51 protein-coding genes, 1 pseudogene and 1 riboswitch (2 of these 53 cut by a window edge) are annotated in these 56,057 nt (G+C 73.7%); of the genes and pseudogenes, 22 read left to right on the top strand and 30 right to left on the bottom strand.

Annotation, left to right across the window (positions count from 1 at the left end; genetic code table 11):
* Positions 1-1,019, top strand: partial view of an acyl-CoA dehydrogenase family protein gene (locus MXD57_RS05655; RefSeq protein ID WP_250400171.1) — the 3' portion only. The gene continues 208 nt to the left of window position 1, outside the view; the window shows 1,019 of its 1,227 coding nt (coding positions 209-1,227); its start codon lies beyond the left edge, outside the window; the stop codon is at positions 1,017-1,019.
* 55 nt (positions 1,020-1,074) lie between these two features.
* Here MXD57_RS05655 and MXD57_RS05650 read toward each other — a convergent pair whose 3' ends face one another.
* The 8 genes from MXD57_RS05650 to MXD57_RS05615 form a co-directional block, all read right to left on the bottom strand.
* Positions 1,075-1,572 carry a cupin domain-containing protein gene (locus MXD57_RS05650; protein ID WP_250400250.1) on the bottom strand — a complete coding sequence of 166 codons (498 nt, stop codon included), beginning with the start codon at positions 1,570-1,572 and terminating at the stop codon, positions 1,075-1,077.
* A gap of 118 nt (positions 1,573-1,690) precedes the next feature.
* The gene (locus MXD57_RS05645; protein WP_250400170.1) at positions 1,691-2,905 is read right to left on the bottom strand and encodes a cytochrome P450; all 1,215 of its coding nucleotides are present in this window, start codon (positions 2,903-2,905) and stop codon (positions 1,691-1,693) included.
* Positions 2,902-3,966, bottom strand: a complete 1,065-nt coding sequence (locus tag MXD57_RS05640) for a type III polyketide synthase (RefSeq protein WP_250400169.1) — start codon at positions 3,964-3,966, stop codon at positions 2,902-2,904. Before MXD57_RS05640 ends, MXD57_RS05645 begins: the two co-directional genes overlap by 4 nt.
* A gap of 157 nt (positions 3,967-4,123) precedes the next feature.
* Positions 4,124-4,357, bottom strand: a complete 234-nt coding sequence (locus MXD57_RS05635) for a DUF6213 family protein (protein ID WP_250400168.1) — start codon at positions 4,355-4,357, stop codon at positions 4,124-4,126.
* 25 nt (positions 4,358-4,382) lie between these two features.
* Positions 4,383-5,768, bottom strand: a complete 1,386-nt coding sequence (locus MXD57_RS05630) for an NADP-dependent succinic semialdehyde dehydrogenase (protein WP_250400167.1) — start codon at positions 5,766-5,768, stop codon at positions 4,383-4,385.
* An 81-nt stretch (positions 5,769-5,849) separates the two neighbouring features.
* Positions 5,850-6,317, bottom strand: a complete 468-nt coding sequence (locus MXD57_RS05625; RefSeq protein WP_250400166.1) for an NUDIX domain-containing protein — start codon at positions 6,315-6,317, stop codon at positions 5,850-5,852.
* The gene (locus tag MXD57_RS05620; RefSeq protein WP_250400165.1) at positions 6,314-7,852 is read right to left on the bottom strand and encodes an ATP-dependent DNA ligase; all 1,539 of its coding nucleotides are present in this window, start codon (positions 7,850-7,852) and stop codon (positions 6,314-6,316) included. Before MXD57_RS05620 ends, MXD57_RS05625 begins: the two co-directional genes overlap by 4 nt.
* Before the next feature lie 29 nt (positions 7,853-7,881).
* The gene (locus tag MXD57_RS05615) at positions 7,882-8,829 is read right to left on the bottom strand and encodes an NAD(P)/FAD-dependent oxidoreductase (protein ID WP_250400164.1); all 948 of its coding nucleotides are present in this window, start codon (positions 8,827-8,829) and stop codon (positions 7,882-7,884) included.
* Positions 8,830-8,907: 78 nt separating this feature from the next.
* Between MXD57_RS05615 and MXD57_RS05610 the strand changes: the two genes are divergently transcribed.
* The 5 genes from MXD57_RS05610 (at position 8,908) to MXD57_RS05590 (ending at position 13,301) form a co-directional block, all read left to right on the top strand.
* On the top strand, positions 8,908-9,525 hold the full coding sequence (locus MXD57_RS05610; protein ID WP_250400163.1) for a helix-turn-helix domain-containing protein: 618 nt from the start codon (positions 8,908-8,910) through the stop codon (positions 9,523-9,525).
* 88 nt (positions 9,526-9,613) lie between these two features.
* Entirely contained in the window at positions 9,614-10,585 is a 972-nt protein-coding gene (locus MXD57_RS05605) for an NADPH:quinone oxidoreductase family protein (protein ID WP_250400162.1), read from the top strand.
* Positions 10,582-11,799 (top strand): acyl-CoA dehydrogenase family protein, encoded by a 1,218-nt coding sequence (locus tag MXD57_RS05600; protein ID WP_250400161.1) that lies wholly within the window; start codon positions 10,582-10,584, stop codon positions 11,797-11,799. Before MXD57_RS05605 ends, MXD57_RS05600 begins: the two co-directional genes overlap by 4 nt.
* Entirely contained in the window at positions 11,796-12,878 is a 1,083-nt protein-coding gene (locus MXD57_RS05595; RefSeq protein WP_250400160.1) for an acyl-CoA dehydrogenase family protein, read from the top strand. Before MXD57_RS05600 ends, MXD57_RS05595 begins: the two co-directional genes overlap by 4 nt.
* Before the next feature lie 228 nt (positions 12,879-13,106).
* Positions 13,107-13,301, top strand: coding sequence for a hypothetical protein (locus MXD57_RS05590; RefSeq protein ID WP_250400159.1), 195 nt, complete (start codon positions 13,107-13,109; stop codon positions 13,299-13,301).
* Between the two features lie 58 nt (positions 13,302-13,359).
* Here MXD57_RS05590 and MXD57_RS05585 read toward each other — a convergent pair whose 3' ends face one another.
* From MXD57_RS05585 to MXD57_RS05565, 5 genes are all read right to left on the bottom strand, one after another.
* Positions 13,360-14,604 (bottom strand): phosphodiester glycosidase family protein, encoded by a 1,245-nt coding sequence (locus tag MXD57_RS05585; RefSeq protein WP_250400158.1) that lies wholly within the window; start codon positions 14,602-14,604, stop codon positions 13,360-13,362.
* Between the two features lie 26 nt (positions 14,605-14,630).
* A complete protein-coding gene (locus MXD57_RS05580) occupies positions 14,631-15,041 on the bottom strand; it encodes a DUF779 domain-containing protein (RefSeq protein WP_250400157.1) in 411 nt (136 codons plus the stop codon).
* Positions 15,042-15,416: 375 nt separating this feature from the next.
* Entirely contained in the window at positions 15,417-16,106 is a 690-nt protein-coding gene (locus MXD57_RS05575; protein ID WP_250400156.1) for a type 1 glutamine amidotransferase domain-containing protein, read from the bottom strand.
* Positions 16,107-16,191: 85 nt separating this feature from the next.
* A complete protein-coding gene (locus MXD57_RS05570) occupies positions 16,192-16,782 on the bottom strand; it encodes a TetR/AcrR family transcriptional regulator (RefSeq protein WP_250400155.1) in 591 nt (196 codons plus the stop codon).
* A 152-nt stretch (positions 16,783-16,934) separates the two neighbouring features.
* Positions 16,935-17,513 carry a histidine phosphatase family protein gene (locus MXD57_RS05565; RefSeq protein ID WP_250400154.1) on the bottom strand — a complete coding sequence of 193 codons (579 nt, stop codon included), beginning with the start codon at positions 17,511-17,513 and terminating at the stop codon, positions 16,935-16,937.
* Positions 17,514-17,626: 113 nt separating this feature from the next.
* Positions 17,627-17,746, top strand: a riboswitch (cobalamin riboswitch).
* Between the two features lie 53 nt (positions 17,747-17,799).
* Here MXD57_RS05565 and MXD57_RS05560 point away from each other — a divergent pair.
* Positions 17,800-18,021 (top strand): CbtB domain-containing protein, encoded by a 222-nt coding sequence (locus tag MXD57_RS05560; protein WP_250400153.1) that lies wholly within the window; start codon positions 17,800-17,802, stop codon positions 18,019-18,021.
* 25 nt (positions 18,022-18,046) lie between these two features.
* Entirely contained in the window at positions 18,047-18,811 is a 765-nt protein-coding gene (locus MXD57_RS05555; RefSeq protein WP_250400152.1) for a CbtA family protein, read from the top strand.
* A gap of 102 nt (positions 18,812-18,913) precedes the next feature.
* Here MXD57_RS05555 and MXD57_RS05550 read toward each other — a convergent pair whose 3' ends face one another.
* From MXD57_RS05550 to MXD57_RS05540, 3 genes are all read right to left on the bottom strand, one after another.
* Positions 18,914-20,086: a spore photoproduct lyase family protein gene (locus tag MXD57_RS05550; protein WP_250400151.1), complete on the bottom strand. Its 1,173-nt coding sequence runs from the start codon at positions 20,084-20,086 to the stop codon at positions 18,914-18,916.
* 115 nt (positions 20,087-20,201) lie between these two features.
* A complete protein-coding gene (locus MXD57_RS05545) occupies positions 20,202-20,708 on the bottom strand; it encodes a TspO/MBR family protein (RefSeq protein WP_250400150.1) in 507 nt (168 codons plus the stop codon).
* Between the two features lie 38 nt (positions 20,709-20,746).
* Entirely contained in the window at positions 20,747-21,178 is a 432-nt protein-coding gene (locus MXD57_RS05540) for an SsgA family sporulation/cell division regulator (RefSeq protein WP_284505134.1), read from the bottom strand.
* A 247-nt stretch (positions 21,179-21,425) separates the two neighbouring features.
* Between MXD57_RS05540 and MXD57_RS05535 the strand changes: the two genes are divergently transcribed.
* The gene (locus MXD57_RS05535) at positions 21,426-21,995 is read left to right on the top strand and encodes a DUF4383 domain-containing protein (RefSeq protein WP_250400149.1); all 570 of its coding nucleotides are present in this window, start codon (positions 21,426-21,428) and stop codon (positions 21,993-21,995) included.
* 151 nt (positions 21,996-22,146) lie between these two features.
* On the opposite strand, the gene MXD57_RS05530 is transcribed toward MXD57_RS05535, so the two are convergent.
* Positions 22,147-22,326, bottom strand: a complete 180-nt coding sequence (locus tag MXD57_RS05530; protein WP_250400148.1) for a DUF6480 family protein — start codon at positions 22,324-22,326, stop codon at positions 22,147-22,149.
* A gap of 177 nt (positions 22,327-22,503) precedes the next feature.
* Between MXD57_RS05530 and MXD57_RS05525 the strand changes: the two genes are divergently transcribed.
* Positions 22,504-23,208 carry an SDR family NAD(P)-dependent oxidoreductase gene (locus MXD57_RS05525; protein ID WP_250400147.1) on the top strand — a complete coding sequence of 235 codons (705 nt, stop codon included), beginning with the start codon at positions 22,504-22,506 and terminating at the stop codon, positions 23,206-23,208.
* A 79-nt stretch (positions 23,209-23,287) separates the two neighbouring features.
* Here the strand turns inward: MXD57_RS05525 and MXD57_RS05520 are convergent, their stop codons facing one another.
* From MXD57_RS05520 to MXD57_RS05510, 3 genes are all read right to left on the bottom strand, one after another.
* Positions 23,288-24,868, bottom strand: a complete 1,581-nt coding sequence (locus MXD57_RS05520) for an NAD(P)/FAD-dependent oxidoreductase (RefSeq protein ID WP_250400146.1) — start codon at positions 24,866-24,868, stop codon at positions 23,288-23,290.
* Complete coding sequence (locus tag MXD57_RS05515; RefSeq protein WP_250400145.1) at positions 24,865-25,599, bottom strand: methyltransferase domain-containing protein; 735 nt, start codon at positions 25,597-25,599, stop codon at positions 24,865-24,867. The genes MXD57_RS05520 and MXD57_RS05515 overlap by 4 nt, the downstream gene beginning before the upstream one ends.
* Before the next feature lie 95 nt (positions 25,600-25,694).
* The gene (locus MXD57_RS05510; protein ID WP_374114656.1) at positions 25,695-26,921 is read right to left on the bottom strand and encodes a lycopene cyclase family protein; all 1,227 of its coding nucleotides are present in this window, start codon (positions 26,919-26,921) and stop codon (positions 25,695-25,697) included.
* A 277-nt stretch (positions 26,922-27,198) separates the two neighbouring features.
* Between MXD57_RS05510 and MXD57_RS05505 the strand changes: the two genes are divergently transcribed.
* Genes MXD57_RS05505 through MXD57_RS05490 form a run of 4 tightly spaced genes read left to right on the top strand, consistent with a single transcriptional unit; the run spans position 27,199 to position 32,010 of the window.
* Complete coding sequence (locus tag MXD57_RS05505; protein ID WP_250400144.1) at positions 27,199-28,464, top strand: polyprenyl synthetase family protein; 1,266 nt, start codon at positions 27,199-27,201, stop codon at positions 28,462-28,464.
* On the top strand, positions 28,461-30,002 hold the full coding sequence (crtI, locus tag MXD57_RS05500) for a phytoene desaturase family protein (RefSeq protein ID WP_250400143.1): 1,542 nt from the start codon (positions 28,461-28,463) through the stop codon (positions 30,000-30,002). Before MXD57_RS05505 ends, crtI begins: the two co-directional genes overlap by 4 nt.
* Complete coding sequence (locus MXD57_RS05495) at positions 29,999-31,003, top strand: phytoene/squalene synthase family protein (protein ID WP_250400142.1); 1,005 nt, start codon at positions 29,999-30,001, stop codon at positions 31,001-31,003. Before crtI ends, MXD57_RS05495 begins: the two co-directional genes overlap by 4 nt.
* Positions 31,000-32,010 carry a DUF5914 domain-containing protein gene (locus MXD57_RS05490; protein ID WP_250400141.1) on the top strand — a complete coding sequence of 337 codons (1,011 nt, stop codon included), beginning with the start codon at positions 31,000-31,002 and terminating at the stop codon, positions 32,008-32,010. The genes MXD57_RS05495 and MXD57_RS05490 overlap by 4 nt, the downstream gene beginning before the upstream one ends.
* A gap of 425 nt (positions 32,011-32,435) precedes the next feature.
* On the opposite strand, the gene MXD57_RS05485 is transcribed toward MXD57_RS05490, so the two are convergent.
* The gene (locus tag MXD57_RS05485) at positions 32,436-33,473 is read right to left on the bottom strand and encodes a MerR family transcriptional regulator (RefSeq protein ID WP_250400140.1); all 1,038 of its coding nucleotides are present in this window, start codon (positions 33,471-33,473) and stop codon (positions 32,436-32,438) included.
* A gap of 239 nt (positions 33,474-33,712) precedes the next feature.
* Here MXD57_RS05485 and MXD57_RS05480 point away from each other — a divergent pair, with 239 nt between their 5' ends.
* On the top strand, positions 33,713-34,348 hold the full coding sequence (locus MXD57_RS05480; protein WP_250400139.1) for an RNA polymerase sigma factor: 636 nt from the start codon (positions 33,713-33,715) through the stop codon (positions 34,346-34,348).
* A gap of 72 nt (positions 34,349-34,420) precedes the next feature.
* Here MXD57_RS05480 and MXD57_RS05475 read toward each other — a convergent pair whose 3' ends face one another.
* On the bottom strand, positions 34,421-35,302 hold the full coding sequence (locus MXD57_RS05475; RefSeq protein ID WP_250400138.1) for a DUF6424 family protein: 882 nt from the start codon (positions 35,300-35,302) through the stop codon (positions 34,421-34,423).
* A 483-nt stretch (positions 35,303-35,785) separates the two neighbouring features.
* Between MXD57_RS05475 and MXD57_RS05470 the strand changes: the two genes are divergently transcribed.
* Entirely contained in the window at positions 35,786-36,409 is a 624-nt protein-coding gene (locus tag MXD57_RS05470; protein ID WP_250400137.1) for a lasso peptide biosynthesis B2 protein, read from the top strand.
* Positions 36,410-36,488: 79 nt separating this feature from the next.
* Entirely contained in the window at positions 36,489-38,186 is a 1,698-nt protein-coding gene (locus tag MXD57_RS05465; protein ID WP_250400136.1) for an asparagine synthase-related protein, read from the top strand.
* Here MXD57_RS05465 and MXD57_RS05460 read toward each other — a convergent pair.
* The 4 genes from MXD57_RS05460 to MXD57_RS05445 form a co-directional block, all read right to left on the bottom strand.
* Positions 38,173-39,402, bottom strand: a complete 1,230-nt coding sequence (locus tag MXD57_RS05460) for a hypothetical protein (RefSeq protein ID WP_250400135.1) — start codon at positions 39,400-39,402, stop codon at positions 38,173-38,175. The genes MXD57_RS05465 and MXD57_RS05460 overlap by 14 nt on opposite strands.
* A gap of 134 nt (positions 39,403-39,536) precedes the next feature.
* Positions 39,537-40,199 carry a M23 family metallopeptidase gene (locus MXD57_RS05455; RefSeq protein WP_250400134.1) on the bottom strand — a complete coding sequence of 221 codons (663 nt, stop codon included), beginning with the start codon at positions 40,197-40,199 and terminating at the stop codon, positions 39,537-39,539.
* Between the two features lie 23 nt (positions 40,200-40,222).
* Positions 40,223-41,746 (bottom strand): esterase/lipase family protein, encoded by a 1,524-nt coding sequence (locus MXD57_RS05450; protein WP_250400133.1) that lies wholly within the window; start codon positions 41,744-41,746, stop codon positions 40,223-40,225.
* A 90-nt stretch (positions 41,747-41,836) separates the two neighbouring features.
* Positions 41,837-42,553, bottom strand: a complete 717-nt coding sequence (locus tag MXD57_RS05445) for an AfsR/SARP family transcriptional regulator (RefSeq protein ID WP_250400132.1) — start codon at positions 42,551-42,553, stop codon at positions 41,837-41,839.
* Between the two features lie 565 nt (positions 42,554-43,118).
* On the opposite strand from MXD57_RS05445, the gene MXD57_RS05440 reads away from it, so the two are divergent.
* The 5 genes and pseudogenes from MXD57_RS05440 to MXD57_RS05420 all read left to right on the top strand — a co-directional run bounded on the left by MXD57_RS05440 (position 43,119) and on the right by MXD57_RS05420 (position 51,864).
* Positions 43,119-46,052 (top strand): hypothetical protein, encoded by a 2,934-nt coding sequence (locus MXD57_RS05440; RefSeq protein ID WP_250400131.1) that lies wholly within the window; start codon positions 43,119-43,121, stop codon positions 46,050-46,052.
* Positions 46,053-46,057: 5 nt separating this feature from the next.
* Positions 46,058-50,602 (top strand): peptidoglycan-binding domain-containing protein, encoded by a 4,545-nt coding sequence (locus tag MXD57_RS05435; protein WP_250400130.1) that lies wholly within the window; start codon positions 46,058-46,060, stop codon positions 50,600-50,602.
* A gap of 14 nt (positions 50,603-50,616) precedes the next feature.
* Positions 50,617-51,063: a hypothetical protein gene (locus MXD57_RS05430; protein WP_250400129.1), complete on the top strand. Its 447-nt coding sequence runs from the start codon at positions 50,617-50,619 to the stop codon at positions 51,061-51,063.
* Positions 51,053-51,547 (top strand): annotated as a pseudogene (locus tag MXD57_RS05425) (TetR-like C-terminal domain-containing protein); the annotation flags it as partial. The gene MXD57_RS05430 and the pseudogene MXD57_RS05425, both read left to right, overlap by 11 nt.
* 50 nt (positions 51,548-51,597) lie before the next feature.
* Positions 51,598-51,864 (top strand): hypothetical protein, encoded by a 267-nt coding sequence (locus MXD57_RS05420; protein WP_250400128.1) that lies wholly within the window; start codon positions 51,598-51,600, stop codon positions 51,862-51,864.
* Between the two features lie 72 nt (positions 51,865-51,936).
* On the opposite strand, the gene MXD57_RS05415 is transcribed toward MXD57_RS05420, so the two are convergent.
* The 4 genes from MXD57_RS05415 to MXD57_RS05400 all read right to left on the bottom strand — a co-directional run.
* The gene (locus tag MXD57_RS05415) at positions 51,937-52,740 is read right to left on the bottom strand and encodes an enoyl-CoA hydratase/isomerase family protein (protein WP_250400127.1); all 804 of its coding nucleotides are present in this window, start codon (positions 52,738-52,740) and stop codon (positions 51,937-51,939) included.
* A gap of 78 nt (positions 52,741-52,818) precedes the next feature.
* On the bottom strand, positions 52,819-53,682 hold the full coding sequence (locus tag MXD57_RS05410) for an SDR family NAD(P)-dependent oxidoreductase (protein ID WP_250400126.1): 864 nt from the start codon (positions 53,680-53,682) through the stop codon (positions 52,819-52,821).
* Positions 53,683-53,876: 194 nt separating this feature from the next.
* Entirely contained in the window at positions 53,877-55,298 is a 1,422-nt protein-coding gene (locus tag MXD57_RS05405) for an aminobutyraldehyde dehydrogenase (RefSeq protein WP_374114655.1), read from the bottom strand.
* On the bottom strand, positions 55,291-56,057 hold the 3' portion of the coding sequence (locus MXD57_RS05400; RefSeq protein ID WP_250400125.1) for a flavin monoamine oxidase family protein. The gene runs 547 nt beyond the window's last position; 767 of the gene's 1,314 nt are visible here — the last part of the coding sequence; the start codon falls outside the window, past its right edge; its stop codon occupies positions 55,291-55,293. The genes MXD57_RS05405 and MXD57_RS05400 overlap by 8 nt, the downstream gene beginning before the upstream one ends.

Here is a 56,057-nt window from a genome sequence, read left to right as displayed (position 1 = left end):
GCATCCCGATGGCCATGGAGGAGCTGTTCTGGGGCGACGCCGGCATCGCCCTGTCCATCGTGGGCACCGGTCTGGCCGCCGTGGGCGTGCTCGCCAACGGAACCGAGGAGCAGATCGGCACCTGGATCCCGCAGATGTACGGCGACCAGAACGACGTGAAGGTCGCCGCCTTCTGCTCCTCCGAGCCGGACGCCGGCTCCGACGTGGCCTCCATGCGCACGCGCGCGGTCTACGACGAGGCGAAGGACGAGTGGGTGATCAACGGCACGAAGACCTGGGCGACCAACGGCGGCATCGCCAACGTCCACGTCGTCGTCGCCGTCGTCGACCCGGAGCTGGGCTCCAAGGGCCACGCGTCCTTCATCGTCCCGGCCGGCACGCCGGGGCTCGCCCAGGGCCAGAAGTTCAAGAAGCACGGCATCCGCGCCTCGCACACCGCCGAGGTCGTCCTGGACGGCGTCCGGGTCCCCGGCTCCTGCCTGCTCGGCGGCAAGGAGAAGCTGGACGAGCGGCTCGCCCGCGCCCGGGAGCGCGCCAGGGCGGGCGGCGAGCGGGTGAAGAACGCGGCCATGGCCACGTTCGAGGCCTCGCGGCCCGCCGTGGGAGCCATGGCGGTCGGCACCGCCCGGGCCGCGTACGAGGTCGCCCTCGACTACGCGAAGTCCCGCGAGCAGTTCGGCCGGCCCATCATCGACAACCAGGGCGTGGCCTTCCAGCTCGCCGACATGCGGACGCAGATCGACGCCGCGCGCCTGCTGGTGTGGCGGGCGTCCTGGATGGCGGTCAACGGCAAGCCGTTCACGGCCGCCGAGGGCTCCATGTCCAAGCTCTTCGCCAGCGAGACGGCGAAGAAGGTGACCGCGCAGGCCATCCAGATCCTGGGCGGCAACGGCTACACCCGCGAGTACCCCGTGGAGCGGATGCACCGCGACAGCGCGATCTACACCATCTTCGAGGGCACGAGCGAGATCCAGCGCCTGGTCATCGCCCGTACCCTGGCCGGAACGCCGATCCGGTAGCGCGAAGGGGCGCGGGTGCCGGAACGGCCCCGCGCCCCTCGGCGGTCCTGCGCGGTCACCTGTGCCGCAGAGGTGTGAGCTGCTCGATGTCGTAGCGACGGCGCAGCCGCTCGATCGCCTCGCGGTCCGGCGGCCCGCCGTTGCCCAGGATCTCCAGCAGCTCCTCGAAGTAGCGCTCGTGGTCCGGCGGAGGGGACGCCTGGAAGAACATCCTCGCCGGCGTGTCCGTCGGATTGGCGAACGCGTGGGGGCAGCCCGGCGGCACGACGATGACCGTGCCCGGCGTCGCCCGGACCACCCGGCTGCCCGAACTCGACTCCCAGCGCTGCCAGCTGTCGGGGGTGCGGATACGCGGCTCGAAGGCGAGCACGTCCAGTTCGCCCTCGAGGACGTAGAACAACTCCTCGCTGCGCGTGTGCACATGGGCGCCGACGTCGAACCCCGGCGGAACCTCCACCTCGAAGGTGGAGGCGGTCCGCGAGTGGGCCCCGGTGACCTTGAACGTCACCCGCTGGGCCGGGGTCTCGACGATCCGCCCGTGACCCGGCGGCACCAGCAGCCCTTCCGCCGGTGCGGCCTCCCGCGCCGGCGGATCCGCCTGGCCCGGGGCGGCTCCCCGGGCCGCGGGCCCTTCGGGTACCGCCAGTCCCTCCGTCGTGGTCATCGGCGGCTCACCACGTCACCGGCAGGGACGCGGGCCCGCGGATCAACGCGCCCTTCCGGAAGGGCACCTGCGCCGGCGCCACGGCCAGCCTGAGCCCGGGCACGCGGTCCAGCAGGGTGTCCACCAGCAGCTCCGACTCCAGCCTCGCCAGCATGCCGCCGGGGCAGTAGTGCGGGCCGAAGCCGAACGCCACGTGCGGATTGGGGCTGCGGGTGACGTCGATGGACTCCGGGTCGGGGAAGACCTCCGGGTCGCGGTTGGCGGCCAGGTAGGAGACGTAGATCGGGTCCCCGGCCCGGACACGGACACCGTGGATCTCCACGTCCTCCAGGGCGATCCGGGACAGCCCGACGGCGTTGCGGTGCGGGATGAACCGCAGCAGCTCGTCGATGGCCCGAGGTCTGATCGCCGGATCGGAACGCAGCCGCGCGGCCAGTTCGGGACGGGTCAGCAGCAGGTAGAACATCTGCCCGCTGTTGTTGGTGACCGCCTCGCCGCCGATCTGGAGCAGGACCGCGAGGCCCACGGCCTCCTCCAGGGTGACCTCCCGGCGGCCCACGGCGGCGCCGAGCAGCGAGGCCACGTCCTCGCCCGCGCTGTTCTCGCGCAGGGCGACGAGATCGGAGAAGTAGGCGCTCATCTCGCGCTTGGCCTTCTCGCTGAGCTCCTTGCCGTGCGCGGAGGACAGGATGAGCTGGGTCCACGTGTGCATGCTGTGCCGGTCGGCGGCCGGTACGCCCATCAGCTCGCAGATCACCGCGATGGGGAAGGGGCTGAGCACCGCACTGGTGAGGTCGGCGGGCGGCCCGTCCTGGAGCAGCTCGTCCACCAGCTCGTCCAGCATCGCGCGCGCCCTGTCGCGGATCCGCTCCACGCCCCTGGCGGTGAACGCGGCCGCCACCGAGCGGCGCAGCCGGGTGTGGTCGGGCGGGTCGAGGAAGCCGACCGCTCCCCGGTCCGGGATGAAGTGCGGGGCGAGCCGGGTGACCTGCTTGTCCATGACCGCCTCGCGGCCGAACCGCGGGTCGTTGGTCACCATGCGCACGTCGTCGTACCGGGTGACCAGCCAGGCCCAGCCCTCGCCGTTGGGGAGCTGGATGCGGGTGACCGGGCCCTCGCTCATCAGGTCGGCCAGCACCGGGTCGAAGTCCGTGCCGTTCAGGTCGACCGCCGGCCAGTGCCGGACCGGGGGCGGGGTCTCGGTGAGGGTCTCTTCGGTCATCGTGTCTTCTCGCCGTCCTGGACCCAGCGGCCCACGGTCATCTCGGCGGTGATGCCGGGACCGAACCCGGCCAGCAGCCCGCGTGCCCGGTGCTCGGCACCGCCCTCGTCGAAGAGCCGGCGCAGCGCGTCCAGGACGACGGCGCTGGCGATGTTGCCGTACTCGGTGAGCGTCGACCGGCTGAACCGGAACGCCTGGGGTTCGACCTGCAGGAACTTGCTGAGGTCGTCGAGTATTCGGGGCCCGCCGGCGTGGATGATGTAGAAGTCCAGGTCGGAGGCGTCCCAGCCGTGGTTGCCCGCGAGGTCCTGGAGCGCCGGGGCGAGCGGCTCCATGGTGGTCGGCACCCGCTTGTCCAGCAGGAAGTGGAAGCCGGTCGCCCGGACGTCGTACGCGATCCAGTCCTCGGTCTTCGGGATCAGGTACGAGCCGTTGCGCTCGAGCTGGACGCCCGTACCGCCGCGCCCGCGCACCACGGCGGCGGCGATGCCGTCGCCGAACAGGCCGTTGGACAGCAGCGAGCCGACGCCGAGATCGGTGGGCTGGTAGCACAGCGAGCAGAACTCGCAGGCCACGATGAGGGCGTTGCCCTCGGGGTAGGCCGAACAGAAGTCGTGGGCCCGGTTGATGGCCGCACCGCCGGCCGCACAGCCCAGCTGGGCTATCGGGAGCTGCCGGGTGGTGCTCGAGAAGTCCATCTCGTTGATCAGCCACGCGGTGAGCGACGGCATCATGAAGCCCGTGCACGACACGTAGATGATGACATCGATGTCGGTGGTCAGGAGCTCGGCGTCGTCGAGCGCCCGCTGGATCACCGCGGGGACGCGAGCCTTGGCCTCCGCCTCGTAGAGCTTGTTGCGGTCCTCGAAGCCCGGATGCTTCAGGGTTTCCTCGATGGGCTGCACGATGTGCCGGGTGCGGACGCCCGTGTTCTCGATCAGCCGGAGGGCCAGCGGGAGCTGGGGGTGGTCCGCGTGGTGCAGCCGCGCCAGCTCCAGGGTCTCCTCCATCGTGATCACATGCTCTGGTACGGACACCGAGGGTCTGCACAAAGTCGCCATGAGCCGTCCCTGCTTTCGCCGTCCGGCAGGCCTTCGCCCGCCGGTCAGAAGGTGGTCCACCCAGGTTCACCCGACGGGGCGACGATCTCGCGCCGGACTACTCCGAACCGGTGACAAGGGGTCAGGGGCGACCACGCTGCGAAACCCCCCGTGAGGGCTACGGCGCCCCGCTGCTGTGGGCGATGCACGCCACGTCGATGCGGTCCGCGAGCTTCGCCAGTTCGATGGTCAACGCGGCCACCGTGTCCTCGTCGAGCTGATGCTCCCCGGCCTCGACGAGATGAAGCCAGCGCCCGCCCACGGTCCGCAGCAACTTGCTCACGTCGGCCGCCGCCACCTGCAAGGTACCGCGGTCGTCGACGATCAGGGGCAGGGTCACTTCGCGGTTCACAGTCGGGATGGTAGCCGCGCGGCCCTCACGCACCCTGCCAAACCGTGGTGATGTTGCAGAACTCCCGGATTCCGTGCCCGGACAGCTCACGTCCGTAGCCGGAGCGCTTCACCCCGCCGAAGGGGAACGCCGGATGGGAGGCCGTCATGCCGTTCACGTACACGGCGCCCGCCTCCAGGTCCCGGGCGAACCGCTCGACCTCGCGCTCCTCCCGGGTCCAGACGTTCGAACTCAGTCCGAACGGCGAGTCGTTGGCGATGAGCACCGCCTCGTCGAGGTCGCCGGCCCGGTACAGCGTGGCGACCGGCCCGAAGGCCTCCTCGCGGTGGACGCGCATCTCCCGGGTGATGCCGGCCAGCACGGTCGGCGGGTAGTACCAGCCCGGCCCGTCCGGGCGTTCGCCGCCGCACAGCACCTCGGCCCCGGCCCGCTTCGCGTCGTCGACCAGTTCCTCGAGATCCCTGCGCCCCTGCTCGGTGGCGAGCGGCCCGACCTGCGTCCCCTCCTCCAGCGGATCGCCGGTGCGCAGCGCCTCCATGCCCGCGACGAACCGCTCCGCGAAGGCGTCGTACACGTCGGCGTGCACGATGAACCGCTTGGCCGCGATGCACGACTCCCCGTTGTTCTGCACCCGGGCGGTCACGGCGACGGCGGCCGCGCGGTCGAGGTCGGCGGAGGGCATGACGACGTAGGGGTCGCTGCCGCCCAGCTCCAGCACCGTCTTCTTGATCATCTCACCGGCGGTGGAGGCGACGGCCCGTCCGGCCGGCTCGCTGCCGGTCAGCGTCGCGGCCCTGACCCGCTCGTCCCGCAGGATGCCGTCCACCGCGGCCGAGCCGACCAGCAGCGTCTGGAAGCAGCCCTCCGTGAAGCCCGCCCGGTGGAACAGGTCCTCCAGGTACAGCGCCGTCTGCGGAACGTTCGACGCGTGCTTGAGCAGGCCCACGTTGCCGGCCATCAGCGCGGGCGCGGCGAAGCGGATCACCTGCCACAGCGGGAAGTTCCAGGGCATCACGGCGAGCACCGGCCCGAGCGGCCGGTAGCGGACCCGGACCCGGGAGGCGCCGGAGTCCCGCACGTCCTGCTCGGGCGGCTCCTCGTCGGCCAGCAGTCCCTCCGCGCGTTCGGCGTACCAGCGCATCGCCCTGGCGCACTTGGCGGCCTCCGCGCGGGCCTGCTCGACGGGCTTGCCCATCTCGGTGGTCATCACCCGGCCGATCTCCCGCTGGTCCTCCTCCAGCAGGCCGGCGGCCCTGTTCATCATCTGCGCGCGTTCGGCGAACGTGGTCGTCCGGTACGTGCGGAACGTCGCCTCGGCGAGCTGGAGCCGGCGTTCCAGCTCCTCCTCGCCCATGGCCTCGTACGTCTTGAGCGTCTCGCCGTTCGCCGGGTTCACCGTCGCGATGGGCATGGCTGACCTCCCTGGGAGCGGGCCTGTTCCGACCTTCGCGCGCGACACGGCCCGTCGCAACGCGTACGCCGCTGTTCAGACCTAGTGCTCCGCCAGCCGGTCGAGAAACGCCGCCTGCGCCGGGACGATCACCTCGCGGGCCCGGTCCAGACCGAACCACGCGACCCGGTCCAGCTCCGGGAACTGCGCCGTGCGGCCGGACTTCGGCGGCCACTCCATGGTGAAGGTGCCCGGCTCGATGCTCTCCGGGTCCAGGTCCGCCTCCACCGCCCACGCCGTGACGACCTTGCCGCCGCGCTGCACGACCTCGCCCAGCGGCACGGCCTCCCCGTCGGGCGGCGCCAGCCCCAGCTCCTCCCGGAACTCCCGCCGGGCCGCCGCCCAGGCGGGCTCGCCGGCCTCGTACTCGCCCTTGACCACGGTCCACGCGCCGGCGTCCTTCCTCGCGAAGAACGGCCCGCCCATGTGGCCGAGCAGCACCTGGAGCCCGTCGTCGGAGCGCCGGAACAACAGCAGTCCCGCGCTGCGCCTCGTCGCCCGGGCCGTCATGGCCCGGCCTCCGGGTGGGCCGCCAGCAGGGCCTCGACGGTGTCGGCCTCCTCGGGCCGCTTGTCCTCGCGGTAGCGGATCACGCGGGCGAAGCGCAGGGTGACGCCGGCCGGGTAGCGGGAGGAGCGCTGCAGGCCGTCGTAGGCGATCTCCACGACGAGTTCCGGGCGCACCCTGACCCCCCAGCCGCCGTCCTCGACGGCCAGCTCCCGCAGCCTCCCGGTCTGCCAGGCGAGCATCGCGTCCGTCATGCCCTTGAAGGTCTTGCCGAGCATCGCGAAGCCGCCGTCCGCCGTCCGGGCGCCGAGGTGGAGGTTGGAGAGCATGCCGGTGCGGCGGCCGTGTCCCCACTCGGCGGCGAGCACCACCAGGTCGAGGGTGTGCACGGGCTTGACCTTCAGCCAGGACGCGCCGCGCCGGCCCGCGCTGTAGGCGGCGTCCAGCGCCTTGACCACCACGCCCTCGTGTCCGCGGGCGAGCGTGTCCGCGAGGAACCGCTCCGCCGCGCCGGCCTCCGCCGGCCCGGACACCACCGTCCCGCGCACCCGCATGCGCTCCGGCACCAGCCGGGCCAGCTCCACGTGCCGCTCGGCGAACGGCAGGTCCAGCAGGTCGCGCCCGTCGACCGACAGGGCGTCGAAGAACACCGGGGAGACGGGGACCTCACCGGCCACCCGCGCCACGTCCGTCCGGGAGCCGACCCGGCCGGCCGTCTCCTGGAAGGAGCGGGGCCGGCCGTCCGCGCCGAAGGAGACCACCTCGCCGTCCAGGATGAACCGCTCGCCCGCGAGACCGAGCGCGGCGGCGCTCACCTCGGGCAGCCGGCCGGTGATGTCGTCCAGGGTGCGGGTGTGGATCCGGACGGTGCCGCCGTCCCGGTGGACCTGGACGCGGATCCCGTCCAGCTTCTCCTCCACCGCGCACGGACCCAGCTTCGCCACCGCCTCGGCGACCGAGGCGGCGCTGTGCGCGAGCATCGGATGCACCGGCCGGCCGACCGTCAGCCGGAACCGCTCCAGGGCGCCGGGGCCCTCGGCCAGCAGCGCCCGCGCCACCGTCCGCAGTGATCCGGCGAGCATCACCGCCCGCCGCACGCCCGCCGGGTCCGCGCCGGTCGCCCGGGCGAGTCCTTCCACCGCCACCGCGTCCAGGGCGCCCTGCCGGACCTCGCCGGTGAGCAGGCCGCGCAGGAAGCGCTGTTCGGCCTCGGTGGCCGCGCCCATCAGCTCGCCGACGAGCCGGACCCGCTCCGCCTGGGACCCCGGCCCGGACACCCGGCCCAGCTCGCTGAGCCGGGCGTCGACCTCCCGCACCGTCAGGGCGGGGCCGTCGGCCGGAGGGACCGGACGGCTCAGCACCTTCCAGCCGACGCCGATCCGGCCCTGCGGGAGCCGTCCGGCCAGGTAGGGGATCACGATCGGCACGTCGTCCGGCTCCGCCTCCCGGAACAGCTCCGCGAGCAGGGCGGTCTTGCGGGACCTGGCCGCCGTCGCGGCGACCTCCCCGGACACCTCGGCCAGCCGGGTCAGCAGCATGCAGTCATGGTGCACCGCGACAGCGGGCTCTACACCTGCGCACCGGCGTCGAGGTCGGCGAAGAGCAGTTCGCCGTTGATCGCCGCCCCGGCCCGGTAGCCGCGGCTGGCCGCGTTCACCACCTGTTCGGCGAAGCCGCTCGCGTTGCCCGCCGCCCACAGCCCGGCCACGCTCGTCAGGCCCCGTTCGTCGGTCACCGGGTAGCTGCCGAAGGGTGTCTCCCGCAGCTCCGCGCCGAGCCGCACGAAGAGCCGGTTCCGCGGGACGGCACGCGGGGCGGCGTACAGCACCTCGCGCTCGTGGACCACGCCCGCGCCGCGGGGGCCGTCCCCGGCGAGCCGGACGCCGGTGAGCCGGTCGCCCTCGACCACCACCTCGGCCACCTCGCCGGGTACGACCTCGACCCCGGCCGTGGCCAGCCTGCGCCGGTCGACGTCCGTCAGCTCCGCCTCCCGCACCTGGTGCAGGAAGAGCCGCACGTCCTTGGACCACTGGGTGACCATCAGCGCCTGGTGCACGCTCAGCGCACTGCTCGCGAGCACGCCGGTCGCCAGGTCGCGGACCTCCCAGCCGTGGCAGTACGGGCAGTGGACGACGTCCCGGCCGAACCGCTCGGCGAGGCCCGGGACCGGCGGGAGCTCGTCCGCGAGCCCGGTCGCGACCACCAGGTGCCGGGCGCGGACACGGGCGCCGCCCGCCAGCGTCACGGTGAAGTCCCCGTCCCGGGCCGCGTCCACCACCCGGTCCCGGACCAGCTCGACGCCGTACCGGGCGATCTCCTCGCGTCCGGTCGCCAGGAACTGCGCGGGGGACATGCCGTCCCGGGACAGATAGCCCTGCATGTGCGCGGACCGCGCGTTGCGCGGCTCGCCCGCGTCGACGACCAGCGTGCGCCGCCGGGCCCGGCCCAGCACCAGCGCCGCGGACAGTCCGGCCGCGCCGCCGCCGACCACGACGACCTCGTAGCTCTCGGTCAAGGTGACCACCTCCGTCGCCGACGGTCGCGCGGATGCTGCCGTCTTGACAAACTTCTTTGCCGATTCTGCAATGAGGGCATGAGCGGCGAACGAACCGAGAGCGCCGGGAGTGTCCAGGGTGCCGAGGACTCCGACGGCGTCCTGGCGGGCGTCGGGCCCAGGCTGCGGCGGATCCGCAGGGAGCGGGAGGTGACACTGGCGGCGCTGTCCGAGGCCACCGGTATCTCCGTCAGCACCCTGTCCCGGCTGGAGTCCGGCCTGCGCCGGCCGAGTCTGGAACTGCTGCTGCCCATCGCGCGGGCCCACCAGGTGGCGCTCGACGAACTGGTCGGCGCCCCGCCCGTCGGCGACCCCGTGGTGCGGGCGAAGCCCGTCGAGCGGAACGGCCGGGTGTTCTGGCCGCTGACCCGCCAGCCCGGCGGCCTGCAGGCCTTCAAGATCCTCGAACCGCAGCGCAGACAGGAGCCGGACCGGCGCACCCACGAGGGCTACGAGTGGCTGTACGTGCTCTCGGGCCGGCTGCGGCTCGTGCTCGGCGAGCACGACGTGGTGCTCTCGGCGGGCGAGGCGGCGGAGTTCGACACCCGGGTGCCGCACTGGTTCGGGTCGACGGGGGAGGGGCCGGTGGAGTTCCTGAGCCTGTTCGGGCCGCAGGGGGAGCGGATGCACGTGCGGGCCCGGCCCACGCGCACGTGACGCGGACTACTGTTCCCTGATCAGCAAGCGACCGCTTAGTATGCCCGTCGGAACCCGGTCAGACGAAGCAGTCCCGTGGAGGCCCCGCATGCAGGCATGGCAAGTGCACGAGAACGGCGAGCCGCGCGAGGTGATGCGCCTGGCGGAGGTGGAGCGGCCCACGCCGGGGGAGGGCCAGGTGCTGCTGCGCGTGCGCGCCGCCAACATCAACTTCCCGGACGCCCTGCTCTGCCGGGGCCAGTACCAGGTACGGCCCCCGCTGCCGTTCACTCCGGGTGTGGAGATCTGCGCCGAGACCGAGGACGGCCGCCGGGTGATCGCCAACCCCGCGCTGCCGTACGGCGGTCTCGCCGAGTACGCCGTCGCCGACGCCCGCGCGCTGCTGCCGGCGCCCGGCTCCCTGGACGACGCCGAGGCCGCCGCGCTGCACATCGGCTACCAGACGGGCTGGTTCGGCCTGCATCGGCGGGCCCGCCTGGAGGCGGGGGAGACCCTGCTGGTGCACGCCGCGGCCGGCGGGGTGGGCAGCGCCGCCGTACAACTGGGCAAGGCCGCCGGCGCCACCGTGATCGGCGTGGTCGGCGGCGCGCGGAAGGCCGCCGTCGCCCGGGAACTGGGCTGCGACGTGGTCGTCGACCGGCGCGCCGAGGACGTCGTCGCGGCCGTCAAGGAGGCCACCGGCGGCCGGGGCGCCGACGTGATCTACGACCCCGTCGGCGGCGAGGCCTACGCCCAGTCCGCCAAGCTCGTCGCCTTCGAGGGCCGGATCGTGGTCGTCGGGTTCGCCAGCGGCGTCATCCCGAGCCCCGCCCTCAACCACGCCCTGGTGAAGAACTACACGATCCTCGGCCTGCACTGGGGCCTGTACAACACCAAGGACCCCGGACTGGTCCTGCACTGCCACGAGCGGCTCACCGAGCTGGCCGCGTCGGGCGCGATCAAGCCGCTGGTGAGCGAGCGGGTGCCGCTGGACGGGGCGGCCGACGCCGTGCAGCGGGTCGCCGACGGGGTGACCACCGGCCGGGTGGCCGTGGTCCTGGACAAGGGAGCCGTCGCATGACCGACGCAGCGGAACTGCGCAGCCGCACACAGGAGTTGCTGGCCGCCCACCCGCCGGCCGGGACCGGCCGCCTGGAGTTCCTGCGGGCCAGGTTCGACGCGGGCCTGGCCTGGGTGCACTTCCCGGCGGGCCTCGGCGGACTGGACGCCCCGCGCTCCCTGCAGGCCGTCGTGGACGCGGAACTCCAGGCCGCAGGCGCCCCGGACAACGACCCCCGGCGCATCGGCATCGGCCTCGGCATGGCCGCGCCGACGATCCTCAAGTACGGCACGGAGGAGCAGAAGCGGCGTTTCCTGCGGCCCCTGTGGACCGGGGAGGAGGTCTGGTGCCAGCTCTTCAGCGAGCCGGGCGCCGGCTCCGACCTGGCCGCGCTCGGCACCCGGGCGGTACGCGAGGACGGGGCGCCCTCCGGTCCGGGCGAGGCGGGGAGCGGGGGAAGCTGGGTCGTCAACGGGCAGAAGGTGTGGACGTCCAGCGCCCACGTCGCCCGCTGGGCCATCCTCATCGCCCGCACCGACCCGGACCTCCCCAAGCACCGGGGCATCACCTACTTCCTCTGCGACATGACCGACCCGGGCGTCGAGGTGCGGCCGCTGCGCCAGATCACCGGCGAGGCCGAGTTCAACGAGGTCTTCCTGACGGACGTCCGCATCCCCGACAGCCGGCGCCTCGGCGAGGTCGGCGACGGCTGGCGGGTCGCGCAGACCACGCTGAACAACGAGCGCGTGGCCATCGGCGGCATGCGCCTGCCGCGCGAGGGCGGCATGATCGGTCCGCTGTCGAAGACCTGGCGCGAGCGGCCGGAACTGCGCACCCACGACCTGCACCAGCGGCTGCTGAAGCTCTGGGTCGAGGCCGAGGTCACCCGGCTCACCGGTGAACGCCTTCGCCAGCAGCTCGCCGTCGGCCAGCCCGGCCCCGAGGGCGCCGGCATGAAGCTCGCCTTCGCCCGCCTCAACCAGGAGATCAGCGGCCTGGAGGTCGAACTGCGCGGTGAGGAAGGGCTGTTGTACGACGACTGGACGATGCGCCGCCCCGAACTGGTGGACTTCACCGGCCGCGACGCCGGCTACCGCTACCTGCGCTCCAAGGGCAACAGCATCGAGGGCGGGACCAGCGAGGTCCTGCTGAACATCGTCGCCGAGCGCGTCCTGGGCCTGCCGGCCGAGCCGCGCACCGACAAGGACGTCGCCTGGAAGGACCTGGCCCGATGAGCACCCAGCCGGATCTGCTGTACTCCGAGGAGGAAGAGGCGCTGCGCGCCGCCGTACGCGATCTGCTCACGGACCACTGCGAGGCGGCCGGCGTGATCGCCCGTACCGAGTCGGACGCCCCGCACGACCTCGCGCTGTGGAAGTCCCTCACCGAGGGCATGGGCCTGGCCGGTCTGCTGGTGCCGGAGGCGCTGGGCGGCCAGGGCGCCACCCACCGCGAAGCCGCCGTCGTCCTGGAGGAACTGGGGCGCGCCGTCGCCCCCGTGCCCTATCTCAGCAGCGCGGTCGTCGCCACCGAGGCCCTGCTGGACGGCGGGGACGAGGAACTGCTGGGCCGCCTGGCGTCCGGCCGTACGGTGGGCGTGCTCGCGGTGGGACTGCACACCCCCCCGGGCCCCGCCCGGCGCACCGCGCGGCTGGAGAACGGCGCCCTGCACGGCGGGCTGACCGGCGTGGCGGACGCCACCGCTGCCGACGTCCTGCTCGTCCCGGCCGACGACGGCGGGCTGTACGCCGTGGCCGCCGAGGCGGCGACCGTCACCCCGCAGGTCTCCCTCGACCTGACCCGCCCGGTCGCCACCGTCACGCTCGACGGAGCACCCGGACGTCGCGTCGGCGACGCGGAACCGGCCGTGCGGCGGGCCCTGCGGGCCGGCGCCGGACTGCTGGCCTCCGAACAACTGGGCGTCGCCGACTGGGCCCTGACCGAGACCGTGCGGTACCTGAAGGAACGCAAGCAGTTCAACCGGCCGGTCGGCGGCTTCCAGGCGCTCAAGCACCGGCTCGCCCAGCTCTGGCTCGAGGTCGTCGGCCTCCGGGCCGCCGCCCGCGCCGCCGCCGACGCCCTCGCGACCGGCGCGGACACCGACGTCATGGTGACCGTCGCCCAGGCCCACGCCGGCCCGGTCGCCGTACGCGCCACCGAGGAGGCGGTGCAACTGCACGGCGGTATCGGCATGACCTGGGAACACCCGGCCCACCTGCACCTCAAGCGGGCCAAGGCCGACTCGATCGCCTACGGCACCGCGGGCGCCCACCGGGAGGCGCTGGCCGCACTGGTCGACCTCCGGGCGCCCTGACGCACGGCGCGTGAAGCCCGCCCGCCGGGGCGGGCTTCTCCGCTCGCGGGCCCCGCGCGGCGAGGAGCACCGACGGCCTCGCCCGCCGTCCCCGGGACGTTCGTGGACGCACACCCGTCCGCCTGACACCACACGATCGGAGGACACGTCAGCCGCCCGGACAAACCCTCCGCTACGCCACACTTACGGCCGAACGCCGCCCAAGGGGCGTGGCGGAGGAGGTTGACGATGGCCATTTCCATCTCTGTGGTGCTGCTGCTCCTGATCCTGGCGGTGGTGTTCATCCGCAACGGCGCGCTGAAGATGTCGCACGCCCTGGTCTGCATGCTGCTCGGGTTCTACCTGGCCAGCACCAGCATGGCGCCCACCATCCACAGCGGGCTCACCGCGACGGCCGGCCTGGTGAGCAGCCTGCGTCCGTGAGCCGGCGGGCCGGTTGCGGGGGGCCCGTTCGCCGGGGCCCCGCGCAACCGGCCCCAGGTCAGCGGGAGAAGACCCCGATGCCGTTCGGCACCGGGCGTTCGGCGCCGCCGCTCGGATGGTTGCGGACCGTCACCCCGCTCGCGCCGGCGACGCGGGTGACCATCTCGCTCGACCCGCCGCCGTCGAGGTTGAACGCGTCCGAGGCGCCCAGGCCGCGCATGGTGGCCGCCTCCTCGGCGATCGTCAGGCCGGTGCGGGAGTCGTCGGCGCCGTTCAGCGCCAGCAGCAGCACCTTCCGTCCGCCGGCCTTGAATCCGGCGGCGGTGCGGACGGCGGGCACGGTGTCGTCGAGCCCGGGCGGCGGGCTGCCGTCGCGGAGCACCGGGTAGCCGCCGATCGCGAACGCGTAGGGGACCTCGGCGGCGGCCGCCACCAGGCCGTGGGTGACGGTCACCCGGTCGCCCACGGACAGCTCGCGCAGCTCCCGCGCCCCCCGCTCGCGGCCCACCAGCACCGTGGTGCCCGACGGGATCCGACCGCTGCCCGGGGCACCGGCGGTGCCGATGACACGACCGCCGCGCACCTTCACCTCGTAGGTGTCCTTGCTGCAGGCCGCGGCCCGGTCGGTGTCCGTGCCACAGACGGCACGCACCCGGGAGGCGGAACCCCACCGGTGGGTGAAGGCGCCCACGGAGTTCTGCGGCAGCGCGTACTGGTTGAGGCCGCCCAGTCGGCGCCTGCCCCGGGCGGTGGTCAGGGAGCCGGTGAGGGTGAGGCGGTCCAGGCGCGCCCGCCGGTCGGTGCCCACCCCGAGAACCTCCCGCGCGGTGGTCCCGGGCGGCAGCGCCGGCCCGAAGCGCTGGCCGGCGGGCACCGCCGCCTTGAGCACCCGGCCGCCGGCGACCGCCGGCCCCACGGCCGCGCCGGTGGCCGGCACGCCCGGGTGCTGGGTCTCGGTGATGTGGAAGAAGTCGCCGTTGACGCCCGCGACGGCGCCGGCCGCGTCGGCCAGCCGGGACACCGTCGCCCGGGCGGCCACCGCCCCGGGGTACAGCAGGTCCATACGGACGCGCGGATTGCCCAGGTCGACGGTGAGCAGATGGGCGTGGGTCCGCCCGGCCGCCGCCGTGATGTCGAACTCCCGGTACGTGACCCCGGGAGCGATTCGCCTGCCGGATCCGCCCGCCGGTACGGCACTGGCCGGCGCCGCCCCCGTCAGGGCCGCGCCGGCCAGTAGGCCCAACGTCGTGAGGACCGTGAGGATCGATCTGCCTGCCGCCGTCCGCCGTCCGTTCCGCGTCATCACGCCCCCTGATGCGTGGTCAACTGTCAATCAGCGCTCGGGGGAAGTGCACCAGACGACGGTGACACGCGGGACGGTTCGGCGTCGACTACGCGAGAACGGGTGAGGAAACGTACCCCCTCGGGTGCCTCCAGGGAGAATCCGCTCCCGCGTCCGGGTACGACGTCCACGATCAGCCTGGTGTGGCTCCAGGCCTCGTACTGGCTCCGCGACATCCAGAAGGTCACGGGCTCCACGACGCCGTCCACGGTCAGCTCGGCCAGCAGCACGTCCGAGCCGCCGGTGCGGAACTCGCCGTCCGGGTAGCACATGGGCGCGCTGCCGTCGCAGCAGCCGCCGGACTGATGGAACATCAGCGGGCCGTGCGCGGCCCGGAGCCTGCGCACCAGTTCCGCGGCCTGCGGGGTGAGTTCGACGCGGGGCAGTTCCTGTTGCATGGTCACCGTCCTGGAACACCGGGAGCTGGGATCCCGTCGAGTCTCACGTGTCCTCGGCGGCGCGTCCAGCATGCGGGGTCCGACCCGGTTCCGTGACCGGCCGTCAGCGAGACCACGGAAAGGGCCACTTGGCGGTGTTCGCCGAGGGCCGGTGCGGGGGAGGCGACGTCCGCGAAGGCGCCGCCGAAGGCGGCCGCCGCGGCGATGCGCGCCGATGCCGGGGGAACCGGTCAGGCGCGGGCGGCACCGGTGGACCGGAGCGTCGGCACCGGTCCCACCAGCGGTGTCACGTCGGGTACGGGCCCGGCCGGGCCGGCCTGCCGGCCGGCCCGGCCGGGCCGATCACGCGCTAGCGGAGCGTGGCGGCGCGGGCGCTCACGCGCCGCCCCCGGTGACCAGAGCGATCAGGGCGTCGGCCGCGGGGGCCGAGGAGGCCGGGTTCTGCCCGGTGATGAGCAGACCGTCCTTCAGGACGTGGGGCTGCCAGTCGTCGGTCTTGGAGTAGACACCTCCGAGACCGGTGAGCTCGTCCTCGACCAGGAAGGGGACGATGTCGGTGAGCTGTACGGCCGCCTCCTCGGTGTTGGCGAAACCGGTGACGTTCCTGCCTCGCACCAGCGGCGCGCCGTCCTCGTCGACGGTGTGCCGCAGCACGCCGGGGGCGTGGCACACCAGTGCGATCGGCTTGCCGGACCTCAGCGTCGTCTCGATCAGCCGGACGGAGACGGTGTCCTCGGCCAGGTCCCAGAGCGGGCCGTGGCCGCCGGGGTAGAAGACCGCGTCGAAGTCGTCGGCGGAGACGGCGTCCAGGCGCACGGTGTTCGCGAGTGCCTCGGTCGCCTCCGGGTCGGCCTCGAAGCGCCGGGTGTCGGCGGTCCGGAAGTCGGCCTCGTTGCTCTTGGGGTCCAGCGGCGGCTGCCCGCCCTTGGGCGAGGCGAGCACGATCTGCGCGCCGGCCTCCTTGAAGCGGTAGTACGGCGCCGCCAGTTCCTCCAGCCAGAACCCGGTCTTGCGGCCGGTGTCGCCCAGCTCGTCGTGCGAGGTGAGAACGATGAGGACCTTCATGACACGCTCCTTGATTAAGTAGACCAGTCTACTATTTGATGGGAAGAGGATCCCGTGGCCGAGGTGGCCACGGGAAGCGGGCTGTCTACAGGTGCAGCAGCCTGCGGGTCGTCGCCTGCGCGGTGTCGAGCGGCGCCAGGCTGCGATGGATCTTGCACATGACGCTCGCGCCGAGCCACATGTCGTACAGGGCCTGCGCGACCTCGTGGGGATCGCCGTCGACCGAGAGCGATCCCTCCGCCAGGCCGTCGGCGATGGTCCGTCCGATGCGGTCCACGATGGCGCTCGTGCCTTCCTTCAGGGCCAGACGCATCGGCTCCGACAGGTCGGCCACCTCGGCGCCCAGTTTCACGGCGAGGCACCTGCCCTGGCACTCCTCGACGCTCTGCGTCTCCCGCCACTGCCGCCAGTAGGCCATGAGCCCCTCGGCGGCCGACTCCCCGGACCGGGCGAGAGTGCCGTCCATGTCCGCGAGGTAGTCCGTGAAGTAGCTCTTCAGGATCGCCTCACCGAAGGCGTCCTTCGAGGCGAAGTAGTGGTAGAAGGACCCCTTCGGTACGCCGGCCTCCGCGAGCACCTCGTTGATGCCGACGCCGGAGTAGCCCTTGTGGGCCATGATCCGCTGGGCGGTGTCGAGGATGATCCGACGGGTGTCTGGTCTGCGCGTGGCCGGCATGCGTGCACCATAGCCCGAAAGTAGACCAGTCGTCTAGTTCGGCTGGTCCGGCATCGGGGTAACCGCGTCCCGTGGTGCGGCCGCGCCCTCTGCCGGGAAGTCCTCGGACCCTGGGCCGGGCGAACGATCGCCCCGGTGCCCCGGTGCACCGCTCAGGCCCGGCCCCTGCCCAGCTCCGTGCCGAGCGCCACGTTCCAGCGCCCTGCCCGCCCGGTGAACCCGGTCGCGGTCAGGGGCGGTACGTCGATCCGCCAGAAGGCGGCCTCCGGGGCGCCGAGCGCCCGCACGGTCACGGCCCGCACGACCTCCGGCTCGACCACCGCCACCGTGCGGCCGGCGGACCGGGCGGCCTCCTCCAGCCAGCTCCCGGCCCGGGCGCACAGCAGGCGCACCGACTCCCCGCCGTGCGGGCTCGCCGCCGGATCGGCCAGCCACCGGGCCAGCGCTTCCGGCTCCCCGGCGCCGACCTCCTCCAGCGTCCGCCCCCGCCAGCGGCCCATGTCCAGTCCGGCCAGGGCGGGTTCGGCATGTGCGTCGAGACCCAGCGCTGCCGCCGTCTCCCGGCAGCGGACCGTGGGGGAGGCGAGGAGGGTGGCGTCCCGCCGCAGCCCGTCCGCGGCCGCCCGGGCGTGCGCGGCGCCCGCCGCGTCCAGTGGGCACCCGTCGTCGAAGCGAGCCTCGCGCAGGGCCGGGTTCATCGCCGGTGAGATCAACATCACTCGGGTGGTCATGAGGTCACCTGCATGGTCAACGGGCCCTTTCGCCACGGGGGTTCCACAGCGTACGGCGGCCGCGGCGCGCGTCCTCCCGCACCTGTGCGCCCTTGGCCGCGCCCGCGCTTCGCGGTACCGTCTCGGCGATATCGACGACGGAATGCGGAAGCCGGTGGGAATCCGGCACGGTCGCGCCACTGTGAGCCCCGTTCGCACCGATCCTGGTGCGGGCCGGGCAAGTCAGACCCGCCCGTCGTCCCGTGCACCACCGAGCAGGGACGCGAGTTCCCCAGGAGGTCCTGCCATGGCGCAGTCCGCCGTTCAGCCCAGCACCACCCCCACCGCCCTCCCCGCCAAGCTGCCGATCGGCGCCATCGTCCCCTGGGCGGCCTTCTTCGGCGTCCTGATGCTGGTCCTGCTGTACTTCGTCGGCGCCGAACAGGGCGCGACGTCCCTGACGTCCGGCGAGAACGTGCACGAGTGGGTGCACGACGCCCGGCATCTGCTCGGCTTCCCCTGCCACTGACCGGGGCGGGGAAACGCACAAGCCCATGAACTCTGCAACGGTCCGTAACCTGTTGGTGCGTGGCATGCTCGCGGGTCTCGCCGCGGGCCTGCTCGCCCTCGTCGTCGCCTACTTCCTCGGTGAGCCGCCTGTCGACTCGGCCATCGCCTACGAAGAGGGGCACTCCCACGAACACGGCGTGGAGGCGGTCTCCCGCACGATGCAGTCGACCGCCGGCCTGTCCACCGGCGTGCTCGTCTACGGCATCGCGTTCGGCGGCATCGCCGCCCTCGCCTACTGCTTCGCGCTGGGCCGCATCGGCCGCTTCGGGCCGCGCGCGAGCGCGCTGCTCCTGGCGGGCGCCGGCCTGGTGGCCGTCTACGTCGTACCGTTCCTGAAGTACCCGGCCAACCCGCCGTCCGTCGGCGAGGCCGACACGATCGGCAGGCGCACGGCGCTGTACTTCCTGATGATGGTCCTGAGCGTGCTGCTGGCGATCGCCACGGTGATCCTCGGCAAGCGGCTCGCCCCGCGGCTGGGCAACTGGAACGCGACGCTGGCCGCCGGGGCGTTCTTCCTGCTGGCCGCCGGGCTCGCCTACGCGTTCCTGCCGGCCGTGGACGAGGTCCCCAAGGACTTCTCCCCGAGTCTGCTGTGGCGGTTCCGCCTGGCTGCGCTTGCCGTCCAGGCGACTCTGTGGACCGCGTTCGGCCTGGTCTTCGGCGTCCTGGCGGAGCGCGTGCTCACCCCCGGGCGCACGGCCGGCGAGCGGCGGGCCGCCGGCCGGGGCGCCCCGGCCGTGCACCACTGAGACATCCGCCGCTCCCGCGTGCGGCACCGCTCCCCCCGGGCCGGTGCCGCACGCGTGCGCCGCGACCCCGCGGCCGTCGTGGAGACGGTCCGCGGGGCCGGTTCAGAAGGCGTACCGGATGCGCAGCCAGGGAGCGTGCGTGGCGACGAGCCCGCGCAGGTCGTCCAGGGCCCTCCCCTTGACCAGGTGGTCGTAGCGCACGTTCAGCGCCCCGTTCTCGGAGCGTTTTCCCTGCTGGACGCCCGGCTGCCAGAGCACGTCCTCGGCGCGTGGATGCCAGCCGAGGTTGACCTCGTGCAGTTCCCGGTTGTGCGTCAGCATGATCACTTCGGCGGCCGCCTGGCGCTTGACCCGGTCCGGGAGCACGTCGTCGAGCTGCCGGAGCAGCTCGGCCCAGGCCTGCCGCCATCCGGGGCGCAGCACCACGGGGGAGAGGTTGAAGTGCACCTCGTACCCCGCGTCCAGGAAGTCGGCCGCGGCGGCGACGCGCTCGGCCACCGGTGACGTCCGGACGTCCAGCAGCCGGGAGTCCTCGCCGGGCATCACCGAGAAGCGGACGCGGGTGCGGCCCCGCGGCTCCAGTGCCAGCAGGTCCGGGTTCACGAACTTGGTGGCGAAGGACGCCTTGGCGGTGGGCCACTGCCGGAACGCGTGCACGAGGTCGGCGGTGTTGTCGCAGATCAGCGCGTCCACGGAGCAGTCGCCGTTCTCGCCGACGTCGTAGACCCACGCCTGGTCGTCGCACTGGTTGGGCTCCGCTTTGGGCCCCTGCCGCGCGATGTGACGCCCCAGGTGGGCGATGATCCGCTCGATGTTGGTGAAGACGGTGACGGGATTGGCGTACCCCTTGCGACGCGGTACGTAGCAGTACACGCAGGCCATCGCGCAGCCGTTGGAGGCGCCGGGGGCGATCCAGTCGGCGGACCGTCCGTTGGGCCGTGCGGTCAGCGTCTTGCGTTCGCCCAGCACCAGCGTCTCGCCCTTCACCCGCACCCAGCGCCCGACGTTGCCCTCGTCGCCGTGCAGCCCGGGAATGCGCCAGTGGGAGTCCACCTCGACGACCCGCGCGCCGGGGTGGCGGGCGAGGACCTGGCGGCCGCGGGGCGAGGCGGCGGCCGCGGGCTCGGTGTAGATCGTCCGTACGGGCAGCAACCGCCGAGCGGCCTCGGAGTCGCGGAACAGCGGGCCGGTGGCCCGGGGCCGTTCCGGCTCGTCCCGGGCGGGGGCCGCGCCGGGAAGGGCGTCGAGCCCGAACAGAGCACCGTCGTCCGGCATGGCGGAGAAGTCCCTCAGGTGTGTTCCGTGTGTTCCGTGTGTTTCGCCGTGTCCGCCGTCCGGCGCGGCGTACGCCCCACCGTAGGCGGCCGCGCGGCCGCCGGCGCCGGGGCCGTCAGCGGTTGAGCCGGACGATGGAGGCGTTCAGGGCCGCCGCGAAGGCGCACCACGCGGCGTAGGGCAGCAGGGCTCCGGCCGCGGCCCGGTCGGTGCGGGCGATCTGCCGGATGAGCTGCGCGTTGGAGATGTTCAGCAGGGCGTTGTCGGCGAGCGCCGCCCCCGGAGCGCGGTGGGCGAAGAAGAGCCGGCTCCATGCCGCGTTCAGCGTGAGGTTCACGGCCAGGTCGCGCACGATCCCGGCCCTGTGGCGCGGATCCGGGGCGCGTCCGAGCGCGCGACCCGCCGAGAAGGCGATCGACGCGTACAACGGGGTCCACACCACGCCGAACGCCCGGGGCGGTGGCTGCCACGACGGTTTGCGCAGCGAGCCGTACCAGGTGCTGTCCGGATCGGTCGCGGTGGCGCCGGCGACCGCGGTGACGGCCACCGCGGCCGCGGCCGCGCCGTACCGCAGCCAGGGCCCGGGCCGCCGGACGCCGCCGCGTTCGCTGATCACCTTCATGTCCTCACGTCTTCCCGGGCGGCGCCCTGTGTCACGGGTCAGTCGCGGCGCAGCAGTTCCGCCAGGATGTCGCCCCAGTGCAGGTGGGAGCTCTCCGTGCCCGCGGGCACCGCGTCGAACGTCTCGGTCAGCCAGTCCTCGAACGGGTCGGCGGGTACGTACAGCACCGCTGCCCCGCCCGGGCCGCGCAGCACGATCCGCAGCGTGGTGGAACCGTGGCAGCGGCAGGGCGGCCAGACACGCACGGAGCCCTCACCGGACGGGGCGCGCAGCCCGGCGTCGAGGAGGTCGCGCGAGAACAGCCAGGGCGCGACGGTCCCGGGGCCGTCGCGGAAGTCCATGCGCACGGCGAACGGATCGGCCGGGTCGTAGCTGAAGCGCACCTCGACCCGGAGGGCCTCGGCGTCGCTGAGGACCAGGTGGATGTCCAGATCGGTGTGCAGAGGCCTGGTCCGGTCGGTGGGGTGCATGTCGCCTCCCGGATGAGCTGGATCGTGGGCTCTGCCCTGCGCGAAGCCCCGCACCCACCCTTCCGGGCGGGAGCCGGGGGTGGATGCGGGCGGCCGGCGGGTATCGCGCGCCGCACGGGGATTCCCGCACCGCCGGGGTGCAACCGATTCGCGCGCGCCGCCGGAAGAGACGGCGACACGGGTGGGCGGGGCCGTCGGGCCCGGCCCACCCCCTGGGGGGCCCGGCACGCATCGGAAAGGATGTGTCATGAGGCTTCGCGACGAATGGCCGGTGGACCACAGGCTGGCGACGGTCTACCGGTACGGCGCCGGACTGTGCGGCGGTGTCCTGCTGCTGTTCGGCTGTCTCGGCTTCGCCGACGAACTCAGCCCCTTCGGCACGGACGGCACCCGTATCGCGGGCATGTCGACGAACGGGCTGCTGAGCCTGATCTCGGTGCTCTTCGGGCTGCTGCTGATCGGCGGCGCCGTGGTCGGAGGAAACTTCGCCTCCACGCTCAACATGGCCGTGGGGACGCTGTTCCTCGTCAGCGGCTTCGTCCACGTCTTCGTGCTCGACCGGAGCGCCAACATCCTCGACTTCGGCATGACGAACGTCGTCTTCACCTTCGTCATGGGCCTGCTCATCCTCACCTTCGGGATGTACGGCCGGGTCACCGGCGGGCTGCCGCACGACAACCCGTACTGGCGCCGCCGCCATCCGAGGGAGGCGGCGAGGGAGTCCCTGGCCGCCCGGCGCCGGGAGCGGACCCGCGCCGCCCTGTCCCCCGCGCCGGACGCCTCGCCCCGGGTCACGGCCACCCGGCCGCACGGCTGAACCCGCGTCCCGGCCCGCGACCGCCCACTACGGCACGACGGCCGCGCGGCACGACAAGGGGCCCGCCGCACGGCGGGGCCCGCGGCACGGCAAGGGCGGCACCACCTCTCGCGGTGCCGCCCCGCCCGGCGGGAGTCCTGTCCCCGACGGCTCACAGATCGATCATCCGCACCACGAAGAACGCGGCGACGAGCAGGCAGCCGATCACGATCAGGGCCATCCAGATCCCGGGATGCTCCCAGATGCCGCCGTCCGGCCGCTCGGGGTGTGCTTCCGCCGTCGACCCCTCGACGGGCGGTGTCTCTCCGGGAGGACGCAGGGGATCGGTCATCGTTTCCACCTCCAGGTCTCGGGCGGCGGGAGCCGTTCACCGCTCCGTGCGCACCCCGGCGGCGCACCGGCTCCCGTCGAACTCTTCCGAGCCGGGCGGACGACCGGATGCGGCGCATGGGCCCCGCCGGGACGCACGGCCCGGTGCACGACAGCTTCGGAACTTCGGAGGCACGACATGGAACTGAACGGAGCACGGGTACTCGTCGCCGGAGCCACCGGTGAGATCGGCTCGGGCCTCGCCCGCGACCTGCACCGGCGTGATGCCCGGGTCGCCGTGGCCGGCCGGGACCGCGCCCGGCTCGCGCGCGTGGCGCGGGAGTGCGGCGCCGCCCCGGCCTTCGGCTTCGACGCCTACCGGCCCGACGGGTGCGCCGCCGCCGTGCGCGCCGCCGCGCGGCTGTGGGGCGGCCTGGACGCGGTCGCGGTCTGCGTCGGCGTCACCGCCTTCGGTGCCGCCGCCGAGGTCGACGACGCCGTGGCCGAGCACCTCCTCAGCGTCAACGCCCTCGCGCCCATGGCCCTGCTGCGGGCCGCCGTCCCGCTCGTCGGCCGGGGCGGGGCGCTGGCCGCCGTCACCGGTGTCGTCGTCGACAGGCCCGTGCCGCGGATGGCCGACTACAGCGCGGCCAAGTCGGCGCTCGCGGCCTGGCTGGACGCGCTGCGCCGGGAACTGCGCGCGGCGGGGGTGCGGGTGGTGGACGTGCGCCTGCCCCATGTCGCGACCGCGTTCGCCGACCGCGCCGTGACCGGCTCCCCGCCCCGGCTGCCCCCGGGCCTGCCGCCGTCCGACGCGATCCGCACGGTGGCCGAGGCGCTGGCCCACAAGGAGGGCGTCGTCAGGCACACCTCGCCGGCACCGGCCGCCGGGGCCGCACGGTGACGCCGCGGCGCGCCGCGAGCGCCTCGGCCGGGCCTCCGCCCCCACCCCGCCGGCCACCCCTGCACCGCCCTCCTTCCTCTCACCCGTCGCCGGCCGCCCGGGCCGCCGCCCGGCGCAGGACGGCGACCCGGCCCTGTTCGGGCACGGTCCACAGCGGGTGCCCGCGCAGGCCCCAGCGCCGCAGCAGCGCATTGGCGGCGAGGAACCCACTGGTGGCGGCCCGCTCCATCAGGGCCACCGGCAGCCCCGTGCGGACCGTGTCGCCCGCGACGACCAGCCCCGGGGTGGGCGTGGTGACCGTGGGCCGGTCCGCGTGACCGCCCACCGGGAACAGGGGGCAGTCGGCCCGCCACTCGTGACGGGCGTCCACCACCCGGGCCCGGGCGGTCTCCGGGTAGAGCCGGTGCAGTTCGCCGAGCAGTTCCTTCTCCGTGGTCTCCCGGCCGGCGTCCCCGGACACCGCGTAGGCGTGCAGCTCCAGCACCGAGCCACCGGTACGGGCCGCCCACCGCGCCGCCTCGCCCTCCCAGCGGCTGAGCACACTGACGTTGTCCAGGGCCCCGAAGCCGCTGGTGCCGAGGAAGCCGGGCCGGTCCGCGCGCACCGGCCGGTCCAGCCACAGGCGGGACACCAGGAAGGGCGGGGCGGTGCGCAGCCGCGCCACACGCTCGCGCCACCCGGCGTCCCCGAGATCGCCGCAGCGGCCCACCAGGGAGCGCAGACCCGCCGGATCCAGGGCGAGCACCACGGCGTCGTACGGCTCCTCGCCGCTCGCGGCGGTCACCGTGCACCCGCCCGACGGCCGGACGGAGACACCCTCCACCGCGGTGTTCGTGAGCACGCGCGCGCGGAGCCGCTCCAGACGCGCCGCGATCGGGTCCCACAGCGCCTGCGGGAACGGCTCCCCGGGCACGTCGAACAGCAGGCCCTCGGCCGAGCCGAGGAAGTAGATGTGGAACATCAGCGCCATCTCCGCCGCCGACAGCTTCCGGGGGTCGGCGAAGAAGCTGCGCGAGAACACCTCGAAGGCCAGGTGCCGCGCCGCCGGCGGGAACCGGATGGCCTCCAGGAAGTCGTACGCGCTGACGTGGTCGAGCCGTTCGTACACCTCGGGCACCCGTACGTCGAGCAGCGGCAGAGCCGCGCGCGGGCGCATCCGGACCAGGTCGCGCAGGGAGAACGACTCGCTCAGCGCCACGAAGCCGAGCGCGCTCAGCGGCGGGGTGCGCGGCACGTGCCGGAAGCTGTCCTGCCGGCCGCTGCCGTGCCGCAGCGGATAGTCGGGCAGCCCGGTCAGGCGGGCCAGGGCCGGATCGGTCCGGCGCAGCAGCGCACGCAGGTTGTAGTACTGCCGGAAGAACGCGTGGAAGCCCCGGCTCATCGTCACCGTCGTACCGTCGGCCAGCCGTGTGGACCATCCGGCCAGCCGGCCGCCGAGCTGCGCGTCGCGCTCGTACACGGTGACCCGCACCCCGCGTTCGGCCAGTGCGGTGGCCGCCGTCAGCCCGGCGATGCCGCCGCCCACGACCGCCACCCGCGGCGCGCTGGACTCCTCGGCACGGTCGGCGCCGGGCGGTGCGGGCAGCAGCCGGGCCAGCCGGTCCCGCCCGGGCCGGGGCGTGCGGACGCCGTGCCCGGAGGGTCGGCTCGGCCCGTTCATCGCCCCGCCTCCCCACCGTCGGCGAACGGGCGGCGGGCGACCACGGTGTGCGTGATGCCGGTCTGCCAGCCGGGCAGCGGCAGCACCCGCACCCGTTCGAACCCCGCCCGCTCCACCCGCCGTGCCAGTTCCCCGGCGGTGTCGAAGGAGACGACACTGCGCCACAGGTGCCGGTAGAGCGGTCCGTCGCCGAGCAGCGTGGCGACGGGCAGGACGAACCCGCCGCACACCGCGGTCCACACCGCGCGGTGCGCCGCCCGCCCGCTCAGCGCGTACTCGTGCACCGCCAGCCGGCCGCCCGGCGCCAGCAGGCGGTACGCGTGGGCGAGGACCGCGTCCGGATCGGCGGTGTTGCGCAGCAGGTACGCCGCGAAGACCGCGTCGAACGGGCCGCGCACCCCGGCCGCCGCCAGCCGTTCCACCGGCGCCTGCACGAAGCGCACCGGCACCGGCCAGTGGCGCCGGGCCGCCCGCCGCAGCATCCCGGCGGACGCGTCGACGGCGGTGATGTCGGCGCCGGGCAGCGCGGCGGCCAGGGCCGCGGTCGAGGCACCGGTGCCGCAGCCGAGGTCCAGCACCCTCGGGACCGGACCGCCGCCGGGCAGTCCGAGGCGCCGGGCCGAGCGCCGCAGGTGGGTGTGGTAACCGGGATTCGCCGCCACGAGCGTGTCGTAGCTCCTGGCGGCGTGGTCGAACGCGGTCGCCAGCTCGGCGTCGCGCAGCACGGGCATGCCATCTCCGTCAGAGGTCGTCGGGTACGGGATCGTCGGTGTCGTGCGAGTCGGGGGGCGGGCGGGCCCTGGTGGCGGGCTCCGGTGGTGGCGGGTCAGGAGACCGGGGCGCTCCGGCGCGGGACGAACGGCAGGGCCAGGGCCGAGCCGAGCATCGCGGGGACGGGCACGTGCAGCCCGATGGACAGGTCCTCCGCGAGGCCCGTGCGCCCGTCCAGGAAACGCAGCAGGCGGGGTGCGGGCACCTGGGTGAACAGGCGGGTGAAGAAGGCCGGTCCGTCCACCCGGCCCCGGTCGAGGGCGTGCAGCAGCACCGCGTCCATGAGCCGGGAGCGGGCCGAGTGGGGACGCGGCGGTACGGGACGGCGCCCGGCGTGCAGGGCGTCGGCCACGGCGCCGGTCTGGCGCTGGACGGCGCTGAACGTGTAGCCGGTCGCGGGACGGGTGGCGCCGGCCGCGGACCCGATGCGGAACACGGACGCCGCGCTCCGCCGGGGGAAGTGCGCGTCCGTCATCGGGATCACACCCTGTTCGAAGTCCAGCACCTCGTGGTCGCCCGCGCCCAGGACACCCGTGACGTAGTGCCGCAGCGCCCGGTCGTACGCGTCCCGGCCCAGCGGGCCGCGGGAGAACTCGGTGTACTCCACCAGCGCCTCCCGGGGGCCGGTCGGCAGCACGTAACCGAAGGACAGCCCGTGCGCGGGCTGCGGGGTGCGGAAGTCCATCAGCTCCACGACAGCGGGATCGAACACCGGTCGGCGGGTGCGCACGAACCAGCCGCGGAAGTGCTGCAGCAACGTGGTGCGGGCCGGTGGCAGCCGCTCGGGCGGCCGTGAGTCGAACACCCAGCGGGCGCGCACCGTCACCCGGCCGCCGTCGGCCCGGCGGGCGTGCACCACCGCGCCACCGGGCGCGGACTCGACCCGTTCGGCGACGGCCTCCACCGTCGTCACCCACGGGCTCGTCCCGAGCACCCGGCCGGCGAGGCCCTCCAGCGCGTCGGAACGCAGCATCTTGTAGCGCAGCGGCTCGATGGCGGCGTCCACCGTCCGCCCGTCACCGGAACGCACCCGCAGCCGCCGCCAGGAGGCCGTCAGCGCCTCCTCGTACGGCCCCGCGCCCGCCTCCCAGAAGCACCAGGTGCGCGGCGCCGCGCGGAACGGCCCAGGCGGCGCCGCCAGCAGCACCGCCGGCACCGCCCGCCCACCCGCGGGCGGACGGGCGAGCCGCAGCGCCAGCGACAGCCCGGCCGCCCCGGCGCCCACAACGGCGACCTCCGACTCCACCTCCACGGCGGCTCCCTCCACGGCGGTTGTCTCCACGGCGGTCTCTGTGCGGACCGGCGGATCCGGCCAGTCTTCCCGCACACCGGTCCCGGCGGATGCAGCGCACAGCGTGTCGGGCGCGTGGGAACCCGGGGCGCCGGCATGTCCACCGAATGGCGCATCCGGCGGGGCGACCCGCGCGGAATGTGTCACGACGACGTACCGGTCGCGACGGCGCCGGCACCGCGCGCGACCGGTGCCGGCACTCCTGCCGCGCGACTCGGCCGGCTCACCGACAGGTGGTCCGGCCCACCGACCGGCGAGAGGATCCGCGATGCGTTCCACCCAGGCGATCGGCCGTCTCACGGCAGACCCGCCGCGCAGGCCGCCCGCCGTGGCCGGCCCCCACGACACGGTGGAGCCGGCCCGCGCCGCCCGCGCCGTCGACGAGGACGTACCGGGTGCCGTCGGCCGGGAACTGCGCGAACTGCTCGACGACCGTCTCGCGGGCTGCCACGGGCTCGACCCGGTGTTCGCGCGCGACGTCGCCGAGCGCACCGCCCGCTTCACCCGGCGCGGCGGCCGCCGGATCCGCCCCCGACTCCTGTGGTGGTCGCTGCGCGCCTGCGGCGGCGGGGACCCGGCCCAGGTGCGCGGGGCGCTGCGGACGGCGGCTGCGCTGGAACTGCTCCAGACCTGCGCCCTGGTCCACGACGACCTGATGGACCAGGCGCCGACCCGCCGCGGCGCGCCCGCGCTGCACGCCGACGTGGCCGATCAGTACGCCGGTAGCACCCCCGGCCCCGCCGCCCGGCGGCTCGGCGCCTCCACCGCCGTGCTCGCCGGCGACCTCGCCCTGGCCTGGGCGGACGACGCCCTGTCCGGGCTGCTGCTGGACCCCGGGCTGCCACGCGACACCGCGCACCGCCTGCACGGGGTGTGGCGGGTGCTGCGCACCGAGATGGTGGCCGGCCAGTACCTCGACGTGCGCGGCCAGGCGGTGTCCTCCGGCACCCCGGCCCGGTCGATCCGGGCCGCGTGCCTCAAGAGCGCCCTGTACACGGTGGAACGGCCCCTGCAACTGGGCGCGGTGCTCGCCGGAGCCGACGACCCCACCGTGCGGACCCTGCGCCGCGCGGGACGCTGCGCGGGCCTCGCCTTCCAGTTGCGGGACGACCTCGACGACCTCTTCGCCGACCCCCGGGTCACCGGCAAGCCGTCCGGCGGCGACGTGCGCGAGGGCACACCGACCTATCCGCTGGCCGTGGCCCGGTCCCTCGCCACCGCCGCCGGCGACCACCACGCGCTCGGCGTGCTCGACCACGCGACGGGCCGCGCCGACCTCACCGAGGGCGACCTGGCGGACGTACGCGAGGTCCTCGTCGCGACCGGAGCCCGCGACCACGTCGAGGCGCGGATCGCCCGCCTCACCCGGCGCTGTCTGCGCCACCTCGGCGAAGCGTCCCTGGAACCCGGCGCGGCCGCCCGGCTGCGCGGCCTGCTGGGCGAGATCACCGGCACGCCCGGCCAGGTGCCCGAGCCCGCCGCTGCCCCGCGTGCCGCCGCCCTGGCCGCCACCGGAACGGAGGCGGCCCGGTGACCCGGACCATCACGGGACCCACGGACCACGTGGTCGTGGTCGGCGCCGGACTGGCCGGCCTGTCCGCCGCCCTGCACCTGCTCGGCGCCGGCCGCCGCGTCACCGTCGTCGAGAGCGACCCGCGGCCCGGCGGCCGGGCCGGCCGGATGGAGCTCGGCGGCTATCTCGTCGACACCGGGCCCACCGTGCTCACCATGCCGGAGATCGCCGACGAGGCCTTCGCCGCGGTCGGCACCTCACTGCGCGACCGCGTCGACCTGATCGAGCTGCACCCGGCCTACCGGGCGCGGTTCGCCGACGGCAGCACCCTCGACGTGCACACCGACGCCGAGGCGATGGAGGCGGAGGTCGAGCGGTTCGCCGGCGGCGCCGAAGCCGCGGGCTACCGCCGGCTGCGCGACTGGCTGGGCAGGCTCTACCGGGCCGAGCGGGGCCGCTTCCTCGACGCCGACTTCGACTCACCGCTGCAACTGCTCACCCCCGAGCTGGTCCGGCTCGCCGCGCTCGGCGGCTTCGGCCGCTGGGAGGCGCAGGTCGCCCGCCACGTGCGGGACGAGCGGCTGCGCCGCGTCTTCTCCTTCCAGGCCCTGTACGCCGGTGTCCCGCCCGAGCGGGCGATGGCCGCCTACGCGGTGATCGCCTACATGGACACCGTCGCCGGGGTGTACTTCCCGCGCGGCGGCATGCACGCCCTGCCCCGGGCCATGGCCGAGGCGGCGGCCGGGGCCGGGGCACGGTTCCACTACGGGCAGCGGGTGACCCGCCTGGAACGCTCCGGCGAGCGGGTCACCGCCGTGGTGACCGACGACCAGCGCATCCCCTGCGACGCCGTCGTCCTCACCCCCGACCTGCCGGTGACCTACCGCCTGCTGGGCCGCGCCCCGCGCCGCCCCGCCCGACTCAGGCACGCCCCGTCGGCGGTGATCCTGCACGCCGGCTGCGACCGCACCTGGCCGGAACTGGCCCACCACACCCTCTCCTTCGGCCACGCCTGGCGGCGCACCTTCCGCGAACTCACGCACACCGGCGAGCTGATGAGCGACCCCTCCCTGCTGATCACCAGGCCCACCGCGACCGATCCCGGCCTGGCCCCGCCGGGCCGGCACCTGCACTACGTCCTCGCCCCCTGCCCCAACACCGACATCGGGCCGGGCAGCGCCGACTGGCCCGGACTCGGCGCCCGCTACCGCGACAGCCTGCTGCGCGAGCTCGACCGCCGCGGGCTCGCCGGCATCGCGTCCGCCATCGAGGAGGAGTGCCTGGTGACCCCCGCCGACTGGAGCGCGCAGGGGCACGCCGCCGGCACGCCGTTCTCCGCCGCCCACACCTTCGCCCAGACCGGCCCCTTCCGTCCGCGCAACCTGGTGCGCGGCACCGCCAACGCCGTCCTCGCCGGCTGCGGCACCACCCCCGGCGTCGGAGTACCGCCCGTACTGCTGTCCGGGAAGCTGGCCGCGGCCCGCGTCACCGGCGGCACCCGCACCCGCCCCACCGCCCGCCGGGCCCCCCGGCAGACCGTCGAAGGAGTACGGCCATGACCACCCGCGAGCTGGACGCCGCTCGCATCACCGACCCGGGACTGCGCGCCGCCTACACCCACTGCCGGGACCTCAACGCCCGGCACGGACGCACCTACTTCCTCGCCACCCGTCTGCTGCCCCCCGACCGGCGCCCCGCCGTGCACGCCCTGTACGGCTTCGCCCGCTGGGCCGACGACATCGTCGACTCGCCGGCGGACGGCTCCGGCGCCCCCGCCGGCGACGAGGCGGCCCGGCGGGCCGCCGCCCTGGACCGCCTGAGCGCCGAACTGACCCGGGGCCTGGCCGGCGGACCGAGCGCCGAGCCGGTGGTCACCGCCCTCGCCGACACCAGCGGCCGCTACGCCATCGACCCGTGTCACTTCACCGACTTCCTGGCCTCCATGCGCAGCGACCTGACGGTCACCGAGTACGCCGACTACGCGGCGCTGCGCGGCTACATGCACGGTTCGGCGGCCGTGATCGGCCTCCAGATGCTGCCCGTCCTCGGCACCGTCGTGCCGCGGGAGGAGGCCGCCCCGTACGCCGCCGAACTGGGTGTCGCCTTCCAGCTCACCAACTTCCTGCGGGACGTCGGAGAGGACCTCGACCGCGGCCGGGTCTACCTCCCGCAGGACCTGCTCGCCGCGCACGGCGTGGACCGCGAACTGCTGCGCCGCTGCCGGGACGACGGCCGCACCGGCCGCCGGGTCGTCGCGGCCCTGCGTGCCTTCGCCGACCTCACCCGCGCCGCCTACCGGCGTGCCGCGCCCGGTGTACCGATGCTCGACCCGGTCGCCCGGCCCTGCATCCGCACGGCGTTCGTGCTCTACGGCGGCATCCTGGACGCCGTCGCCGAGGACGGCTGGGCGGTACTGAACCGCCGGGCCGCGGTCTCCCGCAGGCGCCGCGCGCTGGTCGCCGCCGACGGCCTGCTGCGGGTGGCCGCGGCCCGCCTGACGGCGCGTCGCCGTTCCGCCGGCACCGTGTACTCGCCCGCACCCTGCGAGGAGGCCGCGTGACGTCCGACCGTCCGTTCCGCCGGGCCCGTCTGCCGCTGCGCCTGCGGCGCGATCCCGTCGCCTGGGAACGCCAGCGGCCGACCTGGCGCGACGCCCGGCCCGCGCTCATCGCGGACGCGCTCAAGCGGGCGCAGCAGCGGCCCAGCGGCAACTGGTACGTCGTCGGGGCCTCCCGCGACCTGGTCCGGGACCGCCCGCTCGCCCGGACCGTCGCCGGCCAGGAGGTCGTGCTGTGGCGCGACGCGCGGGGCCGTCCCGTCGCCGGTCCCGGCATCTGCCCGCACCTGGGCGCACCGCTGCGGGACAGCCCGGTGCGGTGCGGCACCCTGGTCTGCCACTGGCACGGACTCGCGCTGGACGGCGGGGCGTTCGGCGGCTGGGAGCCCTGGCCCGCGCACGACGACGGGGTACTGCTGTGGGTGCGGCTGGACGACGTCGGAGGGGAGGAACCCGCACCCCGGCCGCCGGTACCGGAGCGGCCCGCCGTGGACGGCGCGCTGACCGCCGTCTACAGCGGGCAGGGTGTCTGCGAGCCGGCCGACGTGGTCGCCAACCGCCTGGACCCCTGGCACGGCGCCTGGTTCCACCCGTACTCCTTCGTCGACCTCACCGTCGTGGACTCGCCGGGACGGGGGGAAGGCGAGGACGCCTTCACGGTCGACGTCTCCTTCAAGGTCGCCGGCCGCCTCGTCGTCCCGGTCCGCGCCGTGTTCACGGCCCCCGGGCCGCGCACGGTCGTCATGCGCATCACCGGTGGCGAAGGGGAGGGCTCGGTCGTGGAGACGCACGCGACACCGCTCGGCCCGGACGGCCGGGGCAGGCCCCGCACCGCCGTGGTGGAGGCGGTCGTGGCCACGTCCGAACGCCCCGGCTTCGCCGTCGCGCGCCGGAGCGCCCCGCTGCTGCGGCCCGTCATGCGGTTCGCGGCGGGCCGCCTCTGGCGCGACGACCTGGCCTACGCCGAACGGCGCTGGGAGTTGCGTTCCACCGGGCGCTTCCCCGGCTGACCACCTGCCGGCGGCGCCCGATCCGCAGCCCCACGGCGCCGGCGCCGGATCCGTTCCGGCACGCGGTGGCACAGGCCGGGCCGCGCGGGGGTGACGGCCGGGCAGGAGTCGGGCGTGCCGACCGGCAAGGGGCCGTGCGTGCCGGCCAGGCAGGGGCGCGCCCCGTCCCGTGCCCGCCCCCTGGCACGCACCCGGCGTGACGCCCGGCGCGTACTCCCCGCCGTGCGCACCGCCTGCCCGGCGCGGTGGGCGACGCGGGCCGCCGTGCCGCCCCGGCCCCGCGCCCCGCGCGCGGGGTCGCGCGGTACGCCCGGCCCGGTGCCGCAGGGCCACGGACGTGCACGCGGGTCCCCGACCGTGTCCCCCGCGCGGCGTCGGACACGCAGTGGACCCGGGGCCGGTGGCCCGCGGCCGGTCCGCGGCGCTCACCCCCGACCGGCGGGACGAGCGGGCCCCTCGGCGCCGTACAGGCCGCTCAGCGTCCGCACCGCGTCCCGGAGGCCACCGCAGCGCGGGAAGTCGCCGGCCGCCCTGCGGTCCCAGCCCGGCCCCGCCGGCAGTACGAAGGGCCGTCTGCGGGCGCCGGCCGAACCCCACTGCAGTCCCGCCACGTGCCGGGCCAGCGGCCCGGAGGCCGTCGACCGGGTCTGCGCCCAGAGCACGACGGCGACCGGACCGGTGCGCCGGACACAGGCCAGCAGGGCCTCCACCGGCACGGCGGCGCCCAGCATGCGGGTGGGCACGCCCTGCTCGGCCAGCGCCGCCTCCAGCGCCTCCAGCGGCAGCGAGTGCTGCTCGCCGGGCGCGCAGGCCAGTACCACCGGCTCGGTACCGGTGGCATCCACCGGACGCGGCAGCACCAGCGGCGCACGGCGCAGCGCGGTGGAGATCTGCCAGGACAGCAGGTGCTCCACCTCCACGTAACGGTCGCCGGAGGACTCCCACTTGCGGCCCACCGCCCGCAGCGTGGGCACCATCACCTCCTCCCAGGCCGTCGTCAGCCCGTGCTGCCTGACCGCGTCCAGCAGGCGGTTCTCCAGCTCGGGCGCGTCCAGCCGCACCGCCGCCCGGGCCAGCCCCCGGCACTCCTGGCGTACGTCGCCGAGCGGAAGCCCACCGCCGGCGCCCCCACGTCGGACGGACGTCCCCGGTGGCTGGGCCGGCGGCGGGCCGGCGGACCCGACGGCCGGGGCCGTCCGGGAGGCAGCCCCTTCGCCGTGCGTGGAGCGGGCCACCCGAGCGGCCTCGGCCGGGGCGACGCCCGCCGCCGCCAGCCGGCACATCTCCTCGACCATCGCCACGTCCCGCGGACTCCATCGCCGGTGCCGCCCCTGCGACCGGGAGGCGGGCCCCAGCCCGTAGCGGCGGTCCCAGGAGCGCAGCGTCGTGGGGGAGACGCCCAGGCGGCGGGCCACCGCGCCCGTGGTCAGCCCGGCCGCCTCCGCCACCTCCGTGTCGTCCATGACCGCCGGCCCCGTCGCTCCGAGGGCCCGTGGGCCCGTTCCTCCCGCTTCCGCCACGGTTCCCAGGCTACTCGATGCGATATCGATGCGAGTTGTGAGGGCCGAGGCGTCCGGCGCAGGCTGGACATCCGGACGGCGCAGGACCCGGACACGGTGGACAACCGGGGCCGGGCCGTCGGCCAAAGGGGCGTCCCGGGACACCGGCGGCGCACACCGGGCTCACGAGGAGAGACGTGGTCATGGACTGTACCGCCGCCGGAACGGGCTCCGTCGTCACCGCCGGGCCCCGCCCCGCCCACCCCTCACCGGCGGCCGGGGACGGCCTCACCCCGGCCGCCGACGACGCGTCCTGGTACGAGATCCACCGCCGGTGGGGCGGGCTGGTCCACGGACTGGCCCAGCAGGCGCTCGGCGACGCGCGGGACGCCGAGGACGTGGCCCAGCAGGTGTTCGCCGACGCCTGGCGAGGCCGGCACGGGTACACGCCGGAGCGCGGGACGCCGGCCGCCTGGCTGGTGGGCATCACCCGGCGCAAGGTGGCCGACGCGATGGCAGCCCGCGCCCGCCGCGCGCGCCTCGTCGCGGCGGCCGCGGAACAGCCTCCGGCCCAGAGCCGCGACGACACCGGCGAGCCGGAGGCCGCGCTGGACCGTATGGTCGTCGGCCGGGCCCTGCGGCAGCTCAGCACCCCGCAGCGCCAGGTGCTGCACCTGGCCTACTACGAGGACCTGACGCAGACCCAGATCGCCCGCGTCACCGGCTGGCCGCTGGGCACGGTCAAGAGCCACACCCGCCGCGGACTCGACCGACTGCGGCACTGTCTGGAGGACGAGGGCATCGCCGACGCCGGGCGCGCACAAGCGATGCGAGTGTGACGAGGCATCGGCTCGGGCACCGGCCGGGCAGTGGGACCGACTGCCCGAAGCGGTCTCAGGGTGAGCGGCCCGTCAACCGGTGGTGTGGCGGCCGACCCGTCGGGCGCGGGGCGACAGTGGACCGGAGGCCGTACGCCGGCCCGGAGGGACCTGCTGGGCGAACGCCTGCAGGGCCACGTCGCTGTCGGCCGGCAGAACGGCCATCAGCCCACGGTCCTGAGCCTCCGTCACCACGGGGGCGGCCACGCTTCCCTCGGGCACGAAGGACAGCCTGACGTGCCCGTCCCCCGAGCCTCGCCGGTCCACCGGTGCGACCGCGCCGTGGGTGCCGTCGGGCAGGGTCACCCACAGCTGGAAGTCGTCGTACCGGATGAAGTCCGCTCCCTTGACCGGCCAGGGGTAGTGGTGCTCGCCGGGCACACCGGGCAGGACGCCCTGGTGGTTGCCGTGGCTCAGGGGCACGCAGGAGTTGAACAGCGAGTCCGTCCACGCCTCGACGGCGTCGGCGTCCTCGATGGGCGTGCGCAACAGGTCCTCGGCCCGCTCGTAGCCCAGTTCCGCGAGGGCGGGCAGCGTGAGCGGGAAGGCGTCGACCAGTTCGGCGGCGTTCTGCCGGAGCCGGTCGACCTTCGCCGGATCGGCGCAGAACTGCATGCTCCACTCGATGCCGACCCGAGCGCGGTACATGAGCCACCCGCGGGTCCCCTTGACCCACAGGCTGCCGCCGTGGTGCATCTCCCACCGCTCGGCGCTCGCCGGCCCCAATCTCGCCTCCAGGGGCCGGGGCCCGTAGGGCAGGTCGGCGTCGTCCACGGCGTGGAGGATCTTGCGGGCCGTCGCTTTCGCGGCCCGGAAGTGTGACGACTCAGAGCGCTTCGGATGCTCGACGAGGCGGATCTTCCACGGATGGTTCTCCGATTCGACGCCGCCCAGCCGGATTTCGGGCTGGCCCATCGCTGATCTCCCTGGCTCGGCCTCGTGGCCGCCCCCGGCTCGCGGGGGCGGAGCCCCCCTGATCCATCCCCGGGATCGTTCCTCCGGTCCCTCCCGATCCCTGTCCCCTCGTTCCCTGTCCCCTCGTTCCATCGTGCTCCGCTGACCGGCAGGTGGCGAGCCCAGCGCGCCACCGGTCGCACCGGGACTCAACACGGCTTCCTCATCCTCCGGTTGACGACTCGTCGCCTCGGCTTCCCTACGGCCGCGCACCGGCTCCTGATCCGGTTGCGGGGCATTCCGCGCGGAGTAGTGTGGGAGTTGATCGGTCCTGCCTGATTCTGGAGGTGGGCGATGTTTCTCCGATTCCTGCGGCGCCGTAGGCCGCTCCGGCTGGTCCTTCTCGGCAACGGCCGTCTTGTCCGGGGCTTCAGCGGCGGAATGTACGACGGTCACGGCTACCAGCCCTGACACCGTCAGCGGTTGACTCCTGGAGGCAGTGCGGTGACAGAGGACGCCCAGGCCCTGACATCCGTGGCACGGCTGCTGTCACCGCACTGCCGTGTCACCGGGCTGTCCGACGGAGCGCTCATCGCGGACTGGAAGCGGACGCGCTTCCTCGGTATGGCGGCGGCGGACGTCCTGAACCTGGTCGAGGGAAGCCCCGAGGAACGCGCCGAACTCGTCGGCTCCCTGAGAAGCGCCGGGTGCGCGACGGCTCGCCGGACGCCGCCGGCGGACTCGGGCGTCGGGATCTGGTTGCGCGGAGCGCACCTGCTGATCCGGACCGCGGGATTCGGGCGCGTCCTCCGGCTGCTGGCGCTGGCCGCGCCGGGCTACGCCCGCGCGGACGCCCCCTCCGCCGACGAGGTCGGACGGCTGAAACAGGCGGTGCGGACACACAGCCGTGGGAGCTGGCTCGTCAACGGCGACTGCAAGTCCGAGGCGGTGACGTCCTTCGTCCTGTTGCGGCGGTGCGGCTTCGATGCCGTCCTGCACGTCGGTGTGCGCGAGCATCCGTTCGCCATGCACGCGTGGACGGAGTCGGCGGGCCTGTGCATCCCCGACTCCGATCCGCGCGGGCACTCCTTCACGTCGGTGCTCGCCATCGACTGCTGGGGACGCTGACGTGGACGCGCTCCGCCTCGACTGGGCCGGCGGCGCACCGAGACTTCGGACAGTCGGCACCACGACGTGCCGGGGACTCGTGACGACGGTCTCCTCGCCGGCCGGCACGGCCGCCGTCGTGGGCTGGGTGGGTTCGGCCCGCGACCGGGAACGGGGTGCGCGCCGCCTCCTCGACGCGCTGGGCCGGCCGGGAGCCGCGCCGCCCCTGCCACCCGGCGACTACGCGGCCGTCCTGGTGTACGGCGACCGCGTCCTGCTGTTGCGCGACGGGCAGGCACGGGTCCCGCTGTTCTTCAGCGAGTACGGCGGCCGCGTGACCGCCGCGAGCACATCGGCGGGCAGCCTCGGGAGCGCCACCGGGCTCGACCTCCGCTACTTCTGCCGATACCTCACCGGAAACCTGGCGCAGCCGCACACGGACCTCACCCCCTTCACCGGGGTCCACCGCGTCCTGGGCGGAGAGGTCGTGGAGGTCTCCCGTACCGGCCGGATGCGCGGCCGGACACCGACGTGTGTCCGCCGGGTGACCGGGCCGCCCGAGCGGGCAGCCGACGGGCCCACCCGCGTCCGGGCCGCGCGGGAGCTCCGGCTGGCGCTGGAGAACGCAGTCCGGAGCCGCATGGGCACCATGACGGCATGCCACGTCTCGGGTGGCACCGACTCCACCAGCGTCGCACTGCTGGCCGCACGTCTGCTGGCCGGGGAACGCGGCGACCCCGGGGAACTGGTGCTGCTCGCCGGGCGATTCACCCACGGCGAGCTGGCCTCGGAACGCCCCTACCTGAACCTCGCGGTGGCGCGGATCCGCAGCCTGGCGCCCTCGGCCCGCCCGCTGATCGTCGACACCGACGGCGTGGCCGACTTCGACGACTTCGAGCACCACGCGGGAGACGCCGACGAGCCGCATCGGCACGCCTTCCGCGCCCCCTTCTGGAGCAGGCTCCACACCGCCGCCGCCGAGCTGGGGTGCGACACCCTCCTCACCGGTTGCGGGGCCGACCCGGTCGCGGACGCCAACCCGTACGTCCTGCACAGGCTGGCCCGCACGGGCCGGCTCCGGCAGATGACCCGGCAAGCACGGTCGTGGGCCGCGGGAAGCGGGCGGGGCCTGCGGGACGTGGTCCACGCCTACGTGGTCCAGCCGGCACTTCCGCTCGCGACCGAACGGGCCACCGCCCTGGCAGGCGGCGGCACGGTGCTGGGCGGACTCGGCGCCTTCAACCGCCCCGGATGGCTGCGGCCCGGGTTCGCGCGGGCCCACGGCTACCGGGAGGCCGGCATCGCGGAGAGCCGCTTCGTGTTCGGCGGCAGACCGGAGCAGTCGCTGTACGCCGCCGCCAACTACTCCGCCGCCCCCGACCCGCTGTCCTGGCAGCGGGCGGCACGGGACGGGTTCCTCCTCTCGCACCCCTTCCTCGACCCGGACGTCATCGCCACGATGAGCGGCCTGCCCGCCTCGGTCGCCTTCGAGCCGGGCCGACCCAAGGCCGTTCTGCGCGCGGCCATGGCGGATCTGCTGCCCGCCCCGCTCGCCGACCGGACGGTCAAGGTCCCCTTCGACGACCTCTACGCCCGCGGCCTGCGGGCACACGGCGACGAACTCATCACCCTGTGCCGTTCCGCCCGCCATCCGCTGGTACCCGAGATGTTCGACGTGGAGACACTGTGCCGCGCCGTCGCGGAGGCCCGGCTCGGCACGGGGGACGCGTACTCCTGGGACCGGCTGAACGGTTCCCTCGCCCTGGTGGCCTGGCTTGAGCGGCTCAGCGCCTCTTGATGTCCCACAGGGTGCGCTCGACAGGGCCCGCGGCGATGTCGGTGAGACCGTACCGGCTCACCAGTTCCCGTTGCTCCTGCCCGGAGATCTTTTCGTCCCTGCCCGCCCCCTCCCGTGTGACACTCGTCTGCACACCCGCGCCGTGGGGGCCGAACGTCCAGTAGACGAAGACGAAGCGAGGATCCCTGGTGTTCTCGTCGATCGCGTTGTTCTCGTGCACCCGGGCACGGTAGACGAGGGAGTCGAGGCCGCTCTTCTGCTGCTCCTTCACCCATGACGCGACGTCACCACCACGCCAGGAGGCCGCCACGAAGTTGATCGGTGGGTCCAGCACGATCTGGTCCTTGCGCGCGAGTTTCGCGGTGGCGTAGAAGGCCATCTGGTCGTAGGGCGTGTCCACGGGGACTTGCACCACCATGCGGGTGGTGAAGGAGTCACCGGGCTCGATCCAGTCGCCGGGCAGTATCCAGGGTTTCGCCTCCATCAGTTCGCCGGGCTGGCGAATCTCCCTGCGGGAGAGCGGGTTGATCTCCCCCGAGGACCTGGCCCACTGCTGGGCGTCGCTCCGCCACTCGTCGCGCAGACGGTCCCTGAGGCTCAGCCTCACCCGTTCCCCCATGGCGTGGAATTCGGTGCCGAGCACGTAGAAGCCCACATCGGCGGGGTTCTGGATCGTGATGTCGATCGGTACGGCGAACGCCTTGCGGTCCTTGCTCGGCAGGGCCTTCCCCACGGACAACGTGATGAGAGGCCTGACCTGGTGCCGGTTCGGTAGATAGAGGTTCTGGTAGGCGAAGTTGGCTACGGCGAGGACCGAGGAGACGACCAGGGCAGCGGCCATTCGCTTCGGTGCGGGGATCGTGACCGACGTCCGCCACACGGCGAAGACGGCCCACGCCGACCCTGCCACCAGTGCGCCGAAGAGCGCCTGGAAGGTCACCGAATCGCCGCTCCGCAGCGTCCTGAGCAGGAGCATGGCGTTGGCCATGAGCGCAGCGAACACGCCGATCAGCACGACCAGCCCGGAGTACTGGAAGCCGTGCCGGACCCAGTGATCCAGGACCGCGCCCGCGGCAATGAGCGCGCTGAAGGCGACCGCGATGAGGACGGCACCGGTGAGGCGGCCGGGGAACGTCAGGGCATGGATGAAACAACCGAGGCCGAACCAGCTCAGCAGCACCGTCGTCCCGAGCAGCACCAGCAGAATCACTGCCACGCTCAGCCGGGACCGCCAGGTGTTCAGCGAGGGCCGTCGCACTTTGGGATTGGGTCGCAAGCCGGTGTGCTGCCTGTCGGGTGTCCGCACGGCGATCTCCTCCTGGGGCGTGGGACCTGCCCGCTTCGCGCGGTTCACCAGGTGGGTTCCCCGACCATGCCGTAGGCCCAGTGAGAGCCCTTCGACATCTCGAAGTGCAGGTGCGGTCCGGTGGCGTTGCCCGTGGCACCGACTCCGCCGAGTCGCTGCCCGGCGGTGACCTTCTGGCCGTCGCGCACCTGCCGCTGGGACAGGTGGCAGTAGGTGTACACGTGCCCGTTGTCGGCGCTCAGGCCGATCCACTGGCCGTACGCCCCGCCCCTGCTGTTCGACCAGGCGATGGTCCCGTCCCGGACGGCGACCACGGGGGTGCCCGTCGGCGCGGCGAAGTCCTCCCCCGTATGGCGGCTGAGGCCGTCCGGCTTCCAGGCGTAGGGACCGCGGGCGTAGAAGGGAAAGGTGACGCTGTGCCCGGGCACCGGGGAGGGGACCCGCCCGCCCCCGGTGCCCGGGCGGTCGACGGTGAAGCCGGCCCGCCGGCCGAGTGCGCTCAGGGAGCGGTAGCCGGCGACGCCGTCGGCGTCGGCTCCGGTGAAGCCCTGGGCGAGCTGTTCGGCGCGGTAGGCGGCGCGGGTCTGTTCGCCGAAGAATCCGGTGGGGCCGCCTGGGATCCGGTGACCCTGCGCGATCAGGGCCCGTTGCACGGTGCGGACGTCGTCATTGCTCGCGCCGAACCGGACGTTGGACAGTGAGACCATCGAGGTTCGTTCCTTTCGGGGCGTCAGCGCCAGGGGGTCACGGTCAGCCGTATCCGCGCGTCCTCCCCGAGGATCGGTGCCGCGGTGGCGGGCAGCGGGATGCGGCCGACCCAGGTACCGGGGGCGGGTTCCTCGTCGTGGAGGGCGTGGCCGTCGGGCCGGTAGGCGCTGATCGGGCCGGTGAGATCGGAGTTCCAGGTGGCCGTGAGCGCGGGTGCCCGATCGGTGGGGTCGGCGCGGACGTCGATCACGAGGGTGTCGTCGAAGTCGGCGGTCTGCTCCAGGTGGTCGTCGAAGCTCAGCAGCCCGTCCCGGCGCCGCAGCGACAGGATCCGCAGATGCATCGCGTACCGCATGGTGCCGGTCTCGTCCGGCCGCAGACCGCTGCAGAGGAACGTGTCCACCAGGGGGACCGTCGCCTCGTCGCCCGGGGAGCCGTCCGTGCCGCCGCCGGGGAGCTGGACGGGGCACCAGTGGGCGCTCGTCCGCTCATGGGTGACGATCTGCAGGCCGCGGACCGACAACCGGACCTCGGCCTGCCACACCGTGTCGGCCCGCCGCGGCAGCCTGGCCCCGATGAGCGCTGCCTCGGCCCGGCGGTCCCCGAACAGGAAGCGCCGCAGGTTCTGGTAGCCCTCCTCGGAGTTGACCAGTCCGTAGCGCCCGCTGTGACTGCGGTGCACGTACGCCTGGTGCGCGCCCGGGACGTACGCATTGTCGATCCGCACCAGACCGTCGCTGCGCGGACCGACCGTGGCCGCGGACAGGCCAAGGGCCACCTCGTAGTCGGTAGGGTCGGTGCCGACCAGGCAGAAGACCCGCTCCCGGGGGAAGGGGAACTGCCCTTCCTCCGGCATCGCGCGGGCGTCCCAGGCCGGCGGCGGACCGTCGGGGTCCGTCTGCGACTTCGGTGTCAGGTACTCGTACATCCGCTCGCGCCCGAAGATCTCCGCGCCGTTGACACCGGTGAGGTCCCGCAGCCTCTCCAACAGGCCGAAGCCGACGTCGAACACTATGCCGCCGTGCGGAGTGCCGTACGTGAAGAGCTTGGCCACGCAGTCGTCCGGATCGCGGCCGAGGTCCGGGAGGATCTTCTGGATCAGGCAGCGGCACACCAGCCCGCCCATGGAGTGGGCGACCAGATGCACCCGCGCCGCTCCGGACTTCTCCCTGACCGTGTCGATCAGCCGCAGCAGGTCCGCCGCGGCAGTCTCCAGCCGGAACTCCCGGGGGCGAGCGCCCCAGGTGCTCGCGGACGGGTCGTAGAAACGGTGGATCCAGAGGGTGTCCGGCGGGATCGTGTCATGACCGGCGAGATAGCGGGCCTGGCCGCCGTCGACGAGGATCCGATAGCCCTCGTCCAGGTGCAGCCGCAGCAGGGGGCTCTCGAACTCGTAGAAGCACGGAGCGTCGTCCGCCCCGATACGGATGTGCGTGGAGCCCTCGTTGAACCCGTAGAACGGGTCCGCCACCGCCTTGTCGATCGCGGAGGCGCCACCGGCGTATCCGCGGACATAGACGATCGGCAGTTTCGGGGTCGGTGTCATGCGTCCTCCAGGCGGTCGCCAGGGACGGGCTGCCTCGAAGGCACCCCGTCGAGACTACGGACGGGCCGTCAGCCCGACGTCAAGCCGGCGTCAACGACCCGGGGGGAAGCAGCCGCGGCCGACCAGCATCCGTGTGAACCGAGGGGAGGGCTCGACTCTCAGCTCGTCCCACAGCAGGCGCCGGAAGGACCGGTAGTGACGCACCGCTTCGATGAGATTGCCTTCCGCGAGGTGCGCGGCGACGGCGGCCCGGTGCGCGCTCTCCCGGAGCGGCTCGGCGCACACGCTCTCCCACGCCGCCTCCAGGGCGAGTGCCGGCCGTCCCTCGTGAACCAGCGCCTCGGCCAGCGTGTCGAGGGCGTGCAGCCGCAACTGTCGCAGTCGTTCGCGTTCCAGCAGTACCCACTCCTCGTCCCAGCCGGGCAGCAGGTCCTCTCTTCCCAGCAGCCCTGGAGGGAGCCGTCCGCCGAGGGGTGGGCCACCGCCCTGGACCACGGTGCGGGCCGTCTCGGTGAGGGCGTGCACGTCGACGTGCAGGGTCTCGGCGGTGACGAGCGCGTCCCCGCAGCACCGGATCAGCGGCTGATCACCGCGCGGGAGCTTCCACAGGGCGGTGCGCAGGCTGCCCCGGGCGTGGTCCTCGGTGACCTCGGGCCACAGCGTTCCGGCGAGGACCGTGCGGGACACCCCTCCGCGCAGTGCCACGAAGGCCAGCAGGCGCTGACCGTTGTGGCACAACTCCACCGGCCCGGCGTCGCACTCCAGGCGGAAGTGGCCGAGCAACCGCAGTTCGGACGGGGAAGACACCTTGCGCCTCTCGTCCTCAGTCTCGGCCGGTACGGACGGGCGCCGCAACTTCGTGAACGGCGCAGGGCCGCCTCGGCTGACGGGACGTCATATCTATTTGAAGCGTCACTGGTTGACTGTGAAACCTACTACCGCGGTGGTCCCGCTCCAGTGGCAGGGAGACGCCGCCGGGGTGAAAATCGTGGGAGAGGTGAGCCGCGCCGTCGCGCGCCGCCCTTGATTCACACGACCTCGTAGATCGTCATCTCGAACTCGAACGAGGCGTTCGCCCATGGCTCTCCACACGACGCTTCCCGTGGTCTTGAAGCTCTGCCACGACCTCCGCGACCATGCCGCCCAAGGCCGCCAGGGCCTTCAGGGCCGTCAAGGTGATCACGGCGGTGGTGGCGCCTTCCGCGGTGGCTCGGGCCGGGGCAGGCGCTCCGGCGGCGACCGGGACCCCGACAGCGGGCGGGAGCCCCGCGGGGACGGGCCCGGTGGCCCTCGCGACAGGCGCCCGGACCCCGGTCCGGCACGCACCGAGGACAGTGCCGAGGGGCCGTTCCGGGTGGTGCGGCCGGCGGACATGCTCGTCGTCGACATCAGCCTGATCAACCTGCGCAGGGACGGCTCTCGTCTGGTGCCGCGGATTCCCGGTACCCCGGCATTCGTTCTGGCCGTGCTGCCACCGCAGCACGTCATGGAGCAGGCCTTCCCGGCGGCCACCCCGGCCCCGTCGGCCTCGGTCACGGCCCGCACCGCCGGCCCGACGACGCTGTCGTTCTCGGTGCCGGCAGACCCGAACGGTCTGGACCTCTCGCTGGAGGCGTTGCTCGACTGGAACCGACTCGTGCCGTTGTCGGACCTGACCGGCCTGCGCGCCGGTGCCGCGGGGGCGACGGGCTTCCAGGGAGTTCCCGGAAGCGTCCTCGAATTTCCCACCCGGTTGCTGATCACCTACGACGGGCCGGTGGACTGGCTGACCAGACCGGCACCTCATCGGGCCGACGGGCGCACCGCGTTGTGGCACGCGCGGCTGCGGTCGACCCGGGGTGGGGACGTGCTGCTGCGGGCCTTCGCCACCGTGCCGGACCGGAGTCCGCACCTCGGGATCGGCTCCCTCGGCGACAGGCAGCGGGAGGACATCGTCACCCTCACCAGCCGCGCCGAACTCGTGCCACCGACCGGTCCCCCCATCCAGGTCCCCAGCGAGCCGCTGCACTCGGAACAGTTCATCGTCACGCCGCTCGGCGCGTCCGCCCATCTGCACGGTGCCTGGGAGGCACCGCTCGCAGGCGACGTGCAACGCTACCCCGCGGCCGGGCGGCACTGCCCCGATCTTGAGATGTACGACCACATCACGGGACTGGGACGCGACCAGTACGTGCGCGTCGTCACCCGCGGCCGCCTGTGCACCAAGCACCGTGCCTCACACGTTGCGGAGTTCCGGCGGGTGTTCGCCGCGGACCCGCACGGCGGAATCGTCGCCTACCTGCGACGGGAGGACCGCATTATCGTCAAGGAGCCGGAGGTCGCGTACGAAGCGGGCGACTACCCGCACGGGGGGCGGGAGATGCCCTTCACCACCCTGCGCGTCACCGATCGCGTCACGCCGCTGATCATGCCGCCGGCCACGGCTTCGAAGCAGCCTGATCCGGACGCGCCGCTCGTCGACGACGTCGCCTTCTGGGTGAGGCTCGCCGGCGGCGGGCAGGACTACCAGTTCACGCTGATCGGCACGGACCACGAGGGCAGGAAGGTCGGCCTCAGGATGCCGCTGATCTACGTGCCCGACGGACAGCTCGTCGACCCGGACGCGCCCCTGCCGAACGGCGAGCACCGGCCCATCGGCACCGAGCAACTGGTGGCGAGACTGCTCGGGGAGAAGCCCGATGGCCTGAAGGGCGAACTGGACGGCCAGGTGATGGCCATGGCCGCGCCACCCGTGGGCGCGCCCGGCAGCACCAGCCATCCGGTCGACGACCTGACCTTCGACCTCCGCAGGGTGGGTACGCCCTACGTGCGGAAGGCGAACGTACGCGTCCCCGCCGTCGAGCAGTTCACCGGCGATGGCGGTTACCGAGCGGTCAAGTTCAACCCCACCTACCTCGAGCGGACCATGGAGGGCCACCCGGCGGGCGCCTACCTCGATCTCGAGACCCCGGTCCCGGTCGCCTTCGGGGCCGAGCAGGCCGGTGGCGTCGCCAGCCCCAGGAGCGAACTGCAGTTGATCACGGCCCAGGCGGGTGTCGTCCCCGACGTCTACCGGGCGGGCGAGGACATCGGGGACATCAGGAAGCTGTTCGCGGGAGCCCGACTGCTCGGCACGGTTCCCCTGGACGTGTTCCTGCAGGACGTCCCCCACGCCGGAACGGTGCAGAACCTGGACGATGAGCGGATCGACAGCATCCTCGGTGCCACGGACGCCGTGCTGTCGGCACCGGTTCTGCGTGTCCGTGACCTGCCGGACGTCCAGGGCAAGGAGTTGCGCTACGTGTGGAAGACCAGACTCGGCCGCAGACCGGATCCGGAGCCCGGCACGTCGCCGCTGCCGGTCATCGTGGAGAACTCCACGCTGACGCTGGACGCCCGGACGATCCGCGCGCAGGGCAGCGCCGACACGTCCACCGTGCGGGGCACGCTGACCGACTTCGCACTGGACTTCCTCGACATCGCCCAAGTGCACTTCGACGAGCTGACGTTCAGGACCGGACCGGGCAAGAAGCCCGAGGTCACGGCCGACGGCGTGAGGCTGAGCTTCGAGAACGACCTGGAGTTCATCAACACCCTGCGCAGCGCCCTGCCCGCCGATGTCTTCGGCTCGGGCGCCTACGTGGACGTCGACGGGACCGGTGTCCGGGCGGGCTACAGGTTCGCGGTACCGACCCTTCCGATCGGTGTCTTCACGCTCTCCAACCTCTCGCTGGCCGCCGAAGTGAGGATCCCTTTCGACTACGACCAGCCCGTCTCGTTCAGCTTCTCCGTCGCCGAGCCGCAGCATCCCTTCCACGTCACCGTGTCCCTTCTGGGGGGCGGCGGCTACTTCACCATGGAGGTCGACACCACCGGCCCACGGCGCATAGAGGGCGCGATCGAGTTCGGTGGCGCCGCCGCACTGGACCTCGGGGTCGCGAGCGGCGGGGTCTCCATCATGGCCGGCATTCTCTTCACGCTCGAGACGGGCAGGCCGCAGCAGGGGGACACACCGGCCACGCAGGACAGGGTCTCGCTCACCGGCTACCTGCGCTGCAGCGGCTTCCTCTGCGTGCTGGGCATCGTCACGGTCTCCGTCGAGTTCAACCTCGAGCTCCGCTACGAGAAACACGGACACCAATCAGTGGTCCGCGGCCGGGGCACGCTCACCGTCAGCGTGCGGATCGCCTTCTTCAGCAAGTCCGTGACGCTCGAACTCGAACGGAGCTTCTCCGGCGCCCCGGGTGACCCGTCCTTCGCGGACTGCGTCCCGCTGGAGCACTGGCGCGATTTCTGCGGGGCCTACGCCCCCCAAGCCGACGGGTGATGCCCATGCCCCTCGAACAGCACATCAACTGGACGGTCCTCCCGGCGGGGCTTACGCAGGACGGTACCCGGGCACAGGTGTCGGTGTTCGTGACGCCGCGGCTCTACCCGGAAGAGGGGCCGAACCCGACGCTGAGCGGCTTCAGGGACTTCCACGACTGGCCGCACACGGTCATGTCCGCCACCTTCGTGTTCGCCACCACCAGTGACCCCAAGGCCACGCCCGTGCCCTTCACCGATCCGCTCCGGCCACAGCTCCCGGAACCGAACTCGAACCTGTGGACGAGCCTTTTCGACGGCGGCACCCGGCTCGATCCCTACCCCGACCCGCCCGAGCAGCACTTGACCAGCTACTCGGCTCAAGGGGTCCGCACGTACACCAGAGACGTCTACGCCGCGGCGGCGAGAGACCACTCGCAGGCCCCGCCTGCGACAAGGGAACTGCTGCGCTCACGGTCCACGCTCCTCGCCGGGCCCCAGGCGAGGAGCCACGCCGAGGGCGGGCCTGACGCCACCGATGCCGACGCGGTACCTCCGCAACTGCGGGCGCTGCACGCGTTCTTCCTCCCCTCGACGGCTGCCGGACCCGCGGCCCGGCTGGAGACAGCGGTGGCCGCGGAGTCCCCGTTCGGTGAACCGCCCGCGGCCGGTACCGAGGAGCAACCCGGGCCACCCTCCCCGCCGTGTCCCGACTTCCACACGATGCTCGGCTCACTCGGCGACCACCCCGTGCTGCTCCAGCACCTCGGACTGGTCCTGACCTTCGAGGTGCCGGGGCTGCCCATGTCCGACGGCGAGCGGTTGCTGACGGTCGTCCCCCACTGGGTCTCGGCACTGGCCCCCCACTCGTACGACGTCGCCTGCCTCACCCGCTACTACTTCGGCGCGGATCCCCTCTCGCCGCGTCCGGACGATCCCGGCCGTCGTGTCTTTCTCGCCGCGCAGCCACCTCCCGACGACGACCCGCCCACGGCTCGGACAGCACTGTCGGCGCCCTCCCGGGGTCTGGAGGAGTTCACGACGAACTTCTCCCTGGAACAGGCGGACGTCGATGGCGCCGCGCTCAAGATGGTGGGGGTGTCCAAGGACGCCACAGGGCTGTCCCCGATGCGCAACCCCGGTATCTCCCTGGTCCGGGACGGGCGTATGAACGCCCTGCAGCCGGAGTTGGCCAAGGCGGGCTCCCAGAACGAGCTGCTCCGGGTCGTGGTCGCCCACCAGAAGGAGCAGGACGGCCGGGCTCCCCGGAACCTCGGGAGTCCCGACACCCCCGAAGACCGGCCGACCCCGCCCGTGCTGGCCGCGCGGGACCTGGTCCGCGGTCACCGCATGGACGTCTGGGACGAGCAGCGGAACGCCTGGTTCTCGCTGCACGCGAGAGACGTGGAGTACCGGAAACCTCGCGGTGGGCCGCTCCTGCTGACGGTCTCCGACGAGGGCTTCTTCCAGACCCACGCGGTCTCCCCGCCGAACGTTTCGGCGCTGCACATACCCGAACCGGTGGCCGCCTGGCGCGGCTGGTCCTTGTCCGCTCCGTTCCCGGGCCTCGTGCTGGACACCGACGAGGGGGATCCCGACAGCCATCGGCCCCCCAACCCCCCGGTGCCGCTCAGGAGCGAGGCGCCACCGGGAGTACCGCTGGAGATCACTGTCAGGGCGGGGCGCGGTTCACTGCCGGTCCTTCGGTACCTGCACGGGTACCGGGTGCGGCTGCGTACGGTCGACCTGGCCGGCCGCGGCCTCGACCTCGAGCAGGCCGACGCCCTGATGCACCTGCCCGAAGTGGCGATCCCCGACCGGCCGCTGCTCTTCCAGCGATTCGAGGCCGTGTCGGCGCCGGCGGTGGTACCACGACTGCCGCTCGGCGAGGGGGCCTCCACCTTCCGCATGGTCATCCGCAGCACGCCGGGGGACCGGCCGCCACCGGCGGCTCCGCCCGGCCCGGTGGGGAGCGGGACGTCCATCTCGCTGGCCCATGTCCGGCCCGAACTGAGGAACGCCGACGTCGCCGTCGTCCAGAGGGCGCTCCTGGCCCTGGGCCACGACATCCCGGGCGGCGCGGACGGCTACTTCGGGAGGCTGACGAAGGGCGTCTACGCCGCGGAGCAACGCAGGCAGGGTTTCGCCGGGAGCGACGCGGACGGCATACCCGGCTGCGAGTCCCTCACGAGCCTGGGCCTCAGAGCAGGCTTCACCGTCGTCGACTGCCCCCCGAGCTCGCGGCAGCCCCCTGCCGGCGGCAGGACGGCGGAGCAGTACGCCGCGGAGTTCAATCGGTTGCCTCCGGTCGTCGAGAAGGGACACCGCCCCTACCGGGGAATCGACGAACGCCATGTGGTGGCGCCCAAGGTGGCACTGCAGTGCGTGGAATGGCACGGGCTGCTGGACGAGGCCATCGGCTCCGCCGATCCCGCCGTGCAGAACGCGGTGTACGAACTGGCCGTACGTGAGAGCGATTCCCTGGACGACCCCGGCCCGGACGTCCGTCTGGAGCCCGTCGAGTCACCGGCGGCGGACCCCGAGCACCCGGCGGTGATCGCGCTGCACACCGGCGAGCGGGTCGACATGCGTGGTCTGCCCGACCCCCTGGCCCGGGCGGCCGCCCTGTTCGATCTGCCGGGAATGCCCGCCGGTCATCCGTTCCTCGTCCCCTGGGACGGCGATGTCTGGCACCGGCCGAAGTCCTTCCGGCTGCGGCTGACCGAGGGCACCGCGCCGCCCCGCTTCGACGAGGCGTCCCGGGTGCTGACCGTGTCGCTGCCCAAGGGGGCCGTGGCCACCGTCCGGGTGTGCTCCGGCATCGACTTCGACGAGAACCTCATGGGCATGGCTTCCTGGTGCCGTGAGCCGACGACGCCGGCGGCGGGATTCGCGTCGCTGCCGGAGGAGCAGGCCGCGGCACTGCGAGCGGACGAGACGCGGAAGGCGGACCGTGCGCTGCAGCTCGCCGCGGCAGGTCGCCACTGGATGTTCACTCCCTGGCACGAGCTGACCCTCGTCCACGCGGTCGAGAAGCCCTTGAGGACCCCCGTGCTCACCCTGTTCCCGCCGAGGACCCGACGCCCGGAGAAGGCGACGGCGGAGCATCTGGCCGGCGCCATCGCGCTGGACGAGGCCAGTACGAGCCGCGTCGATCTGATCGCGGAGTGGACCGAGGTGACGGACGCGGGCCCCGAAGGACGTGCCACCCGGGAGGTGACCACGCCGGTGTTCGGACTGCTGACGGCGAGGGCGGTCCAGGCGGGCACCCCCGACGGGAAGTCCGCCGTCCTGCGGGACGGCATGCTCACCTTCAGCACCGACGCGGCCGAGCACGAGGCCGTGGACGGCGGCCCACCCCTCATCGGGAAACACGAGTTCGGCGACACCAGATACCGCATGGTGCGCTATCACCCGCTGGCGGGAAGCCGGTTCGGTGACTGCTTCCCGCCGGAATTCGCCGAACCCGGCGCGAGCGAGCTGACCGTACCGGGCGCCGCGCAGGAGTACCCGGTGCTCAGCAGCGCGGCCCCCATGGCTCCGCGGATTCTGTACTGCGTGCCCACGCTCTCCCTGGAACAGGAGCAAGGAACGTCCGGCGCCATCGTCCGACGACGGCGCGGTGGAGGCATTCGTGTGTACGTGGGCCGCCCCTGGTGGTCCTCCGGGGACGGTGAACTGCTCGGTGTGGTCCTCGGCGAGCCGCCCGGCGGTGACCCGGAGTCCCTGCGCGACGCCAAGGTCACCCTGATGGGCCGCGACCCCCTCCACAGGTCCGCACCGGTGGTGGCCCCGACCCCGGAGATGTTCACCAATGCGGTGGGGGAGCCCAAGCGGCTGGTCATCGACCACGAACTCCCCGTGATCGTCTTGGGCTTCGCCCCGCGGTTCGACGGGGACGACGAGGGCGAGGGGAACGAGACGGACGAGGCGGGCGGCAGCCACGAGGGGAACGGCCGCTGGTTCTTCGACCTGGATCTGGACACCGGCGACACCTGCCTGCCCTTCGTCCGCCTCGCCCTGGTCCGGTACCAGCCTCACTCGATCGACGGAGCCGAGATCTCCCCGGTCGTCCTCGCCGACCTGGTGCGGACCCTGCCCGACCGCGAACTCACGGTCCGGCCCGGCCCGCCGCTCAGCGTCAGTCTCACCGGGCCCTCCTGGAACCCGACCGATTCCCCGCCACCGAGGATCACCGCCACGCTGCAGCGCCGCCACGACATCATCCGCGATAAGGATCTCGGGTGGGTGACCCTCGACGACACCGCCACCCCACTCGCCTCGGCCGAGGCGGAGTCGTCCGACCGGCCCTCCTACCTCGGCCGGATCGAGGTACCGCCCGTTCGGCGCGGGGTCCGTCTGCGCCTGCTGGTCATGGAGACCGAGGGCATCCCGGCGGACGGTGCCGCCGCGTCCGCACCGGCCGGGCCGGTGATCTACTGCGACACCGTCGACCTCCCCCTCTCGTCCGACGACTGCGACGGCCGTCGGGACGACCATGACGACGACAACCACCATCACGACGACAACCGGCACGACCGTCGGGACGACCACCACGGTCACGGCCACTGAAGGAGCAGATCGCCATGCCTGACGAAACACTGCAGCACAACCTGCCCAGTCCGCGGACCGACGCCGCTGACCGGTTCGAGGCGGCACCCGACCCGGACGGGACGCTGATCCCGATACCGAGGGAGGCGCCTGCCGGGCACCCGGTCCGCGACGACGCCACGATCAGCGTCAGCCCGCTCCAGAGCAGCGGCTACTACGTGACGATCTACAACGGCCCACCCGAAAGCTCCAGGGAGGTGGACGACTTCATCGCCGAACTGCTCACCGAGGCCTCGCTCGCACGCCTGGAGCAACTGTTCGCCGAGACCGCGGCCGGTGGCGTCATCAGATTCCTGGCGGCGCCGGTCGGAGTGCTCGTCTCCCTGCTGCACTCGACCCCCACGTTGAACGAGCAGTTCATCCGCACGAGGCTGGACGACGGCACCCAGGTCACCTACGCGGTCCTGACGCCGGGCGACTGAACGCCGGAGCAGCCGGACCGCCCGGGACGCGCTCGTCTCCGCGGTCGCCGCGCAGGGCTACCGTGAGCTGGCCGACCACCTGGCCGCGGCGCACGCGGCGCCCACGACTCCCGATGAGCTCATGGAGATCGCCGTCGCCTACGTCCGCTTCGCGCTGGAGCGCCCGGCGCTGTTCCGGGTGATGCTCGCCGAGCCCTGTGATCCGAACAGCGAGGAACGGGTCGCCGCCACCACCGCGATCTCGGAGTACGTCCGCGGCGTCGTCCGCGGCGCGTTCCCCGGCGCCGACGACCAGACGCTGTCGACCACGGTGTGGGCCCTGGTCCACGGCCTGGCGTTCCTGCACCTCGACGGCAAGCTCGACACCTCCACCCCGGACGTGGTCGCCGAACAGGTCCGCGCTGCCGTCCGTGCGCTGTTCACCGCCTCCGCCGCGCTGTCGGGACCGGTGGCCGCGCCCCACGAGCGGTCCGCGGCGCGGTGACCGCCGCGCCGACCGGCGTCCCGGGCCGCGCGGCGTTCGGGAACGGACCGGTGGGAGGCGCCGTTCCGGCGCACTCCGCCGACGTCGACGCGGCCCTGGGGCCGGGCGTGGTTTCCCGGCGGCACCAGGAGCCGTCCGTGCGGCCGGGTCGGGGCCTCGGGGACGGCGCGGCCGTAGCCGGCGAGGGTGACGTTCCCTGGCCCGGCCTCCGTCTCGACTTCCACTCGCCCGAACCGGACTCCCTGGAGCGGGAGGCGCCCGGGCCGCTCGCGAGCAGCCCGGGCAACGGCGGCATCGCGCCCTCCCGCAACGACTGACGGAGCTCCCCGCAACGACCGGCAGAACGGAACGAGTGCGGAACGGCACGGCCGGCGGAACGGCCGACAGAACTACCGGTGGGAAGCCGCGTTCAGCGCCGCGTATCCGAGTTGTTCCAGGAGCAACGCGCTCTCGCGCGGCGCGTCGGTGGCCGCTGTGATCACCTGCTTGGCCACGGACAGGGCCAGCGGCGGGTGTGCGGCCATCTCCGCGGCGATTTCCAGCGCTCGTTCCAGGCAGGGTGCGCCCGGGTCGGTGACCTCGCCGACCAGGCCCCAGGCGTATGCCTCGGCGGCGTCCATCCGCCGGCAGCGCAGCACCAGATCGCGGGTCCGGGCCGGTCCGACGGCCCGGACCAGTCGTGTCACACCGCCGGAGCTCGGCAGGATGCCGATTCCCACTTCCGGCAGCCCGAACGAGGCCGTGGGGTCCGCGACGCGGATGTCGGCGGCGAGAGCGAGTTCCAGCCCTCCGCCCAGGCAGTAGCCGGAGATCGCGGCGACCGTCGGCTGGGGAAGGGCGGCGAACGTCTCGTACACCGAGCCGGACGCGCGGTAGTACGCGGCGATGGATTCCGTGGTCATCTCCCGGAGCTCGGTGGTGTCGGCACCGGCGGAGAAGACGCGTGGCCCTCCGGTCACCACCACGGCGCGGCTGGTGGTGACCTCCTTGCTGCGCACCGCGTCGAGCAGGGCCGATTCCAGGTGTGCGGACAGGGCGTTCAGCTTGGCCGTGCGGCGCAGCGCGATCACGGCGATCCCACCGTGGCGCCGGGTCTCGACGGTGCCCCGGCGGGAGGTGTCCGGGGAGTCGTCACGGTCGGTCGTGCCGGTGCCGGTGCCGGGGCCGGTGCCGGGGCCGGTGTCAGGGGTCATCGTCGCTCCGCGGGTGGTTGGTCCGGGCGGGTGGTGGTAGGGGCCTGGGGGAATGTGCGTCGCGGGGCGGCGGCGCGCTCATGGCACCTCCCGCGCTTCGTCCGGCGGGTGAGGGGGGCCGGCGGGCGCCGGGACGGGATGCCCGGTGCCCCAGGCGTCCGCGCCGCCGTCGACGACGACGGTGGTACCGGTGATGTAGGAGGCCGCGGGTGAGGCGAGGAAGGCGATGACCGCGGAGACGTCCTGAGGCCGGCCCAGCCGCCCCAGGGGCACCGATCGTCGCCAGTCCTCCCGCTCCGCTCCGGTGTAGTTCTCCTCGAGCCCCCCGGTGGCGATGGTGCCCGGTGCCACGCAGACGGAGCGGATGCCGAAACGACTCCACTCCTGACTGAGGCCGGCGGCGAGGTTCTCGACCGCCGCCCGTGCCGCCGAGGCATGGGCGAAGCCGGCGATGCCCCGGCGTGGTGAGAAGGCGATGAAGAAGACCACCCCGGAGCGCTGGGGGATCATCGCCCGTCGGGCCACCTCCCGGGTGACCGCCCAGGCGCCGTCCACGGCCAGCCTGTGCACGGCCCGCCAGCCCTTGAGGGTGATCTCCTCCGCGGGCGCGGAGAACTGGCCCCCCGCGTTGTTGACCAGTACGTCGATGCGGCCGTATGCCTCCAGGGCCCGGCCGACCACCATGGTGACCTGCTGCTCCTCCCTGATGTCCGCGGACACGGCCAGGCAGTCACCACCGAGTTCGGCGACGGCCCGCCGGGTCTCGTGCAGCGGGCCCGGGCGTCGGCCGCAGACGACGACGGCCGCTCCGGCGGCCGCCAGGTCCAGCGCGGTGGCCCGGCCGATTCCCGTTCCGCCACCGGTGACCAGGGCCACCGTGCCGGCGTGGACACCGGGGCGCAGGACACGCCCGTACGCGGGGTCCGGGTGCGCGGAGTTCACCACTGGTCCTCCCAGCCTCTTGATCGGAGCGGACAGGTGTGACCAAGCCGTCGGCCGGTCCCGTCGGCCGGGCCGGCGTACGAGCGCGCCGGCCCGGGCGTCGTGGGACCGGGCACGCGGACGGCCCGGGAGGCGTCCGCCGGGGGCGCGCCGAGGGGCGCGGACGGCGTTCCCCGGCCGCCGTGGGCGACCGCTCAGAGCATCACGTGTTTGACCTGGGTGTAGTCCAGCAGCCCGGTCAGCGACAGATCACTGCCGTGTCCCGAGTGCCGGACACCGCCGTGCGGCATCTCCGAGACCGTCGTGCCATGGGTGTTGACCCAGACGATCCCCGTGTCCAGGGCGCGACCCGCCCGCATGGCGCGGTCGTGGTCCCGGGTCCACACGCTCGCCGCCAGGCCCTGCGGCACGCCGTTGGCCAGCCGAAGGGCGTCCTCCTCGTCCGTGAACGCCTGGACGGTGACCACCGGCCCGAACACCTCCCGCTGCACGATCTCGTCCTCCTGGCGTACCCCGGCCACGACCGTGGCCTCGTGGAAGAAACCGGGCCGGGCCGGGGCGCCGCCGCCGGCCACGACGTCGGCGTGGGCCGGCAGCCGCTCCAGCAGCCCGCGCACCGTCGCGAGCTGCGCCGCGCTGTTGAGCGGCCCGAAGTCGGCGTTCCCGTCGTCCGGCGCACCCGGCACCCGGAGGGCCGCCCGCCGCGCGAAGGCGTCGAGGAAGGCGTCGTGCACCCGCTCGTGCACCAGGATCCGCGTGGCCGCCGTGCAGTCCTGGCCGGCGTTGTAGAACGACAGCGCGGACAGCCGCTCCACCGCGTCGTCCAGATCGGCGTCGTCGTACACCAGGACGGGAGCGTTGCCGCCGAGCTCCAGGTGGAGCCGCTTCAGGTCGGGCGCGGCCGCCGCCGCGACCTCCTGCCCGGCGCGTACGCTGCCGGTGAGCGCGACCATCCGGATCCCCGGGTGGACGACCAGCGCGCGTCCGGTGTCACGGTCGCCGCACACCACGTTGAGGACTCCGGGCGGCAGGTGCTCCGCGGCGATCCGGGCGAGGAGCGCGGTGGAGGCCGGGGTGGTGTCGGAGGGCTTGAGGACGACGGTGTTGCCCGCGGCCAGCGCGGGGGCGATCTTCCACACCGCCATCATCAGAGGGTAGTTCCACGGGGTGATCTGGGCGCACACCCCGACGGGTTCCCGCCGCAGGACCGAGGTGCGGCCCGGCGTGTACTCGGCCGCGGCGGCGCCGGGCAGATTGCGGGCCGCGCCGGCGAAGTACCGCACGGTGTCGATGACCGCGGGCAGTTCGTCCGCCCGGAACAGGGAGGGCGGCTTGCCGGTGTCGCCGACCTCGGCGGCCACCAGCGCGTCCGCCCGGCGCTCGATGGAGTCCGCGATGCGCAGCAGCGCGGTCTGCCGTTCGGCGGGCGTGGTGGCCGACCAGCCGGTGAAGGCGGCCTCCGCCGCCCGCTGCGCCGCCTCGACGTCCTCGCCGCCGGACAGCGGGGCCGAGCCGTTGACCTGCCCGGTCGCCGGATCGACCAGGGGCAGCACGGCCCCCGACGAGGCGGGCAGATCGCTACCGCCGATGTGGTTGAGGACGAGGGTTTCAGCCACGTCGCAGTGCCTCCTCCGCGGCGGCGCGGCCGGTGCGGACCGCGCCCTCCATGTAGCCGGCGACCCACTGGTCGGAGCCGCAGACGTAGAACGGTGGTTCGTGGGTGCCGTGCAGCGGGCCGACGGCCATCACGTCGCCGGGCGTCCACTGGGTGACGTAGCCCTGGGTCCAGGGATCGGTGCCCCACAGCCGCAGATAGGCGGCGAACGGCCGGGCGGCCTGCTCGCCGAACATGCCGGTCACCTCCGCCAGCAGCTCCGGGATCCGCAGGTGCGGCGGGGTGCTCAGCAGCACTCCGTAGCGCTCGGGCGGAATGAGGGCGGAGAGCGTGGCCTCGGCCTGGGGCCAGGTGGAGCCGAGCACCCCCTCGCACTCGGACAGCCCGTTGCGCTCGCGCGTCCGCCAGAACGGCTCGTCGTAGACGGCGGCGAGCTTCGCGGCGGTCGCGTTGCGCTGCCGGTGCAGCGATGCCAGGCGGGCGTCGCTCACCCCCGTGACCGCGACCGATCGCAGCGGGCCGACCGGCAGCGCGCAGACCACCGCCTGCGCGGTCAGCGTCTCGCCGTGGAGGAGGCGGACGGTGCACCGGCCCGGACGTACGTCGACGGCCGTGACCGGTGAGCCGAGGCGGATGTGCGGCGCGAGGCCCTCGCCCATCACCTCCGCGAGTGTCGCCGAGCCCTGAGCGAGGCGCAGTCCTTCCCAGTCCTCGTAGTCGTAGTGGCCCGAGCTGGGCACCGCCGCGTTCTTGCGCAGCG

This window comes from Streptomyces cellostaticus (genome assembly GCF_023630175.1).
In the GTDB taxonomy this organism is placed as follows: Bacteria; Actinomycetota; Actinomycetes; order Streptomycetales; family Streptomycetaceae; genus Streptomyces; species Streptomyces cellostaticus_A.
This window is presented reverse-complemented; position numbering and strand designations above follow the sequence as displayed.

Bases quoted from the DNA above. Each gene is read 5' to 3' on its own strand.
- MXD57_RS05415 (WP_250400127.1), bottom strand. From the start codon at position 52,740: ATGACCCCTGACACCGGCCCCGGCACCGGCCCCGGCACCGGCACCGGC.
- MXD57_RS05605 (WP_250400162.1), top strand. From the start codon at position 9,614: ATGCAGGCATGGCAAGTGCACGAGAACGGCGAGCCGCGCGAGGTGATG.
- MXD57_RS05440 (WP_250400131.1), top strand. From the start codon at position 43,119: ATGCTCGTCGTCGACATCAGCCTGATCAACCTGCGCAGGGACGGCTCT.
- MXD57_RS05620 (WP_250400165.1), bottom strand. From the start codon at position 7,852: ATGCTGCTGACCCGGCTGGCCGAGGTGTCCGGGGAGGTCGCCGCGACG.
- MXD57_RS05535 (WP_250400149.1), top strand. From the start codon at position 21,426: ATGAGGCTTCGCGACGAATGGCCGGTGGACCACAGGCTGGCGACGGTC.
- MXD57_RS05630 (WP_250400167.1), bottom strand. From the start codon at position 5,768: ATGCCCATCGCGACGGTGAACCCGGCGAACGGCGAGACGCTCAAGACG.
- MXD57_RS05590 (WP_250400159.1), top strand. From the start codon at position 13,107: ATGGCCATTTCCATCTCTGTGGTGCTGCTGCTCCTGATCCTGGCGGTG.
- MXD57_RS05600 (WP_250400161.1), top strand. From the start codon at position 10,582: ATGACCGACGCAGCGGAACTGCGCAGCCGCACACAGGAGTTGCTGGCC.
- MXD57_RS05480 (WP_250400139.1), top strand. From the start codon at position 33,713: ATGGACTGTACCGCCGCCGGAACGGGCTCCGTCGTCACCGCCGGGCCC.
- MXD57_RS05450 (WP_250400133.1), bottom strand. From the start codon at position 41,746: ATGACACCGACCCCGAAACTGCCGATCGTCTATGTCCGCGGATACGCC.
- MXD57_RS05595 (WP_250400160.1), top strand. From the start codon at position 11,796: ATGAGCACCCAGCCGGATCTGCTGTACTCCGAGGAGGAAGAGGCGCTG.
- MXD57_RS05455 (WP_250400134.1), bottom strand. From the start codon at position 40,199: ATGGTCTCACTGTCCAACGTCCGGTTCGGCGCGAGCAATGACGACGTC.
- MXD57_RS05475 (WP_250400138.1), bottom strand. From the start codon at position 35,302: ATGGGCCAGCCCGAAATCCGGCTGGGCGGCGTCGAATCGGAGAACCAT.
- MXD57_RS05565 (WP_250400154.1), bottom strand. From the start codon at position 17,513: ATGACCACCCGAGTGATGTTGATCTCACCGGCGATGAACCCGGCCCTG.
- MXD57_RS05520 (WP_250400146.1), bottom strand. From the start codon at position 24,868: ATGAACGGGCCGAGCCGACCCTCCGGGCACGGCGTCCGCACGCCCCGG.
- MXD57_RS05550 (WP_250400151.1), bottom strand. From the start codon at position 20,086: ATGCCGGACGACGGTGCTCTGTTCGGGCTCGACGCCCTTCCCGGCGCG.
- MXD57_RS05540 (WP_284505134.1), bottom strand. From the start codon at position 21,178: ATGCACCCCACCGACCGGACCAGGCCTCTGCACACCGATCTGGACATC.
- MXD57_RS05515 (WP_250400145.1), bottom strand. From the start codon at position 25,599: ATGCCCGTGCTGCGCGACGCCGAGCTGGCGACCGCGTTCGACCACGCC.
- MXD57_RS05610 (WP_250400163.1), top strand. From the start codon at position 8,908: ATGAGCGGCGAACGAACCGAGAGCGCCGGGAGTGTCCAGGGTGCCGAG.
- MXD57_RS05430 (WP_250400129.1), top strand. From the start codon at position 50,617: ATGCCTGACGAAACACTGCAGCACAACCTGCCCAGTCCGCGGACCGAC.
- MXD57_RS05575 (WP_250400156.1), bottom strand. From the start codon at position 16,106: ATGAAGGTCCTCATCGTTCTCACCTCGCACGACGAGCTGGGCGACACC.
- MXD57_RS05435 (WP_250400130.1), top strand. From the start codon at position 46,058: ATGCCCCTCGAACAGCACATCAACTGGACGGTCCTCCCGGCGGGGCTT.
- MXD57_RS05555 (WP_250400152.1), top strand. From the start codon at position 18,047: ATGAACTCTGCAACGGTCCGTAACCTGTTGGTGCGTGGCATGCTCGCG.
- MXD57_RS05640 (WP_250400169.1), bottom strand. From the start codon at position 3,966: ATGGCGACTTTGTGCAGACCCTCGGTGTCCGTACCAGAGCATGTGATC.
- MXD57_RS05560 (WP_250400153.1), top strand. From the start codon at position 17,800: ATGGCGCAGTCCGCCGTTCAGCCCAGCACCACCCCCACCGCCCTCCCC.
- MXD57_RS05530 (WP_250400148.1), bottom strand. From the start codon at position 22,326: ATGACCGATCCCCTGCGTCCTCCCGGAGAGACACCGCCCGTCGAGGGG.
- MXD57_RS05580 (WP_250400157.1), bottom strand. From the start codon at position 15,041: ATGCAACAGGAACTGCCCCGCGTCGAACTCACCCCGCAGGCCGCGGAA.
- MXD57_RS05645 (WP_250400170.1), bottom strand. From the start codon at position 2,905: ATGACCGAAGAGACCCTCACCGAGACCCCGCCCCCGGTCCGGCACTGG.
- MXD57_RS05585 (WP_250400158.1), bottom strand. From the start codon at position 14,604: ATGACGCGGAACGGACGGCGGACGGCGGCAGGCAGATCGATCCTCACG.
- MXD57_RS05495 (WP_250400142.1), top strand. From the start codon at position 29,999: ATGACCACCCGCGAGCTGGACGCCGCTCGCATCACCGACCCGGGACTG.
- MXD57_RS05545 (WP_250400150.1), bottom strand. From the start codon at position 20,708: ATGAAGGTGATCAGCGAACGCGGCGGCGTCCGGCGGCCCGGGCCCTGG.
- MXD57_RS05485 (WP_250400140.1), bottom strand. From the start codon at position 33,473: ATGGACGACACGGAGGTGGCGGAGGCGGCCGGGCTGACCACGGGCGCG.
- MXD57_RS05625 (WP_250400166.1), bottom strand. From the start codon at position 6,317: ATGACGGCCCGGGCGACGAGGCGCAGCGCGGGACTGCTGTTGTTCCGG.
- MXD57_RS05570 (WP_250400155.1), bottom strand. From the start codon at position 16,782: ATGCCGGCCACGCGCAGACCAGACACCCGTCGGATCATCCTCGACACC.
- MXD57_RS05525 (WP_250400147.1), top strand. From the start codon at position 22,504: ATGGAACTGAACGGAGCACGGGTACTCGTCGCCGGAGCCACCGGTGAG.
- MXD57_RS05505 (WP_250400144.1), top strand. From the start codon at position 27,199: ATGCGTTCCACCCAGGCGATCGGCCGTCTCACGGCAGACCCGCCGCGC.